54 protein-coding genes, 1 tRNA gene and 1 riboswitch (1 of these 56 running past the window's edge) are annotated in these 56,373 nt (G+C 61.3%); of the genes, 17 read left to right on the top strand and 38 right to left on the bottom strand.

Annotated features, from left to right (window positions below; translation table 11 throughout):
* Positions 1–145: 145 nt before the first annotated feature.
* The 4 genes from pstB to tadA form a co-directional block, all read right to left on the bottom strand.
* Complete coding sequence (pstB, locus tag ACB037_RS06705) at positions 146–964, bottom strand: phosphate ABC transporter ATP-binding protein PstB (RefSeq protein WP_010675264.1); 819 nt, start codon at positions 962–964, stop codon at positions 146–148.
* Between the two features lie 104 nt (positions 965–1,068).
* The gene (gene pstA, locus ACB037_RS06700) at positions 1,069–2,718 is read right to left on the bottom strand and encodes a phosphate ABC transporter permease PstA (protein WP_042017560.1); all 1,650 of its coding nucleotides are present in this window, start codon (positions 2,716–2,718) and stop codon (positions 1,069–1,071) included.
* A 17-nt stretch (positions 2,719–2,735) separates the two neighbouring features.
* A complete protein-coding gene (locus tag ACB037_RS06695) occupies positions 2,736–4,973 on the bottom strand; it encodes an ABC transporter permease subunit (protein WP_201969344.1) in 2,238 nt (745 codons plus the stop codon).
* A 168-nt stretch (positions 4,974–5,141) separates the two neighbouring features.
* Positions 5,142–5,690, bottom strand: a complete 549-nt coding sequence (gene tadA / locus ACB037_RS06690; protein ID WP_080770013.1) for a tRNA adenosine(34) deaminase TadA — start codon at positions 5,688–5,690, stop codon at positions 5,142–5,144.
* Positions 5,691–6,075: 385 nt separating this feature from the next.
* Here tadA and ACB037_RS06685 point away from each other — a divergent pair.
* From ACB037_RS06685 to aceA, 4 genes are all read left to right on the top strand, one after another.
* A tRNA-Pro gene (locus ACB037_RS06685) sits at positions 6,076–6,152 on the top strand.
* 255 nt (positions 6,153–6,407) lie between these two features.
* Entirely contained in the window at positions 6,408–6,548 is a 141-nt protein-coding gene (locus ACB037_RS06680) for a hypothetical protein (protein WP_010675269.1), read from the top strand.
* A gap of 692 nt (positions 6,549–7,240) precedes the next feature.
* Entirely contained in the window at positions 7,241–8,848 is a 1,608-nt protein-coding gene (gene aceB, locus ACB037_RS06675; protein ID WP_371175060.1) for a malate synthase A, read from the top strand.
* Positions 8,849–8,917: 69 nt separating this feature from the next.
* Positions 8,918–10,231: an isocitrate lyase gene (gene aceA, locus ACB037_RS06670; protein WP_041214877.1), complete on the top strand. Its 1,314-nt coding sequence runs from the start codon at positions 8,918–8,920 to the stop codon at positions 10,229–10,231.
* 206 nt (positions 10,232–10,437) lie between these two features.
* Here the strand turns inward: aceA and hda are convergent, their stop codons facing one another.
* The 3 genes from hda to upp form a co-directional block, all read right to left on the bottom strand.
* On the bottom strand, positions 10,438–11,139 hold the full coding sequence (gene hda, locus ACB037_RS06665; RefSeq protein WP_010675272.1) for a DnaA inactivator Hda: 702 nt from the start codon (positions 11,137–11,139) through the stop codon (positions 10,438–10,440).
* A 102-nt stretch (positions 11,140–11,241) separates the two neighbouring features.
* A complete protein-coding gene (locus ACB037_RS06660) occupies positions 11,242–12,270 on the bottom strand; it encodes a DUF2066 domain-containing protein (RefSeq protein ID WP_336566802.1) in 1,029 nt (342 codons plus the stop codon).
* A 140-nt stretch (positions 12,271–12,410) separates the two neighbouring features.
* Positions 12,411–13,037, bottom strand: a complete 627-nt coding sequence (upp, locus tag ACB037_RS06655; protein WP_005302745.1) for a uracil phosphoribosyltransferase — start codon at positions 13,035–13,037, stop codon at positions 12,411–12,413.
* Positions 13,038–13,213: 176 nt separating this feature from the next.
* Here upp and purM point away from each other — a divergent pair, with 176 nt between their 5' ends.
* Both purM and purN read left to right on the top strand, forming a co-directional pair.
* Positions 13,214–14,251, top strand: coding sequence for a phosphoribosylformylglycinamidine cyclo-ligase (gene purM, locus ACB037_RS06650; protein ID WP_010675274.1), 1,038 nt, complete (start codon positions 13,214–13,216; stop codon positions 14,249–14,251).
* A 32-nt stretch (positions 14,252–14,283) separates the two neighbouring features.
* Positions 14,284–14,922: a phosphoribosylglycinamide formyltransferase gene (gene purN / locus ACB037_RS06645; protein ID WP_048208753.1), complete on the top strand. Its 639-nt coding sequence runs from the start codon at positions 14,284–14,286 to the stop codon at positions 14,920–14,922.
* Between the two features lie 114 nt (positions 14,923–15,036).
* Here purN and ACB037_RS06640 read toward each other — a convergent pair whose 3' ends face one another.
* The 5 genes from ACB037_RS06640 to ACB037_RS06620 all read right to left on the bottom strand — a co-directional run bounded on the left by ACB037_RS06640 (position 15,037) and on the right by ACB037_RS06620 (position 20,948).
* The gene (locus ACB037_RS06640; protein WP_139736375.1) at positions 15,037–15,798 is read right to left on the bottom strand and encodes a Nif3-like dinuclear metal center hexameric protein; all 762 of its coding nucleotides are present in this window, start codon (positions 15,796–15,798) and stop codon (positions 15,037–15,039) included.
* Between the two features lie 107 nt (positions 15,799–15,905).
* Positions 15,906–17,240 carry a sigma-54 dependent transcriptional regulator gene (locus ACB037_RS06635; protein ID WP_041213158.1) on the bottom strand — a complete coding sequence of 445 codons (1,335 nt, stop codon included), beginning with the start codon at positions 17,238–17,240 and terminating at the stop codon, positions 15,906–15,908.
* A 70-nt stretch (positions 17,241–17,310) separates the two neighbouring features.
* Positions 17,311–18,345: a PAS domain-containing sensor histidine kinase gene (locus ACB037_RS06630; RefSeq protein WP_010675278.1), complete on the bottom strand. Its 1,035-nt coding sequence runs from the start codon at positions 18,343–18,345 to the stop codon at positions 17,311–17,313.
* A gap of 105 nt (positions 18,346–18,450) precedes the next feature.
* The gene (locus ACB037_RS06625; protein ID WP_041213159.1) at positions 18,451–19,869 is read right to left on the bottom strand and encodes a sigma-54 dependent transcriptional regulator; all 1,419 of its coding nucleotides are present in this window, start codon (positions 19,867–19,869) and stop codon (positions 18,451–18,453) included.
* Positions 19,870–20,108: 239 nt separating this feature from the next.
* The gene (locus ACB037_RS06620) at positions 20,109–20,948 is read right to left on the bottom strand and encodes a DUF2726 domain-containing protein (RefSeq protein ID WP_371175059.1); all 840 of its coding nucleotides are present in this window, start codon (positions 20,946–20,948) and stop codon (positions 20,109–20,111) included.
* A 258-nt stretch (positions 20,949–21,206) separates the two neighbouring features.
* Here ACB037_RS06620 and ACB037_RS06615 point away from each other — a divergent pair, with 258 nt between their 5' ends.
* The 3 genes from ACB037_RS06615 (at position 21,207) to ppx (ending at position 25,345) form a co-directional block, all read left to right on the top strand.
* The gene (locus tag ACB037_RS06615; protein WP_010675281.1) at positions 21,207–21,719 is read left to right on the top strand and encodes a glycine cleavage system protein R; all 513 of its coding nucleotides are present in this window, start codon (positions 21,207–21,209) and stop codon (positions 21,717–21,719) included.
* A gap of 76 nt (positions 21,720–21,795) precedes the next feature.
* Positions 21,796–23,865 (top strand): polyphosphate kinase 1, encoded by a 2,070-nt coding sequence (gene ppk1 / locus ACB037_RS06610; protein ID WP_039040240.1) that lies wholly within the window; start codon positions 21,796–21,798, stop codon positions 23,863–23,865.
* Positions 23,855–25,345, top strand: a complete 1,491-nt coding sequence (gene ppx, locus ACB037_RS06605; protein WP_371175058.1) for an exopolyphosphatase — start codon at positions 23,855–23,857, stop codon at positions 25,343–25,345. Before ppk1 ends, ppx begins: the two co-directional genes overlap by 11 nt.
* 58 nt (positions 25,346–25,403) lie before the next feature.
* Here ppx and mgtE read toward each other — a convergent pair whose 3' ends face one another.
* From mgtE to ACB037_RS06535, 14 genes are all read right to left on the bottom strand, one after another.
* The gene (gene mgtE / locus ACB037_RS06600) at positions 25,404–26,747 is read right to left on the bottom strand and encodes a magnesium transporter (RefSeq protein ID WP_042017552.1); all 1,344 of its coding nucleotides are present in this window, start codon (positions 26,745–26,747) and stop codon (positions 25,404–25,406) included.
* Positions 26,748–26,870: 123 nt separating this feature from the next.
* Positions 26,871–27,040, bottom strand: a riboswitch (M-box (ykoK) riboswitch).
* Between the two features lie 177 nt (positions 27,041–27,217).
* Positions 27,218–28,426 carry a flagellar hook-associated protein FlgL gene (gene flgL / locus ACB037_RS06595; protein ID WP_010675285.1) on the bottom strand — a complete coding sequence of 403 codons (1,209 nt, stop codon included), beginning with the start codon at positions 28,424–28,426 and terminating at the stop codon, positions 27,218–27,220.
* Between the two features lie 3 nt (positions 28,427–28,429).
* Complete coding sequence (flgK, locus tag ACB037_RS06590; RefSeq protein WP_371175057.1) at positions 28,430–30,427, bottom strand: flagellar hook-associated protein FlgK; 1,998 nt, start codon at positions 30,425–30,427, stop codon at positions 28,430–28,432.
* A gap of 3 nt (positions 30,428–30,430) precedes the next feature.
* A complete protein-coding gene (flgJ, locus tag ACB037_RS06585) occupies positions 30,431–31,531 on the bottom strand; it encodes a flagellar assembly peptidoglycan hydrolase FlgJ (RefSeq protein WP_069652528.1) in 1,101 nt (366 codons plus the stop codon).
* A 46-nt stretch (positions 31,532–31,577) separates the two neighbouring features.
* On the bottom strand, positions 31,578–32,675 hold the full coding sequence (locus tag ACB037_RS06580; protein ID WP_010675288.1) for a flagellar basal body P-ring protein FlgI: 1,098 nt from the start codon (positions 32,673–32,675) through the stop codon (positions 31,578–31,580).
* Between the two features lie 60 nt (positions 32,676–32,735).
* Positions 32,736–33,407: a flagellar basal body L-ring protein FlgH gene (gene flgH, locus ACB037_RS06575; protein ID WP_010675289.1), complete on the bottom strand. Its 672-nt coding sequence runs from the start codon at positions 33,405–33,407 to the stop codon at positions 32,736–32,738.
* Positions 33,408–33,423: 16 nt separating this feature from the next.
* Entirely contained in the window at positions 33,424–34,212 is a 789-nt protein-coding gene (gene flgG / locus ACB037_RS06570; RefSeq protein WP_010675290.1) for a flagellar basal-body rod protein FlgG, read from the bottom strand.
* Positions 34,213–34,226: 14 nt separating this feature from the next.
* Positions 34,227–34,973 carry a flagellar basal-body rod protein FlgF gene (gene flgF / locus ACB037_RS06565; protein ID WP_010675291.1) on the bottom strand — a complete coding sequence of 249 codons (747 nt, stop codon included), beginning with the start codon at positions 34,971–34,973 and terminating at the stop codon, positions 34,227–34,229.
* Between the two features lie 146 nt (positions 34,974–35,119).
* A complete protein-coding gene (gene flgE / locus ACB037_RS06560) occupies positions 35,120–36,466 on the bottom strand; it encodes a flagellar hook protein FlgE (protein WP_139736370.1) in 1,347 nt (448 codons plus the stop codon).
* Positions 36,467–36,476: 10 nt separating this feature from the next.
* Positions 36,477–37,214, bottom strand: a complete 738-nt coding sequence (locus ACB037_RS06555; protein ID WP_045524147.1) for a flagellar hook assembly protein FlgD — start codon at positions 37,212–37,214, stop codon at positions 36,477–36,479.
* Positions 37,215–37,304: 90 nt separating this feature from the next.
* A complete protein-coding gene (flgC, locus tag ACB037_RS06550; protein ID WP_005329775.1) occupies positions 37,305–37,724 on the bottom strand; it encodes a flagellar basal body rod protein FlgC in 420 nt (139 codons plus the stop codon).
* Complete coding sequence (gene flgB / locus ACB037_RS06545) at positions 37,721–38,122, bottom strand: flagellar basal body rod protein FlgB (protein WP_010675294.1); 402 nt, start codon at positions 38,120–38,122, stop codon at positions 37,721–37,723. Before flgB ends, flgC begins: the two co-directional genes overlap by 4 nt.
* A 61-nt stretch (positions 38,123–38,183) precedes the next feature.
* Entirely contained in the window at positions 38,184–39,008 is an 825-nt protein-coding gene (locus ACB037_RS06540; RefSeq protein ID WP_010675295.1) for a protein-glutamate O-methyltransferase CheR, read from the bottom strand.
* Between the two features lie 17 nt (positions 39,009–39,025).
* Positions 39,026–39,937 (bottom strand): chemotaxis protein CheV, encoded by a 912-nt coding sequence (locus tag ACB037_RS06535; protein WP_010675296.1) that lies wholly within the window; start codon positions 39,935–39,937, stop codon positions 39,026–39,028.
* A 237-nt stretch (positions 39,938–40,174) separates the two neighbouring features.
* On the opposite strand from ACB037_RS06535, the gene flgA reads away from it, so the two are divergent.
* The 3 genes from flgA (at position 40,175) to ACB037_RS06520 (ending at position 41,608) form a co-directional block, all read left to right on the top strand.
* A complete protein-coding gene (flgA, locus tag ACB037_RS06530) occupies positions 40,175–40,780 on the top strand; it encodes a flagellar basal body P-ring formation chaperone FlgA (protein ID WP_045524230.1) in 606 nt (201 codons plus the stop codon).
* 94 nt (positions 40,781–40,874) lie between these two features.
* Positions 40,875–41,195 carry a flagellar biosynthesis anti-sigma factor FlgM gene (flgM, locus tag ACB037_RS06525; protein WP_042864123.1) on the top strand — a complete coding sequence of 107 codons (321 nt, stop codon included), beginning with the start codon at positions 40,875–40,877 and terminating at the stop codon, positions 41,193–41,195.
* Positions 41,192–41,608 (top strand): flagella synthesis protein FlgN, encoded by a 417-nt coding sequence (locus ACB037_RS06520; RefSeq protein WP_180344754.1) that lies wholly within the window; start codon positions 41,192–41,194, stop codon positions 41,606–41,608. Before flgM ends, ACB037_RS06520 begins: the two co-directional genes overlap by 4 nt.
* Positions 41,609–41,651: 43 nt before the next feature.
* Here the strand turns inward: ACB037_RS06520 and yfcE are convergent, their stop codons facing one another.
* Both yfcE and ACB037_RS06510 read right to left on the bottom strand, forming a co-directional pair.
* Positions 41,652–42,194, bottom strand: coding sequence for a phosphodiesterase (gene yfcE, locus ACB037_RS06515; protein WP_139736369.1), 543 nt, complete (start codon positions 42,192–42,194; stop codon positions 41,652–41,654).
* A 10-nt stretch (positions 42,195–42,204) separates the two neighbouring features.
* Positions 42,205–43,842, bottom strand: a complete 1,638-nt coding sequence (locus ACB037_RS06510) for a peptide ABC transporter substrate-binding protein (protein ID WP_180344753.1) — start codon at positions 43,840–43,842, stop codon at positions 42,205–42,207.
* Positions 43,843–44,132: 290 nt separating this feature from the next.
* Between ACB037_RS06510 and ACB037_RS06505 the strand changes: the two genes are divergently transcribed.
* Positions 44,133–45,035, top strand: a complete 903-nt coding sequence (locus ACB037_RS06505; protein WP_139736367.1) for a DMT family transporter — start codon at positions 44,133–44,135, stop codon at positions 45,033–45,035.
* Between the two features lie 101 nt (positions 45,036–45,136).
* Here the strand turns inward: ACB037_RS06505 and rsuA are convergent, their stop codons facing one another.
* Positions 45,137–45,829: a 16S rRNA pseudouridine(516) synthase RsuA gene (gene rsuA, locus ACB037_RS06500; protein ID WP_039040228.1), complete on the bottom strand. Its 693-nt coding sequence runs from the start codon at positions 45,827–45,829 to the stop codon at positions 45,137–45,139.
* Between the two features lie 172 nt (positions 45,830–46,001).
* Here rsuA and ACB037_RS06495 point away from each other — a divergent pair, with 172 nt between their 5' ends.
* Positions 46,002–47,192, top strand: a complete 1,191-nt coding sequence (locus tag ACB037_RS06495; protein ID WP_041213169.1) for an HD-GYP domain-containing protein — start codon at positions 46,002–46,004, stop codon at positions 47,190–47,192.
* Here ACB037_RS06495 and ACB037_RS06490 read toward each other — a convergent pair.
* A complete protein-coding gene (locus ACB037_RS06490; protein WP_010675305.1) occupies positions 47,189–47,377 on the bottom strand; it encodes a hypothetical protein in 189 nt (62 codons plus the stop codon). The two genes, ACB037_RS06495 and ACB037_RS06490, sit on opposite strands and share 4 nt — an antisense overlap.
* Before the next feature lie 178 nt (positions 47,378–47,555).
* Between ACB037_RS06490 and ACB037_RS06485 the strand changes: the two genes are divergently transcribed.
* Positions 47,556–48,449, top strand: coding sequence for an EamA family transporter (locus ACB037_RS06485; protein ID WP_010675306.1), 894 nt, complete (start codon positions 47,556–47,558; stop codon positions 48,447–48,449).
* A 135-nt stretch (positions 48,450–48,584) separates the two neighbouring features.
* Positions 48,585–50,390: an extracellular solute-binding protein gene (locus ACB037_RS06480; protein WP_180344759.1), complete on the top strand. Its 1,806-nt coding sequence runs from the start codon at positions 48,585–48,587 to the stop codon at positions 50,388–50,390.
* 89 nt (positions 50,391–50,479) lie between these two features.
* Here the strand turns inward: ACB037_RS06480 and ACB037_RS06475 are convergent, their stop codons facing one another.
* Both ACB037_RS06475 and ACB037_RS06470 read right to left on the bottom strand, forming a co-directional pair.
* Positions 50,480–50,872 carry a DUF2750 domain-containing protein gene (locus ACB037_RS06475; protein ID WP_010675308.1) on the bottom strand — a complete coding sequence of 131 codons (393 nt, stop codon included), beginning with the start codon at positions 50,870–50,872 and terminating at the stop codon, positions 50,480–50,482.
* Positions 50,873–50,966: 94 nt separating this feature from the next.
* Complete coding sequence (locus ACB037_RS06470; RefSeq protein WP_010675309.1) at positions 50,967–51,515, bottom strand: hypothetical protein; 549 nt, start codon at positions 51,513–51,515, stop codon at positions 50,967–50,969.
* A 246-nt stretch (positions 51,516–51,761) separates the two neighbouring features.
* Here ACB037_RS06470 and ACB037_RS06465 point away from each other — a divergent pair, with 246 nt between their 5' ends.
* A complete protein-coding gene (locus tag ACB037_RS06465) occupies positions 51,762–52,010 on the top strand; it encodes a TIGR02647 family protein (RefSeq protein ID WP_010675310.1) in 249 nt (82 codons plus the stop codon).
* Here the strand turns inward: ACB037_RS06465 and ACB037_RS06460 are convergent.
* From ACB037_RS06460 to astE, 6 genes are all read right to left on the bottom strand, one after another.
* Positions 51,997–52,308: a hypothetical protein gene (locus ACB037_RS06460; protein WP_104454402.1), complete on the bottom strand. Its 312-nt coding sequence runs from the start codon at positions 52,306–52,308 to the stop codon at positions 51,997–51,999. The two genes, ACB037_RS06465 and ACB037_RS06460, sit on opposite strands and share 14 nt — an antisense overlap.
* 77 nt (positions 52,309–52,385) lie before the next feature.
* A complete protein-coding gene (locus ACB037_RS06455; RefSeq protein WP_005302803.1) occupies positions 52,386–52,595 on the bottom strand; it encodes a cold-shock protein in 210 nt (69 codons plus the stop codon).
* Between the two features lie 206 nt (positions 52,596–52,801).
* The gene (locus ACB037_RS06450; RefSeq protein ID WP_010675312.1) at positions 52,802–53,902 is read right to left on the bottom strand and encodes a dihydrolipoamide acetyltransferase family protein; all 1,101 of its coding nucleotides are present in this window, start codon (positions 53,900–53,902) and stop codon (positions 52,802–52,804) included.
* A 94-nt stretch (positions 53,903–53,996) separates the two neighbouring features.
* Positions 53,997–54,983, bottom strand: coding sequence for an alpha-ketoacid dehydrogenase subunit beta (locus tag ACB037_RS06445; protein ID WP_042864128.1), 987 nt, complete (start codon positions 54,981–54,983; stop codon positions 53,997–53,999).
* Positions 54,980–56,068, bottom strand: coding sequence for a pyruvate dehydrogenase (acetyl-transferring) E1 component subunit alpha (pdhA, locus tag ACB037_RS06440; RefSeq protein WP_041214862.1), 1,089 nt, complete (start codon positions 56,066–56,068; stop codon positions 54,980–54,982). The genes ACB037_RS06445 and pdhA overlap by 4 nt, the downstream gene beginning before the upstream one ends.
* A gap of 271 nt (positions 56,069–56,339) precedes the next feature.
* Positions 56,340–56,373 carry the 3' end of a succinylglutamate desuccinylase gene (gene astE / locus ACB037_RS06435; RefSeq protein ID WP_225159933.1) on the bottom strand. Its footprint extends 986 nt past the window's final position, so the window shows 34 of its 1,020 coding nt (coding positions 987–1,020); the start codon falls outside the window, past its right edge; the stop codon is at positions 56,340–56,342.

The following is a 56,373-nucleotide window of genomic DNA, read 5'->3' as shown; positions in this document are numbered from 1 at the left end:
CCGTTGAACTGACTGCCAATCTGTTTGTTGATGCCCATCTTGTTCATCTCAATCACCCTTGTTGCACCAACATGCCTTAGCCGTTGAACTGACTGCCAATCTGCTTGTTGATGCTCAACTTGCTCATCTCAATCACCGACATCCCTTAGCCGTAACGACCGGTAATGTAGTCTTCGGTCTTCTTCTTGGCCGGGGTGGTGAAGATGGTGTTGGTATTCGAGTACTCGATGAGTTCCCCCATGTACATGAACGCGGTCTGATCCGAGACCCGCGCCGCCTGCTGCATGTTGTGGGTCACGATCACCACGGTGAACTGGCTCTTGAGCTCGTTGATGAGCTCCTCAATGGTGAGGGTGGAGATGGGGTCCAGCGCCGAGGTCGGTTCATCGAGCAGCAGCACTTCCGGCTCGATGGCGATGGCACGGGCAATCACCAGACGCTGCTGCTGACCGCCGGAGAGACCAAAGGCGTTGTCATGCAGACGATCCTTCACCTCCTCCCACAGGGCGGCACCGCGCAGGGAACGCTCGGCGGCCTCGTCCAGGGTACGGCGGTCATTGATGCCCTGCAGGCGCAGGCCGTAGACCACGTTCTCGTAGATGGACTTGGGGAAGGGGTTGGGGCGCTGGAACACCATGCCCACCTGTCGGCGCAGGGCGGAGACATCCACACTCTTGTCATAGATGTTGTGGCCGTGCAGCTGGATCTCCCCCTCGATGCGGCAGATCTCCACCAGATCGTTCATCCGGTTGATGCAGCGCAGCAAAGTGGACTTGCCGCAACCGGACGGGCCGATGAAGGCGGTGACCTGGCCCTTCGGGATCTTCATGTTGACGTTGAACAGCGCCTGCTTGTTGCCGTAGTACAGGTTGAGATCCTTCACCTCCAGCGCAGTCTGCTCCGGGGTCAGGTTGAGCAGGTCGGTGGCGGTGTGCGGGGCCGAACTCGGTGTTACGTTGATCATCTGTTTACCTCAAATTCTCTTGGTGGCAGCGGGCAAACGTCTTGCCCGCTGCCGGAATATCTGGTTGGCAGGGAAGGCCCCTGCCCGTCTCTGTAATGACTGGATTAATGTTCCAGCGACCGGAATTTCTCGCGCAGGTGGTTACGAATACCGATCGCCGTCAGGTTGAGGCCGACGATCACCGTCACCAGCAGGAAGGAGGTGGCGTAGACCAGAGGACGCGCCGCCTCGACGTTCGGGCTCTGGAAGCCCACGTCATAGATGTGGAAGCCCAGGTGCATGAACTTGCGCTCCACATGCAGGTACGGGAAGTTGCCATCCATCGGCAACGTGGGAGCAAGCTTCACCACCCCCACCAGCATCAGCGGCGCCACCTCGCCCGCCGCACGGGCGATGGCCAGGATAAGGCCGGTCATGATGGCCGGGCTTGCCATGGGCAGCACGATGCGCCACAGGGTCTCGGCCTGGGTGGCACCCAGCGCCAGCGAACCCTGGCGAATGGTGCTCGGGATCCGGGCCAGCCCCTCTTCGGTGGAGACGATCACCACCGGCAGGGTCAGGATGGCCAGGGTCAGGGCTGACCAGATGACACCAGGGGAGCCGAAGGTCGGGCTCGGCAGCGCTTCCGGGTAGAAGAGGCGGTCGATGCTGCCCCCCAGGGTGTAGACGAAGAAGCCCAGACCAAACACGCCGTAGACGATGGAGGGCACCCCCGCCAGGTTGATCACCGCGATGCGGATGATCTTGGTCAGGCTGTTCTTGCCCGCGTACTCGTGCAGGTAGACCGCCGCCACCACCCCGAGCGGGGTCACGATGATGGCCATCAGGATCACCATGAAGACGGTGCCGAAGATGGCCGGGAAGACGCCGCCCTCGGTGTTCGCCTCCCGGGGGTCATCGGAGACGAACTTGCCTATCTGGTGGAACCAGTGACCCACCTTGGCCATCAGGCTCATGTCGTTGGGCCAGACCACATCCAGCACCCGGGACATGGGCATGGTCACCAGTTCGCCGCGCATGTCCTTGACGGTGATGCTGTCTCTGTCCGCCTGGGTACGCAGGGAGAAGAGCTCTTTTTCCAGCACCTGATAACGATCGTTCAGGGCCTGACGCTCGCTCGCCAGCTCGGCTTTAAGCTGATCGGTCAGCTTGTCATCCAGCTCGGCCTTGCGCTCTTTCAGGCGCAGGCGCTCCAGCTGGTAGTTGATGCTGCCGATGGCCCCTTTTTGCAGGTCGTTGGCTTGGCTTGAGAGGCCGTTGGCACGGGCCAGCACCCGCTGCAAGGCGGGATGCAGATCCGTGGTCAGCTCCTGGCCATCTTCCTTCACCGAGGTGATGTAACCATAGAAGTTGCCGTTGGTGGCGCGTTCCACCATGGCGAGCTCCGCTGGCTGGGTGCGCGATTTGATATCGGTCTCCAGCACCCAGCGAAAATCGAGGTCGACGAACTCCCGGTTGCCGGTCTTGACCAGATAACGGGTAATCTCTTCGCGATCCTCCCCTTCCAGCGCCTGGCCGGCGGCGCGTAGGCGCTCCACCGGCACCAGCTCCCGGTCGTTGATCTCGCCAATCAGGACGCTCTTGTTGCCGCTTGCATCTTCAAGTTGCCACTCATAGATGGGATGGGGCCAGAAATAGACCAGACCACGCCAGCCAATCAGCAACAACAGACCCAGTACGGCCACCAGACTCAGGCTGACGGCGCCCCCCGTCATCCAGATCCAGGGGGCCCCCGATTTAAACCACTTACCCATTGTCGATTCCTTAGTCCTTACAGAGAGCTGTACTTTTCACGCAACCGCTGGCGGACGAATTCGGCCAGGGTATTGAACAAGAAGGTGAACACAAACAGCACGAAGGCGGCGAGGAAGAGCACCCGGTAGTGGGAGCTGCCCACTTCCGACTCCGGCATCTCCACCGCGATGTTCGCCGCCAGGGTCCGCAGCCCCTGGAACATGGAAAAGTCCATGATGGGGGTGTTGCCGGTGGCCATCAGCACGATCATGGTCTCGCCCACGGCGCGGCCAAGGCCCATCATCACCGCCGAGAAGATGCCCGGGCTCGCGGTGAGGATCACCACCCGGCTCAGGGTCTGCCACGGGGTCGCCCCCAGCGCAAGCGAGCCCTGGGTCAGGTGCTTGGGCACCGAGAAGACCGCGTCTTCGGCGATGGAGAAGATGGTGGGGATGACCGCAAAGCCCATGGCGATACCGACCACCAGGGAGTTGCGCTGGTCAAACTTGATGCCCATGTCGTGGGTCAGCCAGATGCGCGAATCACCGTGCATGAAGGCGTTCTCGATGATGGGGCTCAAGGCGAAGGCGCCCCATCCGATGAACAGCAGCACAGGGATGAGCAGGATGGCGTGCCAGCCTTCCGGCAGCCAGGTGCGGCCGCGCTCCGGCAGATAGTTCCACACCAGGGCGGTGAGCAGCATGCCCATGGGCAACAGGATCAGCAGCAGGATCACCCCGGGCAGGGCCCCTTCGATGATGGGCGCGAGCCACAGACCCGCCAGGAAGCCGAGGATGACGGTCGGCAGCGCCGCCATGATCTCCACCGTCGGCTTGACGTATTTGCGCAGCCCCGCCGACATGAAGTAGGCGGTGTAGATGGCACCGGCGACACCCAGGGGCACCGCGAACACCATGGCATAGAAGGAGGCTTTCAAGGTACCGAACACCAGGGGCACCAGGCTCAGCTTGGCTTCGAAGTCGTTGCTGGCGGAGGTGGACTGCCACACGTACTGGGGCTCGGGATAGCCTTCATACCACACCTGTTGCCAGAGGGCAGACCAGGTTACCTCGGGGTGATCGTTCTCGACGTCAAAGACCTTGAAGTCATCCCCCTGCTGGGTCAACAGCAGGTTGTGGCGAGGAGAGATGGCAACGGCAGCCAGGTTGCCCCCGTCAATCTTCTCGCCAAGCAGCTTGGCTTCGCCGGTGGCATGGAAGAAGTTGATGGTGCCGTCGCTGCCTGCGCTGATGAAGCCCTTGCGAAAGTGCTCGGGGGTCAGCAGGGCGACCGGCGCATCGCCCTTGAAGTCACGGATCTGGGTGAACTGGCGCTTGCCATCCTTTGCCACCTCGAACCACTGGGAGATGACGCCATTGTCGTTGCCCACCAGCAGGGAGGACGCACCGGAGAGCAGGGCCACCTGAGTCACGCTGGCATTGGGGGCGTTGATCTCCATGACATTGCGCAGGGAGATGTCGCTCAGGTTGTGGATGTCATAGACCGACAGGCGGTTGCCCTCGCGCACGAACAACAGGCGCAGGTTCGGGGTCAGCAGCATCTGGTCAACATGGCGTGGCAGGGACGGAATGGTGTAGGTCTGGTTGCTCCACTCGATTTCGCCGGAGAGGAAATTCTCCTCGCCGCTCATCACCATCAGCACACCACGACCATCTTCGGTCACGGCCGCAGTCGCCATCTTGTCCTTGGTCGCCTCGAAGACCATGCGCGTCAGCGCCTTGCCCTGGGGATCGATTACCACGGGGGTCTCGCCGAAGGGATATTGCAGGCTGGGCTCAATGACGCGAACGTCATTGGGATAGGAGATCTTGAAATAGGGTTGCACCACCTGAGCCTTGCCGTCGGCAAACCCATAGGCGATGAGTTTCTGGCCCGGCGCAGGCGGCGCGACCGCCGTGATCTCGCCGTTCACCTGCGCCTCGCCAATCACCTGTCCGGTCTTGATCTTGCCATCCGGTTGCACGGCAAAGAACTTGACCTTCCCCAGGTCGCTGAAGCGGTAACCTATCTCGTTTTGCTCCTCGACCCCGAGCCAGGCGGTCTTGCCCTTGATGGGCAGGGTGAAGGAAGCGGTGCTCTCCATGCTGGCGCCATTGAAGATGGGCTTCACCACATAAAGCAGGTAGAAGAAGATAAGCAACAGCGCCACCAGCACCAGGGCTCCCCCTGTGGTGACGCCATATTTGGCCAATTTATCCTTGATCCGGCGTTTTCGACTGCCCGCCATGACCAGATTTAACGATTCCGATGACATGCAAGACCTCAATGTGAGCTAGGCTTGGCGGCATTATATGGCGGATGCATGACAGTTTTGTTACATCAACAGCGGCAAAGAGCGCAGGCTTCATCGGGGGTGTGGCAGTTGGTATTCGGGGGGAAGCAGGCCGCCGGTCTGGCAGTGAAATAAAAGCAAACGGGGCCATCAGGCCCCGCTGTCATCTTGAGGAAGCGCCTCTTTCGCGGCGAGTCTGGCCGCCTTCTTCTCGGCGCGGCGCCGTTTGAAGAAATCCGACAGCTGGGCCGAGCAGGCGTCGGCGAGCACCTCCCCCGTCAGTGCCACCTGGTGGTTGTGGCGGGGATCCAGCAGGATATCGAACACAGACCCTGCCGCCCCCGTCTTCAAATCCCGGGCACCATAGACCACCCGCTTGACCCGGCTGTGGATGAGGGCGCCGGCACACATGCAGCAGGGCTCCAGCGTCACATAGAGGGTGGTGTCGAGCAGGCGATAGTTTTCAAGCTGCTTGCCCGCTTCCCGAAGCGCCATCACCTCGGCATGGGCACAGGCGTCGTGCTCGCTGATGGAGCGATTCCACCCCTCTGCCACTATCTTGTCCCCCAGCACCAGCACGGCGCCCACCGGGATCTCGCCTATCCCCTCTGCCCTGGCTGCCAGGGCCATGGCATGGCGCATCCAGCGTTCGTCCTGCTCGCGCTGGCTGATCTGTGCTGCAACTTCAGATGGTTTCACGCCCTGATCCTCTCGTCGATATGATGTCGGCTTGCCTGGCCCCTGCACGGCATCGGCCGCGTACTCCCGGATTGCTGCGTCCCGGCCCTGGGCACACCGGGCCCCTTCCCCCTCGCGCTGGCCGGTAGCCGGTAGCCCACGGCAGAAGATGCTGTCAATGAAAGAGAGGCCAAAGGCCCCGGCGACATCGGAACGCCCCGAGTTGGGTGTTCGCCACCCTGTGCCCGCCTAAGGGGGCGGCGATTATGCCAAAACTCCGGCCGGGGCCCAAGTTGCATCTTGGCTGAACAATAAAGAAGCAGTCGGCATCTCCCTGATAAAAAAGGAGTTGCGCCCGCCAAATCATCCGATTAGACTTCCTCCCCGTCAGCCGAGCTGACTCCGTCGGTGTGTAGCGCAGCCAGGTAGCGCATCTGCATGGGGTGTAGAGGGTCGGAGGTTCGAATCCTCTCACACCGACCAAATTCCCCGAAAATAGCCCAGTCAAACGACTGGGCTATTTTTTGCCTGCACGCCCGACGCTTGCCTCTTTTCCTCTCGCCTCCCCCGTTCATTGGGTCGCCGCTTTTTATTGGCATGAATTTTATACAGAACCACTTGAAGCTTTCATAAAGTGCCGCTAGGATACGCAACTTTTCCGCCGGCCATAAAAACAGGGAGGTGGACACTAGGGTGATGGAATCACCGACCGGCTTGCAATCAATGAGGCAAGCATCCATGACCCAAGCTGTTGACTCCCAGCCCGTTCAGCCCCTGATCTCCCCCACGCCCTCCGAGCTCGATTCCGCAGAGCACGGGTTTGGCAGTTCAGTGCACCTTGATGTGATCGATCTCGCCGCCCCGGATGAAGATTACTGAGACGAGCCCGTGCCATAGTGCGGTTCAAGACGCCGGTTTTGCTGTCCGGCACCACCCTTGACCCCGGTCAACAGACCGCCACCGCAAATAACGACAAAATGCTATTTTTTCTTCAAAAATCAGTTTAATTGACCATCTTCTGCGCCCCAACCTCCCTCTCCTTCATGGACACGCCTTGATACAAACCTACGTTATTGCTCGTCATTTCCCTCTCTCCTGTTCGCCTTCGTCATTTTGACCCAATTTGACATTTTAGTTTTAAACACCAGTTCACTACCCGGTCACTTCATAGCCCTCATGCAGGCTGGATTGAACGAAGGCATTTCATACAGCTGTTTTTGCAAAGCTTGGAGTAATGTCGGGATTTGTTTTTGCATTTGTAATTTTATTACGTAATTAGTTACATTTTTAACCCATCCCCTCTACCGAAATCCTCCCCCCTGCCGCCCCGGCGACCCAAGAGCATAACCATCTGCAAAGAGCTTTTACACTAATCACATAAATCAATTTAAAACAGCATCTTAACTATCATCAAAAAACACCCGTTTTAAAAATCAAGTTGACGAATCCGCCATTCTTTTGCACCTTATGAATCGTGTTACCCCGCTGTTACGGGGAGTTTGAAAGAAAGGGATATAGACGTTAGTCGTAGTTAATAAATTCAAAATGTAACTTTTGGAGGAGTACCCACTATGTCGGCACCGGCCCAGACCATCAGCAGCACCCGCCTGCGCATTCAAAGCGAGATGCTTCCCGATTACGCGCAGATCCTGACGCCGGATGCGGTGGCCCTGGTGTCCGAGCTGGTGGAACGTTTCGCTCCCCAACGCAATGAGCTGCTAAAGCAGCGAGTCGCACGCCAGGCCCGTATCGATGGCGGCGAGTTGCCGGACTTCCTGCCAGAGACCGCCCATATTCGCGATGGTGAGTGGACGGTGCGCGGCATCCCCGCCGATCTGCAGGACCGCCGTGTGGAGATCACCGGCCCGGTCGAGCGCAAAATGGTGATCAATGCCCTCAACGCCAACGTCAAGGTCTTCATGGCCGACTTCGAGGACTCACTGGCCCCAGCATGGAACAAGGTGATCGAGGGCCAGATCAACCTGCGCGATGCGGTCAACGGCACCATTGCCTACCAGAGCCCGGAGGGGAAGGCCTATACCCTGAATCCCAACCCGGCCGTGCTCATCTGCCGGGTTCGCGGTCTGCATCTGCCGGAGAAGCACGTCACCTTTGATGGTGCCCCCATTCCCGGCGGCCTGTTCGACTTCGCCCTCTACTTCCTGCACAACCACAAGGCGTTGCTGGCCAAGGGATCCGGTCCCTACTTCTACGTACCCAAGCTGCAGAGCCATCTGGAAGGGCGCTGGTGGAGCGAGGTGTTCGCCTGGACCGAGGACAAATTCGGTCTGCCCCGCGGTACCATCAAGGCTACCGTGCTCATCGAAACCCTGCCGGCGGTATTCGAGATGGACGAGCTGCTCTATCAGATGAAGGATCACATCGTCGCGCTCAACTGCGGTCGCTGGGACTACATCTTCAGCTATATCAAGACCTTGAAGAACCACCCGGATCGCGTCCTGCCGGATCGTCAGGTGGTGACCATGGACAAGCCGTTCCTCTCTGCCTACTCGCGGCTGCTGATCAAGACCTGCCACAAACGCGGCGCGCTGGCGATGGGGGGCATGGCCGCCTTTATTCCGGCCAAGGACGCGGCAGTCAACGAACAGGTGTTTGCCAAGGTGCACGCAGACAAGCAGCGCGAGGCCGACAACGGCCACGATGGCACCTGGGTCGCCCACCCCGGTCTGGCCGATACCGCCATGGCGGTGTTCAACGCCACCATTCCGGCGGGTGCCCAGAACCAGATCGGCGTGCTGCGCGAGCAAGATGCCCCCATCACGGCCGCCGATCTGCTGGCCCCCTGTGAGGGTGATCGCACCGAGGCGGGCATGCGCACCAATATCCGCGTCGCCCTGCAATACCTGGAAGCCTGGATCAACGGCAATGGCTGCGTGCCCATCTACGGACTGATGGAAGATGCCGCCACCGCCGAGATCTCCCGCACCTCCATCTGGCAGTGGATCCGCCACGGCAAGAGCCTGTCGAACGGCCAGGTGGTGACCAAGGCGCTGTTCCGCCAGATGCTGGCCGAGGAGCAGGAGGTGGTCAGAGGCGAAGTGGGCGAGGCCCGCTGGCAATCGGGCCGTTTCGCCGAGGCAAGCGCCCTGATGGACGAGATCACCTGCGCCGACACACTCATCGATTTTCTGACGCTGCCCGGCTACGAGCGGCTGTGAGACCCGGGCCGGTAACGGCCCCCATAACAAGTCAATGGAAACGTGAAATCAATGAAAGAGGGAACTGATATGGCACTGACCCGTGAGCAACAGATCCAGGCTATCGAGAAAGACTGGGCAGAAAACCCCCGCTGGAAAGGGATCAAGCGCGGCTACAGCGCCGAGGACGTGGTGAACCTGCGTGGCAGCCTGCAGCCGGCACACACTCTGGCCCAACGCGGCGCCGACAAACTGTGGGAGCTGATCCACGGCGGCGCCAAGAAAGGCTATGTAAACTGCCTCGGCGCCCTGACCGGCGGCCAAGCGGTGCAACAGGCCAAGGCCGGCATCGAAGCCATCTATCTCTCCGGCTGGCAGGTGGCGGCGGACAACAACCTCTCCTCCACCATGTACCCGGATCAGTCCCTCTACCCGGCCAACTCCGTCCCCTCCGTGGTGGAGCGCATCAACAACTCCTTCGCCCGGGCTGACCAGATCCAGTGGGCCAACAAGGTTGGACCAGAGGACAAGGGCTTCATCGACTACTTCCTGCCCATAGTAGCGGATGCGGAAGCCGGTTTCGGCGGCGTGCTGAACGCCTTCGAGCTGATGAAGGGGATGATTGAAGCGGGCGCCGCCGGCGTGCACTTCGAAGATCAGCTCGCGTCCGTGAAAAAGTGCGGCCACATGGGCGGCAAGGTACTGGTCCCGAGCCAGGAAGCGGTGCAAAAGCTCATCGCAGCCCGTCTGGCAGCCGACGTCTGCGGCACCACCACCCTGGTGATCGCCCGCACCGACGCCAACGCAGCGGATCTGCTGACCACGGATGCCGACCCCTACGATGCCGGCTTCCTGACCGGTGAGCGCACCAGCGAGGGCTTCTACAAGGTGCAGGCCGGCATCGAGCAGGCCATCTCCCGCGGCCTGGCCTACGCCCCTTACGCCGACATGGTGTGGTGCGAGACCGCCAAGCCCGATCTGGACGAGGCGCGCAAATTTGCCGAGGCCATCAAGGCCCAGTACCCGGACAAGATCCTGGCCTACAACTGCTCCCCGAGCTTCAACTGGAAGAAGAACCTGGACGATGCCACCATCGCCCGCTTCCAGCAGGAGCTCTCCGACATGGGCTACAAGTACCAGTTCATCACCCTGGCGGGTATCCACAACATGTGGTTCCACATGTACGAGCTGGCCTACCAGTACGCCCGTGGCGAGGGAATGAAGCACTATGTCGAGATGGTGCAGCAGCCGGAATTCGCCGCCGCCGAGCGGGGCTACACCTTCGTGGCACACCAGCAGGAAGTGGGTACCGGTTACTTCGACAAGGTGACCACCGTCATTCAGGGCGGCCAGTCGTCGGTGACCGCGCTGACCGGCTCGACCGAAGAAGATCAGTTCCACTGATAGCTGTGTAATGCTCGCAAACAAACCCCGGCCAAGTCCCGGGGTTTGTCGTTATGGGGCTTAGAACCTATCCCAGTAGGCGTAATCGTTGAAGGCAGTTTGAACACGGACAGCGCGCAGAAACCGGAGCGTACTGTAGTACGTGAGGATTTCGAGCACTGCCCAGGTTCAAAATGTCGAATAAGATAGCCTAATGGGATAGGTTTTCAGAGCTCGAGTATCTCTTTGACAAAGGGAATGGTCAGCTTGCGCTTGGCACGGAAGGAGGCGTTGTCGAGACGATTGAGGGTGGCAAGCAGGGTGCGCATGTCGCGGGAGAGGCGGTTGAGCAGGAAACGGCCCACGTCGATGGGCAGCTTGAAACCCCGCAGCTCGGCGCGCAGTTGCAGGGCGCTGAGTTTGCCCTCGTCGTCCAGCTCGTCGAGGTGGAAGCTCACACCCCAGTCGAGACGGGACGCGAGATCCGGCAGTTGCAGCCCCAGCTTGCGTGGCGCGCTGCAGCCGGTAACGATGAGCGTCCCCTCCCCCTTCTCCTTCCAGCGATTGTAGAAGTCGAACAGGGCCCGCTCCCACAGGGCGTTGCCGGCGATCGCCTCCAGGCTGTCGAGACAGACCAGGGGCAGGCTCTCCAGGGCATCGAGCATGCTGGGGTCAAGCTGTTCGAACTGATCGAGGGAGAGATAAGCCGCCGCCGCGTCGCGGGCGTTGACCTCGGCACAGGTGGCATGGAGCAGATGGGAGCGGCCCGACCCCTTGGCTCCCCAGAAATAGAGGAAGGGTGAGCCCTGACCGATGGCCGCATTCTTGAGGGCGGTGATCAGATGGGCGTTGTTGCCGGGATAAAAACTGACGAAGGTTTCATCATCCGGTAGTTGTACGGCTAAAGACAGTTGGGCCGGTTGCTTCACTCGTTGGGCTTTGACTGTGATATTTGCGGGCAAGTGTATCACCAGCGGGGCAGATAGAGAACCGCCCGGACCATGCCGGGCGGTCAGGATCCTTCCCCGGGATCAGGGCTGCGACCATTGATAGCGCAGGCCGCTCTCGTTGTCTTCCACCTGATGCAGGCGGCTCTCCAGTTGCAACCCCCTCACCAGCTCGGCCTTGTCCCCCTGCAGCGAGAGGTTGAAGGTCACCTTGTCCCCTTCCAGCTTGCCGATGGCCACCTTGGTGACACTGGCCATCCCCTGCAGCAGCTTCTGGATCTGGATCATGCCATCGATATCGGACAGCCCCTCCACCACCAGGGTCTGGCTGGAGGCGACACCGGAGAGACGGGTACCGTACTGCTGCACCAGCCAACCGGCAAGGGCATCGGCAAAGCCCTTTGCCACCTCGGCCTGGGTACCTGAACCCGAGCCCTTGGTCAGCTCGGTCAGCTCTCCTGCCTGCGCCCCCGGCTTGGCCCCATAAAGACCCCAATCGATTCTCCAGGCCTCCCCCTCCGGGGTGAGTTTGCCGAGCACCACCATTTCAGCGCCGTAACGCTGGCTCGCCTTGAGCACGGGATCGGCAAAACGGCCCCAGACATCGGTGGCATTGACCGCCATGTTGTCATCCAAGTCCATCAGCGGGAGACTGACCGGCAGCCCCATGGCCTGGGTCTGGGCACGCAGCGCCTCGGACCAGCCATCGCCGGACTGATCCGGCAGAATGCGCCGCTCCCCTTCGTCGACCACCAGCCAGATGGCGACCTGCGGCCGCACCGGGCCAAGCAGGGCAAACTTGCTCTGGCCGACCAGGGCGTTCACCTTGGCCACATTGAAATCCGCCTTGAGAAACTTGACCGAGCCGATGTCCTGATAGCTGTATTGCTGCACGTAATCCGCCGGCGCCGCCAGGGCCTTCACCACATCCGGCTGGGTGAGGATATCGCGCTTGCCCGTCACCTTGACGAGCACATCCCCCAGCGCCTGGGACTGGGCGGCCGTCATGTCGCCACTGGTGGGAGCCTTGCCCTGATAGAGGTCGGTTACCTGGGCGGCCGATACCACGAGTGGCAGACAGCAGCAGAGGAGAGTCGCTAAGCGTTTCAGCATAAAGAAGATTCTCGAAATGGGGGATGGTGCTTATGGTAGCGGCAAGGCGCGCATGGCAGCAAGCAAAGGGGGGAGAAACAGCGGAGCCGGCATGGTGCCGGCTCCGTTTGCGCGCCTTGGGCGCGGCGATGGGGTGATGCTTACTTGGTGCCGAAGATCTTGTCGCCGGCATCACCCAAGCCCGGGACGATATAGCCCTTCTCGTTCAGCCCCTGGTCGATGGAGGCACAGAACAGCTCCACGTCCGGGTGAGCGGCTTCCAGCGCCTTGATGCCTTCGGGGGCGGCAACCAGCACCAGCACCTTGATGGACTGGCAACCTTTCTTCTTGAGCAGATCGATGGTGGCGATCATGGAGCCGCCGGTGGCCAGCATGGGGTCGATGACCAGGGCCAGACGCTCTTCGATGTTGCTGACGATCTTCTCGAAGTAGGGGACAGGCTGCAGGGTCTCTTCATCGCGATAGATACCGACCACGCTGACGCGGGCGCTCGGCATGTGCTCCAGCACGCCGTCCATCATGCCAAGACCGGCGCGCAGGATGGGCACGACGGTGACCTTCTTGCCCTTGATCTGGTCGACTTCCACAGGGCCGTTCCAGCCATCGATGGTCACTTTTTCGGTTTCGAAGTCAGAGGTCGCTTCGTAGGTCAACAAACTGCCCACTTCCTTGGCCAGTTCACGGAAACGCTTGGTGCTGATGTCGCCTTCGCGCATCAGGCCGATCTTGTGCTTGACCAGGGGGTGTTTGACTTCAACGACTTTCATTATTATCTCCTCTAACCGGCGCCAAAAAAATCGCGGAATCATACAACAAAAGCCACGGCTTGTAGAGCTTTTCGATTCAAAAACGCGCAAACGATTTTCTTTCTGGTTTTTCATGCCCGCTGGTAGAATACGCCCCGAATTTTACCCTCCACTTCTTTATATGACGGGGAATACGCGTGACTGACAAAACCTCACTGAGCTACAAGGATGCTGGCGTAGATATCGATGCCGGCAATGCACTGGTTGAACGTATCAAGGGCGTGTCAAAACGCACTCGTCGTCCTGAAGTCCTTGGTGGTCTTGGCGGCTTTGGGGCCCTGTGTCAAATCCCTGCTGGCTACAAGGAACCGGTACTGGTCTCCGGTACCGACGGGGTGGGCACCAAGCTGCGTCTGGCCATCGACCTGAAGAAGCACGACACCGTGGGGATCGACTTGGTCGCCATGTGCGTCAATGACCTCATCGTGCAGGGCGCCGAGCCCCTCTTCTTCCTCGACTACTATGCCACCGGCAAACTGGACGTGGACACTGCCGCTGCCGTGGTCACCGGCATCGGCGCCGGCTGCGAACAGTCCGGCTGTGCCCTGGTCGGCGGTGAAACTGCCGAAATGCCTGGCATGTATGAAGGGGAAGATTACGACATCGCCGGTTTCTGCGTCGGCGTGGTGGAAAAGAGCGAGATCATCGACGGCAGCAAGGTTGGCGAAGGGGATGCCCTGATCGCCCTGGCCGCCAGCGGTCCCCACTCCAACGGCTTCTCCCTCATTCGCAAGATCCTGGAAGTCTCCAAGGCCGACGTGCAGCAGCCGCTGGGTGACACCACCCTGGCCAACGCCCTGCTGGAGCCGACCCGCATCTATGTGAAGCCCGTGCTCAAGCTCATCAAGGAGTGCGAGATCCACGCCCTGTCCCACATCACCGGCGGCGGCTTCTGGGAGAACATCCCGCGCGTGCTGCCCGCCAACACCCAGGCTGTCATCGACGAGCAGAGCTGGCAGTGGCCGGCGGTGTTCAGCTGGCTGCAACAGGCAGGCAACGTCACCCGCCACGAGATGTATCGCACCTTCAACTGCGGCGTCGGCATGATCATCGCCCTGCCGGCGGATCAGCTGGACAAGGCACTGGCCCTGCTCAAGGCCGAAGGCGAGAACGCCTGGCACATCGGCCACATCGCCAAGGCGGCCGATGGTGAGGAGCAGGTCATCATTCAATGAATGATCGGATCAACGGCCAGATGACCTCCCCTATGAAACGCATCCTCGTCCTCATCTCAGGCAGCGGCAGCAACCTGCAGGCCATCCTCGACGGCTGTGCCGGCGGCAAGATTGCCGGTCAGGTGGTCGGCGTCATCAGCAACAAGGCTGATGCCTATGGCCTGGTGCGTGCCAGGGAAGCCGGGGTGGCAACCGCCATCCTGGCCCAGCAGCAGTTCGCCAGCCGGGAGGAGTATGATGTCGCCCTGCTGGCTCTGATGGCGGATTATCAGCCGGATCTGGTGGTGCTGGCCGGCTTTATGCGGATCCTGAGCGCCGACCTCGTGCGCCACTTCGCGGGGAGGATGATCAATATCCACCCCTCGTTGCTGCCGAAATACCAGGGTCTGCACACCCACCAGCGCGCCATCGAGGCCGGTGATGACGAGCACGGCGCCAGCGTCCACTTCGTCACCGAAGAGCTTGACGGCGGCCCGGTGATCCTCCAGGCACGGGTCCCCATCTTCGAAGGGGACAGTGCCGACGAGGTCGCCGCCCGGGTCCAGGTGCAGGAGCACAGCATCTACCCCCTGGTTGTGCAGTGGTTCTGTGAAGGGCGCTTGCAGATGCGAGAAGGGTCTGCCTTCCTCGATGGCAAGCAGCTTGGCCTGGCAGGCTATGCCAGCGAGTAACCGCTAGCAGCAGTAAGACACAACAAGGGAGGCTCAGGCCTCCCTTGTCATTTCTATCGGCCAGCGCAATGGTTGTCATCACGTCCGATGACGCTGCTGCGCGGCTAATCGGCCCTACACCGGATTGTCGATATCGATAAAGTTCACCTCCAACCCGTGTACGGTGGCGAGCCACTCTCCCAGCGCCTTTACGCCGTAACGTTCGGTGGCGTGGTGGCCTGCGGCGTAGAAGTGCATGCCCATCTCGCGGGCGGTGTGGATGGTCTGCTCGGAGGCTTCGCCGGAGATGAAGGCATCGATGCCCTGCTCCGCCGCCTGGCTGATGTAGCTCTGACCACCGCCGGTGCACCAGGCCACGGAGCGGATAAGCTCGGGACCACTGTCACCACAATGAAGCGGCTCGCGACCGAGACGCTCGGCAATCAGCTTGGCAAAATCGCTGCCGCTCATGGGCTCCTCCAGCTTGCCCACCATGGCGACGCTCTTGCTGTTCCAGGGTTCGAGCCCGCGACGCACCTTGATACCAAGCAGCCTGGCAAGCTGGGCGTTGTTCCCCACCTCGGGGTGCACGTCCAGCGGCAGGTGGTAGGCAAACAGGTTGATGTCGTGGGTCAAGAGGGTCTTGAGACGACGCTGCTTCATGCCGGTGATCTGGGCCGGCTCGCCGCTCCAGAAGTAGCCGTGATGGACCAGGATGGCGTCAGCATCAGCGGCCACGGCGGCATCGATGAGGGCCTGGCTGGCGGTGACGCCGGTCACCACCTTGCGAATGCGCTCGCGCCCCTCCACCTGCAGGCCGTTGGGGCAGTAATCCTTGATGGCATGGGGTTCGAGCAGGTGGTTGAGCAGGCTTTCCAGTTTACGATGAGAGATCATGGGGGTCTCCTAGCTGGGCTCCCCACGTACTGTGCGGGGAGCCGGATTCCGATCGTCAGGGCCCATGATAATCGAGCCGGACCGGCAAGGCCATGCGCCTGTCAGGCCTAGGCGGGCAACTCGATGCCGGCGTCACGCATCTGGGCCAGCTTGTAGCGCAGGGTGCGCGGGCTGATGCCGAGCTTGTCGGCCACCGCTTTGCGACTGCCGTTGCACTCCTGCAGGGTGTCCAGAATGATCTGGTGCTCCTGCTGCTTGAGTTCGCCACCAAGCCCCTCCCCTGACAGCCGCTCGAGCGGGCGCACCAGGGTCTCGTCCGTCTCCTCCAGGATCAGGTGCTCACAGTCGATGAGGCCGTCTGGACAGAGGATCAGGGCGCGCTGAACCACGTTGTCGAGCTCGCGCACGTTGCCGGGCCAGGGGTGAACCATCAGACGCTCTCGGGCGTCCTCTGCGAGCTGCGGCGTCGGCAGCCCCATCTGGCTGGCATGCAGCGCCAGCAGATGCTCCGCCAGGGGAAGAATGTCCCCCGGGCGCTCCCAGAGCGCCGTCCAGCGCAGGGGGAAGACGTTGAGGCGGTAGTAGAGATCCTCGCGGAACAACCCGTCCTGCACCGCTTTTTTCAGATCCCGGTTGCTGGTGGCAATGACCCGCACATCGAGGGGGATCATCTTGCGGCTGCCGAGCCGCTCCACCTCTTTCTCCTGCAAGACCCGCAGCAGCTTGGCCTGCAGCCCCAGATCCATCTCGGTGATCTCGTCGAGCAGCAGGGTTCCTCCCTGAGCCTGCTCGAACTTGCCAGGGCACCCCTGCACCGCACCGGTGAAGGCGCCCTTCTCGTAGCCAAACAGAGTCGCCTCCAGCATGTTCTCCGGAATGGCGGCGCAGTTGATGGCGACGAAGGCCTGCTCTGCCCGGCTGGAGTGGTCGTGAATGTAGCGAGCCAACACCTCCTTGCCCGTCCCGCTCGGTCCGGTCACCATGACGGTGGCTTCGCTTCTGGCCACCCGGGTCGCCAGCTGGAACAGCTCCGCAGTCCTGGGGTCCCCGTACACCACGGCACGCTTCTCCACCTTCTGGGCCGGCACATAACGGCTGACCTGGTTGAGCAGCACCTCGGGGGAGAAGGGCTTGGCCAGATAGTCGATCGCCCCCTCGCGCATGGCGCGCACCGCCCCGTCGATGTTGGCGTAGGCAGTCATCAGGAGCACAGGCACCTGGGGATATTGCTGGCGGATGTTGGCGAGCAGGGTCAGACCATCCATGCCCCCCATCTGGATGTCGGAGATCACCATGTCAAAGCGCTGACGGGACAGGGCAAGTAGTGCCCGCTCGCCGCTGTCCACCTCGCGGCACTCATAGCCACCGAGCAGCAGGGTATCCACCAGCGCCTCGCGCAGGCCGTTGTCATCTTCCACTACCAGAATGCGAGCCTGGGTCATGCCACACCTCCTACAACCAACATGGCCTTGTCGAGAATCATCTTCACCGGCGCTCCGGCTTTTGCGCGCCTCATGCCACGCCCCCCAACTGAACCTGTTGCTGATGCAGGGGGAAGGACAGGGTAAAACAGGTGCCCTCGCCAGGGACCGAGGCCACGCTTACCTCCCCCTGATGGGCTCGTACCACCGACTGCACCACCGCAAGACCGAGGCCCGTGCCCTGAGATCGGGTGGTAAAGAAGGGTTCGAAGATCTGGTTGAGCAGGGAGGGGGCCATCCCCTTGCCGTTGTCGATGACCCGCATCTCCACCCGGTTGCCGCTGCGCACAGCGCTCACCAGGAGCGAATCGGCGCCGGCCTGCCGGGCATTGGCGATGAGGTTGTTGATGGCCCCCGCCAGGGCACTGCTGTTGGCAAGCAGACAGAGATCGGGCTCAGGGGCCTCCAGATGCAAGGCGCACCCCTGCTGCTGGCAGAAGGCTTCGGCCCCCGCCTGCACTTCCGCCAGCAAGCCCTGCACCGAGAGGGGCGCCACCACCTGGTTGTCGCCATTGCGGGCAAACAGCAGGATGTCGTTGATCTGCTTCTCGAGATCCTGCAGACGCGCCATCAATTTTTGCTGGAACTGGCTGCGGGATTCAGGCTTGAGGGTGCGGTTGGCCAGGTTGGCCGCATAGAGCATGGCGGCGGAGAGCGGGGTGCGGATCTGGTGCGCCAGAGAAGCCGCCATGTTGCCAAGGGCGGAGAGGCGCTTCATGTGGTTGACCCTGTCCTGCAACTGGCGGGTCTCGGTCAAGTCGGTAATGAACACCAGTTGGCCGGGCTGATCCGGCAGCGGCTGGGTCGACAGCTGGACCCGGCGGCCGTCGCGCAAGGAGATCTCGTGACCGTCATCCTCACGGGGTTCGAAGCAGCGGGCGATGATCTGGCGCCAGGAAAGGCCTTCCAGTGGCTCTCCCAGCAGCGCCAGGGCTGCAGGGTTTGCGCGGGTGATCAGCCCCTCGCCATCGAGCAGCAGCACGCCGGTCGGCAGCGCCGTGAAGATGGCGTAAAGCTGACTCACTTCATGTGACTGGAGGGGGGCATCCTGCTGCAAGATTGTCATAAAGCTGACCTCAAACTGGCGATTGAGTCAGCTTATTCAATTTCCATGCCAGCAAAATAGGCGTTATTTATCAATGTATTGGCTCAATGCGTCAAAGCATTGACCTCAATTGTCCTTGCTCATGCCGTACTTCTTCATCTTCTCCACCAGGGTGGTGCGGCGCATGCTGAGCAGGTCGGCGGCGCGGGCCACCACCCCGTCCTGGGACTCCAGGGCCTGGCGGATCAGCTCCACCTCGAGGTCGGCCAGCATCTCCTTGAGGTTGACCCCCTCCTGGGGCAACTGCATGGGCAGGGGCATGGCGATGCCGGGATCCAGCTCTGGTGGGGACTGGAACACGGCAGCCAGGGCGTCCCGCTCGTCCATCTCGGTGAGCCGCTCATCTCGTGGCTCGCAGGGCAGCAGGCGATAGCGGCCGGGCAGATCCGCCACATCGACGATCTGGTTCGGATAGAGGATGAGCAGGCGCTCGATGAGGTTGGACAGCTCGCGCACGTTGCCGGGCCAGGCGTACTGCATCAGGGACTCCATGGCGCGCTGGGTCAGACGGATGATCCCCTTGTGCTGTTCGGCATGGCGATTGAGCAGCTCCTGCAGCAGCAGCGGGATGTCGTCGGCCCGATCCCGCAGGGGGGGTGTCTCGATGGGAAACACATTGAGGCGGTAGTAGAGATCTTCGCGAAATGCCTGGGTGCGGATCATGGCTTCCAGATCCCGGTGGGTCGCCGCGATCACCCTCACATCGGCCTGGACGGCCTTGCCGCCCCCGACCCGGTCGAACTGGCGCTCCTGCAGCACCCGCAGCAACTTGACCTGCATCGGCAGCGGCATGTCGCCGATTTCGTCGAGGAAGAGGGTGCCCCCCTGGGCCAGTTCGAAGCGGCCGCGCCGGGCCGCAATGGCACCGGTGAAGGCCCCCTTCTCGTGACCGAACAGCTCGCTCTCGAGCAGTTCCGCCGGAATGGCGCCGCAGTTGATGGGCACGAAGGGACCCGCGCTTCGGGCGGACAACTCGTGGATGGCGCGAGCCACCACCTCCTTGCCGGTTCCGGACTCACCGAGGATCAGTACGTTGGCGTCGGTCTCGGCCACCTGGCCGATGAGACGGCGCACCTCCTGGATGCCCCTCCCCTTGCCCACCAGCAGGCGCAGCAGGGTCTGACCCTTGTCGTGGGTCTGATGACGGGGATGCAGGGAGATGAAGGCCTGGCAGAAGTGCAGATGACGGGTGAGGGACTCATAGGTAAAGGGGGCCTCGGCCACCCCGATGAAGTTGCTGCAACCATGGCTCGCTGGCATCAGGGAGAGAAAGGGCAGACGAGGATGGGCGGCAAGCAGCTCACTCAGGGCGCGCTCGCGCAGTTCCCCGGCCAGAATTCCCTGCAGGGGCCCGGCAGTCTCGATGGCCACATCGAGATCGCTCTCCACCACCTCCTGCCAGGGGATCCCCATGAAGGAGAGCACAGTCCCCAGTTGCTGGCGCCGCACATCATCGGCATCAACAAGCAGCACACCCATAGCCATCCTATCCATATTTTCACACCTGACGCCAAGTTATTGTTTTTTAAGTGCTTATTAAAACCAATTTCGCACTGTGTCATAAGGGGGACAAAGTGCCAAAATTCTGGCGGATTGTCAAAACTTGTCGCATCCTCCCGGACCCTGGCGGGACGGGGATCACGCTTCCAGCCAGATTGAGTATCGGATGAAAACCAGCGAAGGGGAAAGAATGACGCCGACAGGGTGCGGCGTCAGAGGAGGGATCAGTGTTTCACGCTCTCCTGGGGAGCGGCATAGCGGCACTCGGGAAACCGGCTGCAGGCGAGGAACAGGCGACCGGCGTGGGGACCCTTTCGTGCTTCCCGTGCCACCAGGGGCGCGGCACAGCGGGGGCAATGGGGGATCGTCTCCCGGGGCTCCTCCTCATCCGGATCGAGGAAGGGATTCTCCTCCATCAACACGGGCATTGCCTCTTCGGCCTGGGGGGGCGGCACCTGTGGCTCCTTGGCAGCCCCCGGGTGTGACGTGCCCAGATCGACACCATCGAGCAGCAGCGGGCTGAAGGTCGGTTCGCGGCGCTCGCCGGGCAGCAGGTCATCCACCGGCGCCGTCGTTCTCGCCAGCAGGGGCAGCAGTTGCTCCCGCAACTCGTCGACCTGATAGTGGCTGCTGGCCGGGATCTGCAACAGCGGCAGACCGGCGCCATCGCAGGCCGCCTTCAGGAAGAGATCCCGCGCCTTGCGCTTCTGGTGGCGGTGCCCCTCGTCATCCAGCTCCACGGCACACAGGAAAGAGAGATCCGCCGGGTGGCAGAGCAGAAAATCGAAGTGCTTCTCCCCTATCTTACCGAGCGCCTGCTGGCGCTTGCCCTTGCCAAGGTGCGCCTCGGGCGTCAGCACATAGGAGGCTCGTACCTTGGCAAAGACGCGGGCCTTGTCCCCCACCGCCTGGTCCAGCACCCCGAAGAAGGTGCGCTCGGCTGGGCTCATCAAGGTTTCCTGCAGATCATAGGGCTCGGCCTTGCCCCCTTTCTCCCTGCGCCAGACGATCACCAGCAGGAGCAACCCCAGCAACACGGCTCCCGATACGACAAGGCTATTCATACACGCACATCCCGTTTACAAGACAAATTCAGTTCACACCAGAGGAAGGGGCACACTCTACCACGGGGAAAGCGACTCAGGCAGCGCAGAAATCAAGCCCGTCCCGGCATTCGCGTTTTTTCACTGAATTTGCGCAAGGCGGGCTTCATATGGCCTGTCACAGCAGGCACAATGCTAGAGCCCATGGACGTTCTGGCGCGCACCCCGTCGCCGCCAGGTGTCAACGGACCCCACGCAGCCCCATTCAAGGAGAGCAGGATGCAAAAGCAATTGGTCGTCACCGTGATCGGCGCAGACAAACCCGGGATCGTCGAGAGCCTGGCCGATACCATCACCCGGCAGCAGGGCAACTGGCTGGCCAGCTCCATGAGCGAGCTGGCGGGGCAATTTGCCGGCATTTTGCACGTCGCCGTGCCTGACGAGCATTACCGCAGCCTATGCGAGGCTCTGGTGATGCTGCCTGGCCTCACCGTGAGCTTCGCCGAAGGGCAGCTGAGCCCGCAACCGGCCCATCAGGTGATGCTGAGCGTCACCGGCAACGACAGACCGGGCATCGTCCACGAAGTGGCCAGCATCCTGCGACAGCTCAACATCAACGTCGCCGACCTCACCACAGGTTGCGAACCTGCGCCCCACTCAGGCGCCCCCCTCTTCTATGCCCACGCCCTGGTGGCCCTGCCGCCGCAGCTCGAACTGGACGATCTCGTCACGGCTCTGGAGTCCCTCTCCGACGACCTCGTCGTCGACATCGATCAGGATCTGAGCGAATAGTGTCGCCTGTCATAAATTTGTCATGGTTTGACGCCATAACTTCCGCGCAGACGCAACCAGAGCAAAGAGGCACCAAATGAGCACCGACAAGCAGTATGAAGAGAAAGAGCTTAGCTGGCTCTCATTCAATGAACGGGTGTTGCAAGAGGCGATGGACAAGACGGTACCCCTCATCGAGCGGGTCCGCTTCCTCGGGATTTTCTCCTCCAATCAGGACGAGTTCTTCAAGGTACGGGTGTCGGACGTCAAGCGCCGCATCCTCATCAACGAAGTCCACGGCGGCGACGACGAGGCCAAGGTGCTGCTGCGCGCCATCCAGCAGAAGGTGATGGCGCTCGGCGAGGCATTCGACAACACCTACAAGGAGCTGCTGATCGCGCTGGCCCGCCACAACATCTTCCTGGTGAACGAAAGCCAGCTCTCCGAGTCCATCCAGCAGTGGCTGCGGATCTTCTTCCGGGAAAAGGTGCTGCGCCACATCATTCCCATCCTCCTCAACAAGGAGGTCAACCCGGTCAAGTTCCTGAAAGACGAGCACACCTATCTCGCCATCGAGATGAAGAAGAACGGCCAGGTGATCCAGTACGCCCTGGTGGAAGTACCCACCGACGATCTGCCCCGCTTCTTCCAGCTACCGCCGGAGGGCACCCGTCGCAAGAAGCAGATCATCATCCTGGACAACGTTATCCGCTTCTGTCTGGACGAGATCTTCAAGGGCTTCTTCGACTACGACGAGATTGCCGCCTACGCGGTCAAGCTGACCCGGGATGCCGAATATGACCTCTCCGACCAGCTGGACCTCAGCCTGGTGGACAAGATGAGTGACGGCTTGAAACAGCGCCTCACCGCCATGCCGGTGCGCTTCGTCTACGAGCGGGAGATGCCGGCGGCCATGATAAGCTTCTTGAAGCTCAAGCTGCAGATCAGCTCCTACGACGCCATCATGCCCGGTGGGCGCTATCACAACTTCAAGGATTTCATCGGCTTCCCCAATGTGGGCCGGGATTATCTGGAAAACCCCAAGCTGCCAGCCCTGGACTGCCGCGACTTTGATGGCTTCGTCAACGCCTTCGACGCCATCGCCAAGCAGGACATCCTGCTCTACTACCCGTACCACAAGTTCCACCACTTCACCGAGCTGGTGCGCCAGGCGGCCTTCGACCCGGCGGTCAGCGCCATTCGCATCAACATTTACCGGGTGGCCAAGAAGTCGCGGATCATCCACTCCCTCATCGACGCCGCCAACAACGGCAAGAAGGTGACCGTGGTGGTGGAGCTACGCGCCCGCTTCGACGAGGCGGCCAACATCGACTGGGCCAATATCCTGACCGACGCAGGCGTCAAGGTCGTGTTCGGGGTGCCCAGCCTCAAGATCCACTCCAAGCTCTGCCTCATCACCCGCCACGAGAACGGCGAGGCGGTGCGCTACGCCCACATCGGGACCGGCAACTTCAACGAGAAGACCGCCAAGATCTACACCGACTTCTCCCTGCTGACCCGCCATCCGGACATCACCGCCGAGGTGGAGAGCGTGTTCGAGTACATCGAGTACCCGTACCGGCGCTACAAGTTCAACCACCTGCTGGTCTCCCCCATCAACAGCCGCCGCCAGCTCTATCGCCTCATCGACAACGAGCTGACCAACGCCAAGGCGGGGCAACCCAGCGGTATCACCCTCAAGATCAACAACCTGGTGGACAGAGACCTCATCAACCGGCTCTATGCCGCCGGCCAGGCCGGGGTGCCCATCCAGATGATCATCCGGGGCATGTGCGCCCTGCGCCCGGGGGTGCCGGGTCTGAGCGACAACATCCGGGTCATCAGCATCATCGACCGTTTCCTCGAACATCCCCGGGTGATGGTGTTCCACAACAAGGGCAATCCCCAGCTCTATATCTCCAGTGCCGACTGGATGAGCCGCAACATCGACGGTCGCATCGAGGTGGGCACCCCCATCTATGACGAGCGGCTCAAGCAGCGCATCCTCGACATTCTCGAGCTACAACTGAGTGATACCTGCAAGGCGCGGGTGATCGATGCCGACCAGAAGAACGAGTACGTGAAGCGGGGCAACCGCCGCAAGGTCCGTTCCCAGGTGGCGATTTACGACTACCTCAAACGCATAGAGTCAAACCATGGACAATAGTCTGTACGCCGCTGTCGATCTGGGCTCGAACAGCTTCCACATGGTCATTGCCCGACTCACCGAGGGGCGGATGCAGATCATCGATCGCATCAAGGAGCGAGTGCGCCTCGCCGAAGGGATGGATGAGCAGCGCCGCATGTCCCCGGAGGCCATGGCGCGCGGGCTGGACTGCCTCGCCCTGTTCGCCGAGCGGCTCACCAACATCAAGCCGGATCAGATCCGCATCGCCGGCACCTACACATTGCGCCGCGCCAGCAACGCCCGCGACTTCGTGCACGAGGCGGCCAAGGTGCTCAACCACCCCATCGAGATCATCAGCGGCCAGGAAGAGGCCCGCCTCATCTATCAAGGGGTCGCTCATACCCAGCACATCGAGGGCCAGGTGCTGGTGGTGGACATCGGCGGCGGCAGCACCGAGCTCATCATTGGCGAAGGGTTTGAGCACAAGGCGCTCACCAGCCGCAAGATGGGCTGCGTGAGCTTCACCCAGAGCTTCTTTGGCAACGGCAAGCTCGGCGAGAAGGCCTTCAACGCCGCCGTGTTGGAAGCCCAGCACCAGCTCGCCCCCATCATCAACCAGTACCGCAAGCTGGGCTGGCAGAGCTGCCTCGGCAGCTCGGGCTCCATCCGCACCGTGCGCGACGTGCTGCAGGGGGAAGAGTGGACCGATGGTGCCATCACCCTGGCGGGACTGGAGCGGCTGAAGGAAGAGATGCTCAAGCACAAGCGGGTCGATCAGCTCAAACTGGCGGGCCTCACCGAGGAGCGTCAGGGGGTGTTCGCCGCCGCGGTGGCCATCCTGCTCGGGCTCTTCACCTCCCTGCCCATCGAGCGGATGGAGTACTCCGACGGCGCCCTGCGCGAAGGGTTGCTCTACGAGTTCGAGGAGCGCCTGCAGCATCACGACATTCGCGAACGTACCGCGCTTGCGCTCAGCACCCACTATCGCATCGACAAGCGCCAGGCCACCCGGGTAGAGAGCAGCGTCCTCTCCCTGTTCGACGTCCTGAGCGGCCCCTGGGAGATGCCGGAAGAGCCCTATCGCGCCATCCTCGGCTGGGCGGCGCGGCTGCACGAGATCGGCCTTGCCATCAACTACAGCGGCATCCACAAACACTCCGCCTACATCTTGCAAAACACCGACCTGCCCGGCTTCAACCAGGACGATCAGGCCCTGCTGGCGGCCCTGGTGCGCTTTCACCGCAAGGGGCTCAAGCTCTCCGAGCTGCCCGCCCTGCCCAACCACGACGAGCAGACGGTGCTGCGCTGCATCCGCATCCTGCGCCTCGCGGTGGCGGCCCACCACAGGCGTCAGGACAACCTGCTGCCCGAGTGGAACGTGCAGGCCGCCGGGGATCAGCTGGTGGTCACCCTGCCCCTGGACTGGTGCGACGAGAACAAGTTGCTGATGCAGAACCTGGAAAAGGAGCACCGCTACTGCCACGAGCAGGGCTGGCCCCTGCTGTTCCAGCTCGGGTGATCCGCCCCTCTGTGCAAAAAGGCAGCCGATGGCTGCCTTTTTTGTCTCTTGTCCTTTCCTACTGCAGATCCGGCAGGATCAGCTTGGCTATCTCGAAGTAGATGATGAGGCCGGTACCGTCCACCAGGGTGGCGATGAAGGGGGCGGAGACCACCGCCGGGTCGATGCGAAAGCGACGCAGCACCATGGGGATCACCGAGGCGACGGTGGCGCTCCAGAGCACGATGGCGACGATGGTCAGGGTCACCACCATGCCGATCTCGGGCCCCACCCCCAGGCTCCAGGCCCGCACCCAGGCCGCCAGTGCGATGGCGGCCGAGATGAGCAGACCGGTGGAGATCTCCTTTTTCAGCACGGTGCCGAGGTTTTTCAGGCTCACCTCCCCCACCGCCATGGCACGCACTATGGTGGTGGTGATCTGGGTACCGCTGTTGCCACCGGTACCGATGAGGAGCGGAATGAAGAAGGCCAGGGCGATGGCTGCCTCCAGCTGCTCTTCAAAGGCCCGCAGCACGGTGCCTGTGTAGGCTTCCGCCACGAACAGGATCAGCAGCCAGCCCACCCGCTTGCGCCACAACTGCCAGGGGGTGGCCTGCAGATAGGGGGTATCCAGCGGTGAGGAGCCCCCTTGCAGCTCCGCATCCTCAGTGGACTCCAGCTCCAGAATGTCGGCGGCATCATCCACGTGGAAGACCCCCACCAGACGACCCTGATCTTCCACCGGCAGGAGCGAGAGGTCGCGGTCAATGAGCAGGCGGGCCGCCAGCTCCTGATCCGCCCGGGCGTTGATGCGCACTGCCTCCCCCTCCATCAGCTCCCCTACCGGCAGCAGAGGATCGGCGATCAGCAGCGACTTGAGGGAGACGCTGCCAAGCAGGCGCTGCTCGCCGTCAACCACATAGAGATGACCGAACAGCCTGGCCTGATCCCAGGCCCCGTGGATCAGCTGCTTGGCGCTTTCCACCGTCGCATCGGCCTCCACTGCCAGGTATTCGTGGCGCATGTTGGCCCCCACCGACTCGTTCGGCCAGGCCAGCAGTGACTGGAAGGCTTTACGGGCGGGGTCTGGCAGCCGGGCGAGCAGGGTCTTGCGATCGTGCTCGTCGAGCCTGCGCAGGATGGCCAGCAGGTCACGACGGGCCAGGGTGCCCTGCAGTATTCCCACGATGCTGCCATGCAGCCTGAGCAGCAGATGGCCGGCACACTCCGCCGGGAGGGAGGCGAGCAAGGACGCCCCTTCCGGCATGGAGAGGGTATCGAAGATGCAGTTGAGCTCTTCCGGGCGCAGGGTCAGAAGCTGATCGGCACGGGCCACCGGATCCAGGTTGTGAGCCAGCCAGTTGCGCAGGGCGACCGGGTCGAGCAGTTGATGACGATTGAGCAGGGTGTGTGTTTTCTTCATCACAGATGTCCTCATGTGATTTCAGGCGAACCTGAACGCCTCCGGCACCTGGCCGGATGCAACGGCAAGAAAACAGCAATTTGATTGACGAGTAACAGGCAGGAAATGACGCCGTCCGGCGTGTTTTCATCCCCACGTACCAGCTTTAGCACTGCATAACGTATCCGGCATGCCGGAAGCCACTTGGGTTGACACCTTAATCCGATGAAAACTGTCCTGATCTTGGGCGTCTCTGGACGTCGTGAGATCAGTGGCCTGTGTTTATGCAGGAGCCTCGCCTAACGAGATGCTGCGAACATTGATTGCACGGCGCTACCGTGCGGGCGGCATCATCTGCCCAGGCGCAGGTCGAGTCAAGGCAAACGGGCACCTGGCAACGGGTTGTTACAAATTGGCCGGACGACGGGCTCTTCATGAAACGAGGCTCCCCCGTGCGTGGCACGGGGGAGCCTGCGGTCAACGGATGAACGTCAGCGGATATAGTCGAAGAGGGTCAGCTTGCTTATCTTGCTGAAGGCGAGCTGGGAGGCGCTCATGGCTGCATCCTCCTTGGAGAGGGCCGCGATCACCTCGTACATGTCCGCCTCGGACACCTTGGCCCGCGCCTGCTGGTTCAGGGTGCTGAGTCCGTCGTTGGAGCTCATCACCTGCTCCAGGCTGTTCATCCTTCCCCCCAGCTCCCCCAGTCCCCGGTCTATCTTGGTTCTGGCGTTGCTCATGTGGGTGGTGGCATCGGAGACCGCCAGCTGGAAATCGCTCTCGGACAGGGTCGGATCGCGCATGGCGGAGATGAAATCGGACATGCCATTGAGGATGTTGTCGTTTTTCGGGGTATCCAGCACGAAGTTCTGGGTCGCCGACCCCGCAGGGAGGTCGAGGGTGAGCGCCAGGCCGTTGAAGGGGATCTTGTTGCCCGCCACATAGTCGCCGCTTTGCAGCAGGGTGCCACCGCTGTCACGGATCTCGTAGGTGTCCGGCGGCCCGGCCAGGGTGCTGACCGCATACTGGTTGCTCGGCAGGGAAGCATCATAGTTGTTGCGATAGAAGCTCTCGAAGTTCCCCTGATCCGCCACCGACACCTGGATGTTACCACTGGCGGCGCTGGCGGTGCGCCGGGTCGCCACCATCTCGAACAGATCGAAACCGGAGTCGTTGGCCGGGATCTGCACCGTGGGAGAGACCTGGATGTTGCGCTGCCCCGTGTCCCCCTGGAACACATAGTTGCCGCTGGCATCCTTGACGAAGGGCTGGGTCTTGCTCTGATTGCCGCCGAAGATGTACTCCCCCTGGGAGTTCTTGCTGTTCATCAGGTCGAACATCTGCTTTTGCAGCCCCTCGAGTTCGCTCGCGATGGCGTTGCGCTCCTCGGAGCCCATGGCGGAGTTGTTCGCCTTCTGGATCAGGGTCTGGGCACTCAGCATGGCGTTGTTGAGGGAGGTCAGCACCGTCTCCTCGTGGCCCAGGCTGTTCTCCAGCAGGCTGCCGTTGACGCCGTACTGCTTGAAGAGATCGATCTCCTTGGTCAGCGCCATCTTCTGGCTCATGCCGGCCGGGTCCTCCCCGGAACGGGAGAATTTATCCCCCGTCATCAACTGGTTGTAGGCGGTGTTCTGGCGCTCGCTCACCTTGCTCATGGAGGCAAGGTTGCGGTCATAGATCATGTTGGTGGTGATGCGCATGACTTACCTCACGGAGGAGAGCAGGGTGTCGAAGATGGTCTTGGCGGTGTTCACTATCTGGGCCGAGGCCGCATAGGACTGCTGGAAGCGGATAAGGTTGGCCGCCTCCTCCTCCAGATTGACGCCGGAGACACTCTCGAAGATGGCGGTACTCTGGGTCAGCTTCGCCTCGTTGGCCTGCAGCAGGGTCTTGGCCTGGCTGGTCTTGTTGCCAATGCCGCTCACCAGACCCGAGTAGGCATCGTTGAAGGTCATCTTGTCGTTGCTGGTGGCGGCGTTGTTGTTCTTGCGCACCAGATCCTTGTTCTGCAGCTCCGCCAGCGCCAGGCCGTTGGCGTTGTCCGCAAAGCCGTCCTTGTTGTAGCTGAGCGTGAAGCTGTCGCTGGCCTCCACCTTGCCGGTGATGCTGAACTCATAGCCCGGGCTCTGGGTCGGATCGGCGTAGACCTTGGGCCCCCCCAGGGGGCTCTCGAGGGCGGCCATCAGGTTCTTTCCCTTGCTGGAGGCGGGGGCGACACCCAGCAGGTTATTGTTCTTGTCATAGACCTCGTAGTTGCCGCTGCCGTCGATCTTGATGACTTGGGGTGCACTCGGGTCCAGAGTGTTGGTGCCAAAACCCGAGCCCGTGCCGGTGTTGTAGACACCGCCCAGCGTTATCTCGCCCGAGCCCAGGTTCTGGGATCCCTTGTCCGCCTTCAGGGGGGATGCCAGCGCGATATCCTCGGGACGGGTGATCGCCTGCTCCAGGTTGGCAGCCGCATTCCGGGTGGGTTGCAACAAGATCTTGTCACCCGCGACCGGAGTGCCGGAGAGATCGATTTCGATGCCGTGCCCCGCCACCTCGAAGGTGGCTGGCGGCGTGGTCCCCGTGGCGAGCGAGGTACGCTGCCCGCTGCCGTCGATGGCGAACACCTCGTAACCGGTGGCGCTGTTGAACCGCACCTCGTAGTCGAAGGTGGTGACCTCGCTCCCCTTGCCGGGGACGAAGTTGACGCTGGCCGCCCCGTTACCCTGGTTGCTGGCGTAGGGCAGCCCCTGGCTTCCCTTGAGGGTGAAGAGATCCCCCCCAAGCTCGTTGTCGAGATCCATCCCCAGCCGGTTCTGCTGGTTCATGGCATCCCCCAGGGCGACGGCCAGCTGCCCCAGCTCCCGCTTGGCGGGCTCCAGATCCCGGCGCGCGGTGAAGAGGCCACCGATGGCACCGCCAATATCCTTGTCGTTGATGCTGGCCTGGTTCTTGCCCAGGGTCAGCTGCAAGGAAGGCTCACGGGAATCCGGGTCCCCCGGCACCACCTTGAACTGGGCCACGCCGCCATCGAGCACCAGGGAGTGCCCTGTGCTCATGTTGACCAGCATGCTGCCATTGGGCTGGGTCACGGTGCGGATCTCCATCTTCTCGGAGAGCTGGCGAATGGCCTCATCCCGCTGATCGAACAGCATCAGGTTCTCTTCAGGGGAGCCCTGGGTGCGGACAATGGCCTGGTTCAGATCGTTGATGCTGTTCAGCAGGCTGTTCACCCTGTCCGTCTCGTCCCCTATGGTGGCGTTGATGGTATCGGACTGCTTGTCGAGCTGGGCGGAGAGGGTATGGAATCTGTCCACCATGCCGCTCAGTTCACTCAGGGTCGTCTTGCGCCCCCCGATCTCGGACGGTGACTCGTTGGCGGTGTGGAAAGCCTTGAAGTAGGAGGTGATGGTGGTCCCCACGCTGTTGCTGGCATCACCGAGCAGGCTGTCGAGCCGGAACAGTTGATCGTAGCGGGTGTTGGCCGCCTGATAGGCGGACGTATCCCGGCGCACCTCGGCCTGGGCATAGGCGTTGATGATGCGCTCGCTCACCATGTCGCCCGTCCCCAATCCGACGGAATTGGTGTAGATCAGGGTGCGTTCACGTACATAGCCCTGGCTATTGACGTTCACTATGTTGTTGCTGGTGGTCTGCAGCAGTCGCTGCTGGGCCAACACACCCGAGGTCCCAATTCCAAGCAGATCGCTTGCCATAGCTTACAGCTCCATCTCTGTGTTCCTGTCTGCAATGTTGCCGGGCGTCGAGTAACCGGCGATGGCATCACTGCGCAACACTTGTTTAAGTTTCCTGGCGTACTGGGGATCGGTGGCATAACCGGCCTGCTGCAACGCCTCGAAGTAACGGTCCGGGCTGTCCACCTTGGCCAGCGCCCCCTTGTAGCGACTCCCAGAGGTCAGGAAATCCACGTAGTCGTTGAAGCTCTCTTCGAACGACTCGTAGGAGCGAAACGCCGCCTTCTGGCGCGAGGCCACCCCTTGCTCGTATTCCAGGGTGCTCACCACCGCCTTGGGGCCTTCCCAACGCGGATCGGCCTTGATGCCGAACAGGTTGTGCGTCACGTTTCCGTCTGCATCCTTGATCACCCGCTTGCCCCAGCCACTCTCAAGGGCGGCCTGGGCCACCAGCACCGCCGGGCTCAACCCCAGCTTGTCCGCCGCCTTCTTGGCCAGCGGCATCAGCCTGTCGACGAACTCTTCCGGGCTGTCAAACACCTTGGCGCTGCCATCCAGGGCCGAAGGCCTCTGGCTGCTGCCCATGGGCGGCACGGTGCGGTGGGGGCGTCTTGGCATGGCCAGCGTACGCTCGGCCCCATTCAGCTCACCCTTCATTTCGTTATCAGCAAAATCTTTGCCAACTTTGGAGGCAGCAATCAGATCGTTGGAGGCACTGGGGGGTTGATAGGGCTTGTAGACCCGCTCGGTACGCTGGGGCAGCTTGAGTACCCGGCCATCCTGATGGGTGAAGGTCTGCTCGGGTGAGAGCTGCCTGGCCACCATCTCGGCAATGCCCAGCCCCCCCTTGCTCGACATGTCGGCAACCCGCTGCTCGTCCAGCATCCCTTCATAGAACTGGGTGTAGCTGCTGTTCATCGGGTTGCCCTCGGTGAGCACCGAGTTGGCCTGGCGCATCCCCTTGAACAGGGTCTGGGTGAAGATGGATTCGAACTGGCGGGCGGCCGCCATCAGGGCCCCTTGCTTCCCCTCCTTGCTCAGGCTCATCTGGCGCAGTTTGTCCAGGTTCTGGACGTCCTGCACCATGCCAATATTGATACCGCTCTGGGTGTCGAACTCTGCCATAACCTACCTCTTTGCCGCCCGTGGCAACCGCTTGCCGCTCACGAAATTACAGAATGACCAGTTGGCCCTGGATCGCGCCCGCCTGCTGCAGCGCCTCCAGGATCGCCATCAGATCCCCGGGGGCGACCCCCACCTGGTTCACCGCCCGCACCAGGTCGTCCAGGGTCGCGCCGGTATCAAGCTTGAACATCCGACCGGGATCCTGCTGCACGTTGATGGTGGAGTTGTTGGTGACCGCCGTCTGCCCGCCAGCGAGCGGATTGGGTTGGGAGACCTGCTGGTTCTCGGCGATGGTGACCGTCAGCCCACCGTGGCTGATGGCCGCCGGGCGCAGCTTGACCTCGCTGCCGATGACGATGGTCCCGGTGCGCGAATTCACGATGATCTTGGCGGACTCGCTCGCCGGGTCCACTTCCAGGTTCTCGATGGTGGAGAGGTAGGAGACCCGCTGGGCCGGATCCCGCGGCGCGAATACCTTGATGGAGGTGGCGTCCATCGCCTGGGCGGTGTTCGGACCCACCAGATCGTTGACCACGTCCGCCAGACGGCGGGCGGTGGTGAAGTCCGGCCGGTTCAGGTTGAAGGTGATGGTGTCGCCCTGGCTGAAGGAGTTGGGAACCTCCCGCTCCACGGTCGCCCCGTTGGCGATGCGCCCCACTGTGGGCGTGTTCACCACCACCTTGGAGCCGTCCGCCCCTTCGGCCCCGAGGCCACCGACCACCAGGCTGCCCTGGGCCACCGCATAGACGCGGCCATCCAGCCCTTTCAGGAAGGTCTGGAGCAGGGTGCCGCCACGCAGGCTCTTCGCCTCGCCGATGGCGGAGACGGTGACGTCTATGGTCTGGCCCGGCTTGGAGAAGGGGGGCAGATCCGCGTGAATGGCCACCGGCGCCACGTCCTTGATCTTGGGCTTGATGTTGTCAGGCACCTTGATGCCGAAGTTGTTGAGCATGGTCCTGAAGGTCTGCTCGGTGAAGGCGTTGTTCTTCTCCCCCGTGCCGGGCAGGCCCACCACCAGACCGTAACCGATCAGCTGGTTGCTGCGCACTCCTTCCACCGAGGCGAGGTCCTTGATGCGGGATGCGTGCGCCAGCCCGAAGGGCAGCAGGCAGCACAGCAGAGCAAGCAGACGGAATCGGTTCATGACATCTCCTAACAAAACCTTCCTGATCCGGGGCCCGTGAACGCCCCGGACTCTTGAGTCTTAAATGGGCCACCAGGGGCCGTTGAAGAAGCTGGTGAGCCAGCCCTGTTCCTGGGTGTTCGCCAGATCCCCGGTACCGCCGTAATAGATACGCGCATTGGCCACCCGCTGGGAGGAGACGCTGTTTTCCGAGCTCACGTCCTCCGGGCGCACCAGACCGGTGATACGGATGTATTCGTTGCCATTGTTGAGCATGATCCACTTCTCGCCGCGCACCAGCAGGTTGCCGTTTGGCAGTACCTTGACCACGCTGACCGAGATGTTGCCCTGCAGGCTGTTGCTCTGATCCGCTTTGGCCTGCCCCTTGAAGGCACTGTTCTGGCCGATGGAGGCCGACAGATCGTAGGGCCCCGCCGTGACCGGCACGCCACCCAGGGTGACGGGGTCGAGCGCCAGCTTGTTGTCCTTGCCGCTCTGGGTGTTGGCCTTTTTCGACGCCGAGGTCGACTCCGCCAACTGGATGGTGATGATGTCACCCACCCGGTGCGCCTTGATGTCCGAGTAGATGCCGTTGACCTGCTCGGGCTGGAAGATGGCGCCGGTCGGGCGCACCGACACCGGCTCCGACTCCCCGTAGACGGGGGCGAAATCCGGGTCATCCGGTTTGGCGGTATTGGGGGTACTGGTGCAACCCGCCAGCGTCAGCAGTCCCAGCATCCATATGGCTTTCATCATGACACTCCTTTCATCAGGTCCGCTGGGTCAGGAAGGACATCATGGAGTCGACGGCGGAGATGACCTTGGAGTTCATCTCGTAGACCCGCTGAGCCTGGATGAGATTGACCAGCTCCTCGGTCACGTTGACGTTGGAGGTCTCCAGCATCCCCTGCTTGATCACCCCCAGCCCGTCCGCACCGGCAGTCCCCTGAATGGGGGCGCCGCTGGACTGGGTCTCGAGGAAGAGGTTCTCTCCCATGGGCTGCAGGCCGGTGGGGTTGACGAAGTCCGTGGTGTTGATCTGGCCCACCACCTGGGATTGGCCATCCCCCTTGAGCTGGACGGAGACCTGGCCATCCTCCCCCACGGTGACGCTCTGAGCGTTCTCGGGGATCTGGATCTCCGGTTGCAACGGGTAACCGTTGCCCGGGGTGACGATAGTCCCCTCGTCGTTCAGGGTGAACTGGCCGTTGCGGGTATAGGCGGCGCTGCCATCGGGCAGCTGGATTTCGAAGTAGCCGCGGCCACTGATCATCAGGTCAAGGGAGTTGTCCGTGGTCTGGACGTTGCCCTGACTGTGGTTTTTCTGGGTGGCGACCACCTTGGCCCCCGCCCCCAGCATCAGGCCGGAAGGGAGCTCGGTGTCCGCCGAGGAGCGACCGCCAGGCTGGTTGATGTTCTGATAAAGCAGATCCTCGAAGATGGCCCGCGCCTTCTTGTAGCCCACGGTGCTGGCGTTCGCCAGGTTGTTCGAGGTGACCGAGATGTTGGTCTGCTGGGCATCGAGGCCGGTCTTGCTGATCCAGAGTGCAGGATTCATGGGGTGCTCCTTGATTAGCTGATACGCAGCAGCTGGGTTTGTGCCTCGTCGTTCTCCTCGGCGGTCTTCATGATCTTGACCTGAGTTTCAAACTGACGTTGCAAGCGAATAAGGTTGGTCATCTCGTCGACCACGTTGACGTTGCTCCCCTCAAGGGAGCCGGCGATCAGGCCCACATCCGCAGACGCGGCCTCATTCTGGCCATCCTTGCGGCGAAACAGGCCGTCCTGGCCTTTCTCCACCGCATCTGCCGCCGGGTTGACCAGCTTGATACGCTGGAAATCTTCCGGCAGGTTGGCGGCTGCCCCCTCGGGACGGCCGCTGATGGTACCGTCACGATTGATCTCAATTTTCTCCATGGGCAGGGGCAGCACGATGGGCTGACCGGCATCATCCACCACATTCAGACCGGTAGAAGTTTGCAGATTGCCGGTGGCATTGAGCTGCAGGTTGCCCATGCGGGTATAGGCTTCCGCGCCGTTGGGATCCTGCACCGCAATCCAGCCCGGCCCATCGACGGCAACGTCAAGATCCCGACCCGTGGTCATCAGCATGCCGTGCTGCAGGTTCTGGCCCGGCCGCTCGGTCATGGCGAACACCCGCGTGGGCAGCCCTTCGCCAAACGCCTGCATGCTGCGCGCCTGCTCGAAGTCAGACTTGAAGCCAATGGTGTTGGCGTTGGCAAGGTTGTTGCCACGAACAGCCAGGCTGTTCATGTTCTCCTTGGCCCCGGACATGGCGATGTAAAGCAGGTGATCCATGGGATCCTCCGTCAAACAGATGACTCTCACAGCTCAACTGCAAGTTGAATGCCAAGAGAGATGACGAAGACGGAATGAAAGGAGGAAATGAGGCGGGACGGAAATGACAAGGGGCGCCGAAGCGCCCCTGCCAACTACCCGCCGTCTTAGCGGATCTGCAGTATGTTCTGCTGCAGGGAGCTGTTCACTTCCAGGGAACGGGAGTTGGCCTGGAAGTTGCGCTGGGCGGTGATGAGGTCGACCAGCTCGGTGGTGAGATCCACGTTGGACTGCTCCAGTGCCGACGACTTGATGGAGCCGAACGTGCCGGAGTTCGGGGTGCCGGGCAAGGCATCGCCAGAGAGCAGGGACTGGCGCCAGGAGGTGTCGCCGACCTGGGTGAGACCCTGGGCATTGGCAAACTTCGCCATGGCCACCATGGCCACCTTGACGGTGGTGGCGTTGCTGTAAGTGGCGGAGACTATGCCATCCGCCCCGATCTCCACCTTGGTCAGGCGGCCGACTGTGGAGCCGTCCTGGGTCAGCTTGCTCACTTCAAAGGGGGAGGCGTACTGGGTCACGGTACCAAGCTTGAACTCAATCTCCTGGGTGCCATCGGCGCCATTGGTGATGATACCAGCCCCTGTCGCCCCCAGGGGTTCCGTCTTGATGACCGCCGGGGTGGTGGGTGTGACCATCTTGCCGGAGGCATCGAAGGTCACCCGGGCGCTCAGGGGAGCCTGGCTCAGACCGGTCGCCATGGTGGTGGCCGTACCGCCTACGATGTCGATGGGCTTGTCCCCTTCATAGAGGTACATGCGCCAGGCAGTCGGCACCGCCGCTTGGGTAGGATCGGCCGGATCCGCTTCCTTGGTGAAGTACTGGGTGATGGTGTGTGGCTCGCCCAGGGAGTCATAGACCACCACGGAGGTGGAGGAGGAGTAGGTGGTCGAGTCAGTGGGATCGAATTTGGAGGCATTGACATCCATCAGCGTTTTCGTGCTGGAAGGCAGGTTGAAGCCAGCCTCGACCGTCGTGGTCTGCACCGGCTCACCGGCCTTGTCCGGGATCTGGATGGGCTTGGTGGCGTTGATGCTCACCGCCTTGGGGGTGCCGTCAGAGTTGATCTCGTACCCCTGCAGATAACCGCCGGAGTTGCTGACCATGTAGCTGCTTTCATTGAGCTTGAAGGCGCCTGAACGGGTGTAGGTGCGATCCAGGTTGGTCAGACCGTCCGAGGTCACGAAGAAGCCGTTGCCCTGGATGGCAAGATCCAGCGCGTTGTTGGTGAATTGCAGCGCGCCCTGGTGGAACTGCTGGGCCACCGCGCCAGTCGCCACCCCGTTGCCGACCTGGGTCTTGGCGTTGACGAAGATGGAGTTGGCGTAGACGTCGGCAAACTCGGCACGGGACTCCTTGAAGCCGGTGGTATTGACGTTGGCAATGTTGTTCGCGGTGACGTTCAGGTCTTTTTGAGCCGCATTGATGCCGCTGAGGGCATTGTTGAATGACATGTCTTTCTCCTTAGATCACTGCGTTAGAGGACGAAGCCGACTGGGTGGTGGTCTTGCCGGTCGTCGCGCCAATTTCCAATACATCGGTCAGGTAGATGCCGCCCAGTCCCTTGAGTTTGAGGGTGCTGGGGTTGGTGCTCGTTCCCAGGGTGACGCTCTCCACCTTGGCGTAAGTCAGGGCGGGGACGCTCTCCGACTTGCCGTCGACGGTGGCATGCGCCTCTATCGAATACTTGCCGCTCTTGGCCTCGTTGCCGGACTTGTCCTTGCCATCCCATTCGAAGGCCACGTTCCCCTTGTGGCTCCCTTCAATGGCGAACTCCCTGATGACCTGGCCGCTCTCGTCCTTCACCGTCACCTTGATGTTGCTGCCACCATCGCCGGTGGCGATGACCCCCGTGAGGGTGCCTCCCTTCTCCACGTAACCCGTGTTGGACGGGATAAGCACGTTTTGCCCCACCAGCGCGGAGGCCTGCAGCGCCTGGCTGGAGGTCATCAGGCTGTTGAGGCTCTCCATCTGGGTGGAGAGACTGCTGATCCCCTGAGACGTCGACATCGAGGTCATCTGGGAAAGCATCTGGGCGTTGTCCACCGGTTTGAACGGATCCTGATAGGAGAGCTGCATAGTCAGCAGCTTCAGGAAGGACTCCTGATCCAGCTCCTTTTTCTGGGTACTGGTGTTGACCGTACTGGTCTGGGCCGACGTCGTCCGGTTGACGCCCAGCAGGCTGTCATAGGTATCTGCCACTTATGCTCCCCCCTCTAGGGCGTGCCCACTGGGCCGATTGTTGCCGCCTGGCAGGCGATCACGGGTCACTCTCATCCGGGTTCACCTCTGTCAGGACTTGCCCAGACCCAGGGTCTGCTGCAACATTTTCTTGGCCGCATCGGCCACCTGGACGTTGGTCTGGTAGCTGCGCGACGCCGCTATCATGTCCGCCATCTCTTCCACCATGTTGACGTTGGGCTTGAAGATAAAGCCATCCTTGTCCGCCATGGGGTGATTCGGGTTGTACTCCTTGAGCAGGGGCGCATCACTCTCGACGATGCCCTTCACATCCACCCCGACCGAGGCCTGCTTGTCGGACATGGCCTGATCCAGCTGGGCGGCAAAGACTGGCCGCCTGGCGTGGTAAGTTTTTTCCACGCTGGAGCTGACGCTGTCAGCGTTGGCCATGTTGCTCGCCACCGTGTTGAGGCGAACGGACTGCGCGCTCATGGCAGAGCCTGCAATGTCAAAGACCTTGAACAAACTCATCCTTGCTCTCCTTTCAGTGCCTTGAGCAGGCCGCTTATCTTGCTGTTCATGAATTCAAGGGAGGCCTGGTATTCGAGGCTGTTGCGCAGGAACTCGCTGCGCTCCTGCTGCACGTCCACCGTGTTGCCGTCACCGGTATCCGGTTGCAGGGGATTGCGGTACTGGGTCGTGCCCGGGGTATCCATCTGCAAGGCGAAGTGCTTCTCGCTGGTGGTGCTGAGCCCGAACCCTTGCTGGCCCTGGGCATCCTGCAACGCCTGTGAGAAGTCGATGTCACGGGCCTTGAAGCCCGGCGTGTCCGCATTGGCGATGTTGCTGGACAACACCTCGGCACGCTTGGCGCGCACGCTCAGCGTGTACTGATGAACACCGAATGCCTTGTCGAATGAAATTGCCATAGCACACCTCCTGCTTCATGAATATTTAGCAAGAGGTGTGCCAAGAGGGTATTGAGCAGGGTTATTTGACCTTGTAGACGATGCCGGGGTTGCAGCGGATCATCTCGAACTTGTCGGTGAGGCCGGCCAGAGACTCGGAGGCCCCCAGCATCAGGTAGCCGCCAGGATTGAGGCTGCTGGCGAACTGGTTGAGGATCTTGGATTTCACTTCGGGCGCAAAGTAGATGAGCACGTTGCGGCAGAAGATGATGTCAAACTTGCCGAGCAGGCTGTAGCTCTCCAGCAGGTTGAGGGGACGGAAGCTGGTCAATTTTCTGACACGCTCCACCACCCGCATCTTGTTGTCGCCACAGGGTTCGAAAAAGAGTCGCTTGCGCTCGGGGGAGAGCCCGCGAGCCAGCGCCAGGCTGTCGTAGACCCCCTCCTTGCACTGGTTGAGCATGGTGCTGGAGATATCGGTCCCCACTATCTGCACCCCGCCCGGCAAGGTACCCGGTCGCTTGACTTGCTGCTCCAGCGCCGTCATGGCGATGGAGTAGGGTTCCTGCCCGGATGAAGAGGCGGCAGACCATATCTTGATGGGACGACCACTCTTGCCAAGCTCCGGGAAAATCTTGTCGCTCAGCAGCTGGAACGGATAGGTATCGCGAAACCACAGGGTCTCGTTGGTGGTCATGGCATCGACCACCGCCATCTTGAGCTCCCGCTCGCGCACGCTCATCGCCCGGGTGACCAGATCAGACAGACTCTCGATACCAAACTGAGTCATCAAGGGCGACAGGCGGCTCTTGACCAGATACTGTTTGTTGTCACCCAGCACTATGCCGCTCTGTTGCGCCAGAAAATTGCTGAATTGCCTGTATAAGTCGTCCGAAAGTGTCTTCATGCAGTTGTTCTTCTTGATTAGAGAGCGCCTTGTACGGCCTTGGCCAATTCATCCGGCTGGAATTTGGCAATGAAATTGTTCGCTCCGACTTTCTGCACCATGGCCTGATTGAACACCCCACTGAGGGAAGTGTGCAGGATAACATGCAAATCCTTGAGGTTGGGATTGTTGCGGATCTCGGCGGTGAAGGTATAACCGTCCATCTCCGGCATCTCGATGTCCGAAATGACCAGGGCTATCTGATCCTTGATGGGACCGTTCTTGGACATCTCCAGCAACATGTTGAGCGCTTCCCGTCCATCCTTGGCCAGCACGCACTGTACCCCGATAGCCTCCAGTGCCCGTTGAACCTGCTTGCGCGCCACCGAAGAGTCGTCCGCAACCAGCACGGGACGCCCGTGAGGATTGCGCTCCACGCTTGCTTCCACCAGTTCGGTGGACACCTCGGTGGAGACCGGCGAGATCTCGTTGAGAATGCGCTCCACGTCCAGGATCTCCACCAGCTCACCATCTACCTCGGTCACCGCCGTCATGTAGTTGATACGACCGGCCCCTTTGGGTGGCGGCAGGATGGACTCCCAGTTCATGTTGATGATGCGTTCGACCGAGTGGACCAGGAACCCCTGAATGGAGCGGTTGTACTCGGAGATGATGATGAAGCACTTGGAGAGGTCCTGGATGGGGCGCTTGCCCATCGCCATGCTGAGATCGATCACCGAGATGGTCTGGCCACGGATATGTGCCACGCCGCGAATGCAGGAGTTGAGCTTGGGCATGACGGTCAGAGGGGGACACTGCAGCACCTCGCGTACCTTGAATACGTTGATGCCAAATCTTTGACGTCCATTGAGACGAAACAACAGCAGCTCCAGCCTGTTTTGTCCCACTAGCTGGGTTCGCTGGTTGACCGAGTCCAGAATACTCGCCATAAACACTCCCTAAAAATGCTTGGCACTGATCGTGCATGTCATTATGCATGCACATTGGCTTGCATCAGATCATCGTTGTTTCAACAATCGAATAATTCTGGAGCAAGCATAGTTAACTACGGTGGTATACGTGAATAACTTATCGACCGGTAAGCAAAAATGATTAGTAGACTTTTCCTTATCTTACTGCCGTTTTGCAGTCTGTCTCACGCCATGGCGTCCGAGGTCACCGACTATCTGCAAGAACAGGCACAGGCGTTCGTGCTCGACCAGCTCGATATTCCCCTCGATGCACAGGCCGACGTCAAGGCCGGTACCATTGACGAGCGCCTCCCCCTCACGCGCTGCGAAGATGCCCTCACCATTTCCCTCCCCGCCAGGATGGAGATCCGTCGCAACACCACCGTCTACCTCAAGTGCGAGGGAGAGAAATCCTGGGATCTCTATCTACCGGTCCGGGTCAGTATCCAGAAACCCTATGTCACCGTCACCGTCCCGGTTGCCAAGGGAGATATTCTGAGTGAACCCATGCTGACCCTGGCATACCAGGATCAGACCCTGATCCGTGGCGACTACCTTACCGACCCGACCGCCCTCATCGGGGTACGCAGCAAGCGTGAGCTCAAACCGGGTCAGCCAATCAGGCTCACCCAGGTATGCGTGGTCTGCAAGGGGGACCAGGTCACCCTGAGCGCCGAAAACAGCAGCATGCAGATCAAAACCATGGCCCGCGCCTTGCAAGATGGCAGCTTCGGAGACATGATCCGGCTTGTCAACACGCGCTCGGGCAGAACGGTGCAAGGCCAGGTCAGTGCAGTGGGCTCCGTGGTCGTGACATTCTGACACAGGAATGCACTGCGCAATTTTTTTCTAAAGTTCTGACCGCCGTCACCGATACACAGGTAAGCGAACAGCAAAGCAGACGAAGGTAAACCTTATGGCTATCAACAATATCAACAACTTGGCTAACAACCGCCTGCAAAACAGCGGCAACAGCCAAGGTGTAGCCACCAAGTCGGCGACCTCCAGCGAGAGCAGCCGTGCGACGACCGTCAAGAGCGACTCTGTCTCCTTGACCAGTGAGGCGCAGCAATTGCAACAGATGCAGAAGACCCTCAACACCGCCTCCACCGGTAACGAGAGCCGCGTCGAGAGCCTGAAGAAGGCCGTGGCCAGTGGGGAGTACAAGGTCAACAGCGAAGCCGTGGCCAGAAAGATGTTCAGCTTCGAAGCCGATCTGGATAAACGGTTGGGATGATGGACCTCCCTTCGCTGCTGCGCGCTCAGGACGACAACCTCTCCCAGATGCAAGGCTTGCTGGCAGAGGAGTTCGACCTCCTCAAGGCTCACCGGGCCCTTGCCTTGCCGGCACTCGCCGATCGCAAGCAACAACTGCTGGTGGCCATCGAGATGCTGGACAAGACTCTGGCAGAGCTACCCGACTTGCAGCAACAGCTGGGCGCCTTCCCGATCCAATTGCAGGCCCTTCAAGCCAAGCTGGAAGCCTGTCAGGAGCAGAACAACCTCAATGGACGTCTGCTCGAACTCAGCATTGTCTCCAATCGCCGTCTCGCCAGCTTCCTCAGCAAGCTCAGAGACAGCAGCTCCCTGACCTATGACGCCAAAGGCAATACCCGCTCAGGCACCCGCTCTTTCGGGATCAAGGCCTGATCTCCTCTCCCCCTTCTGATTTTCTCTCCTTGTCAGCCCCTAGTCAGAGCACCAGCTGCATCAGGGTTTCTCCATCCTTGCAGGCATGGATGCTCATGCAGCCCTCGTCATAGCGCCCATAACTGGCCACCCACTCGCCCCTTGGAAAACAGATAGACCCCGGGTTCATCAGGATCATTTCTCCCTCCTGGCGCAGCACAGGCACATGGGTATGACCGCTGATGAACAGGCTCCCTGCTGGCAGGGGCACGTTGCCGGGCTCATAGAGATGACCGTGGCTGACAAACCAGCGCCGCCCATCCACCAGCAGTTGGTTGTAGGGCGCCGTGATGGGGAAATGGAGCAGCATCTGGTCCACCTCCGAATCGCAATTGCCACGCACCGCCATGATGCGGGGGGCCAGCTCGTTGAGCCTTGCCGCCACAGTTGCAGGATCATACCCCTCCGGCACCGGATTGCGCGGCCCGTGATTGAGCAGATCCCCGAGCAGCAGATAGTGATCAGGCTGCCAGGGAGCGAGTTGCGCCAGCACCTGCTCGAGGGCAGTCAGACTGCCGTGCAGATCCGAGATAATGGCAATCTTCATTCCACACTCCTCATGGCTGGCTGAAATAGAGATCCTTGGTGGCGATGGCGCCCTTGAGGTTGCGACTCGGCAAGCCGCGCAGTGCCGGGTCCACCAGTCGCATCTGGTTGTAGTGATAGACGGGGATGACGGGCACCTCCTCCATCAGCAGTTGCTCGGCCTGATGATAGATCCCGGACCGGGCGTTGGCATCCAGGGTCTCGGAGGCCTGCTGCAGCAGACCATCGAAGGCGGGGTTGCAGTAGCCGCTCTCGTTCTGGGGATCCTGGCAGCGGAAACTGCCAAGCATGGACGACGGCTCGACATAATCACCAAACAAAAATGAACGAGCCAGCATGAAATCACCACTGTCCTTGGCTACCTGATAGGCATTCCACTCCATGTTGTTGAGGGAGACCTCGACCCCCAGCGGTTTCCACATGGCCGCCACCGCCAGGGCCAGCTTCTTGTGGTTCTCCGACGTGTTGTAGGTCAGCGTCAGCCTGAGGGGATGTGCGCTGTTGTAGCCCGCCTGGGTCAACAGCGCGGCGGCCCGGGCCAATCGGGTCGGCTGGTCTTCCCGGGAGAGGGGGATATCCAGCTCGTCATAACCCGGCATGGCGGGCAGCAGTGACCAGGCTGAGCGCTCCCCCTGGCCGCTCACCTTCTCGGTCAGCAGGTGGCGATCGATGGCCATGGAGAGCGCCTGGCGCACCCGCACATCCTGCAACTCGGGGCGATTGAGATTGAAAGTGTAAAGATAGGTGCCAAGCAGCGGCAGACCCCAGATCCGCTCCGGTGCCTCCTGCATGGTCTTCTGGTAGTACTCCAGCGCCACCTTGTTGGTGAGCTGGATCTCCCCCGCTTCGTAACGCAGCCGCTCCCCATGCTGGGAAGCGATCGGCAGGTAGGTCACCCGCTGGATCCGGGTATGGGCGTCATCCCAGTACTGGGGGTTGCGTTCGGCTTCGATGCGCTCGTTCACCACCCAGCTCGCCAGCTTGTAGGGGCCATTGCTCACCATCTTGCCTGGCTGGGTCCACTGCTTGCCAAACTGGGCGATGACCCGCTCGTTGACCGGCACGAAGGGGCGCTGGCTGACCAGTTGCAGGAAATAGGGAACGGGGCGCTCCAGGGTCACTTTCAGGATCTGGTCGCTTTCTGCCTCCACCCCCAGGGCATCGAGGTCGAGCGCCCCGGCATAGATGGACTGGGCATTGTTGATGCCGGTCGCCAGCAGCAGGCCAGCGGAGGGGGAAGCCTGCGCCGGGTTCAGCAGCCGCCGCCAGGCGTAGACGAAATCCCGGGCGGTGAGGGGCTCGCCGTTGGACCATTTGAGCTGGGGACGCAGGAAGAAGCGCCACACCAGCCCATCCTCGCTGGTCTCCCAGCGCTGGGCCTGGGCGGGCACTATCTTGCCCTGACCATCCTCGCTCACCAGCCCCTCGAACAGGTCCACCAGCACCACCTCCCCCGGGAAACCGGAGCGGATCAGGGCCGGATCGAGGGACTCGGGTTCGGCGCCATTGCCCTTGACCAGGGTCTGCCTGTCCGACAGCACGGGCTGCTGCACCACGGTAGTGGCCTGAAGCGGCGGCACCGCCATCAACCCGAACAGCAAGGGAGAGAGCCAGCGGCGGGCTGGCCTGGCGGCGAAACGGTAAAACATGACATCAACCTCGTTCAATTCTTTTGACTGCAATGAGGGGAAGGCCGGCGGCGCGCCTGGAACCGAATGCATCATGCCGCGCTTGTTATCCCCGAAGACGACCCGTATTGTATCGGGCCTGCCCGATAGAGGGAGTCTTTCGGGCTATTTTTTTCAAGGTTTTATGACGACACGGCCGCCACGGGTGGGCGCAATCGCCAGAAGGCGCACTCCCCTGCCCCGTTGGCAATCGGCCCGGGGCGATGTGTCGCCTGCAAGTCCGGTTGTCGTCTACCGTTTCAGGGGTCTTTATGGGTTACGAATGGCTGGCGCTGGCTGCCGCCAGTTTATGGGCGATCGCCGCCCTCATCTCCGTCAAACCGGCTCGCCATCTGGGGGCCTTTGCCTACAGCCGCTGGCGGATGTTCCTGGTCAGCCTGATGCTGGCCAGCGCAAGTCTGGTGACGGGAGGCTGGCAGACCCTCACCGAGAGCGCCCTTCCCCTGCTGGCCCTCTCCGGCCTCATCGGCATCTTCGTCGGCGACACCGCCCTCTTTGCCTGCATGAACCGACTCGGCCCCAGGCGCAGCGGTCTGCTCTTCTCCTGCCACGCCCTCTTCTCCGCCCTGCTCGGGCTCTGGCTCTTTGGCGAGCGGCTCGATGGTTGGCGCCTGCCAGGCGCCTTGCTGGTCCTGGCCGGGGTCATGCTCGCCATCCTGTTTGGTCGTCGTGGCGACAACCCGCAGAACGAATGGGAGCTGGTGCGCGGCCGCCTCGTGGTCGGCATAGCCCTTGGCCTCACCGCAGCCCTGTGCCAGAGCCTCGGAGCCATCATCGCCAAGCCGGTGATGATGAGCGGCACCGTGGACGCGGTGAGCGCTTCCGGCGTGCGCATGGGCAGCGCCCTCTTGGCACACTGCGTCTTGCGGGCACTTCGCCTGCCGCTCGCCATGCCGCACAACCCCATCAACCGGCAGGTGCTCGGCATGATAGGCATCAACGGATTTCTGGCGATGACGCTGGGAATGACCCTGATCCTGGTGGCCCTGCGTCAGGGAGATGTGGGCATGGTGGCCATCTTGTCTTCCACCACACCGGTCATTCTGCTGCCCTTGCTGTGGTGGCACTCGGGGATGCGTCCCTCGCTCCCCGCCTGGGCCGGAGCCCTGCTGGCCACCCTGGGCACGGCCCTGGTGCTGGGAATGGGGAACTGAGCCCCGTCTCTCCTGCAAGAAGGAAGTACCAACACGCCCATCGGCGGCACTGAGCCGCCGATGCTCCCCCGTGCCGGACAGGGAGAGAGGCGATCGCGCCCCTAGAACAGAGCCACTTCCTCTTCGGTCAGCTCCCGGTATTCCCCCGGTGCCAGCTCATCGTCCAGAGCCAGATCGCCGATGCGTTCCCGATGCAGCCCGACCACCTTGTTGCCGATGGCGGCGAACATCCGCTTCACCTGGTGATACTTGCCCTCGTGGATGGTCAGGCGTGCTTCCCGCTCGTCCAGGATTTCCAGCTCCGCAGGGCGGGTCTTGTCGTTCTCGTTGCGCAGGTAGATACCGTCGGCAAAGAGCGAGATAGCCTCTTCACTCACGGGATCAGCCAGCCAGACATGGTAGGTCTTCGCACACTCGTGCCGGGGCGACGTGATGCGATGGGACCACTGGCCGTCATCGGTGATCAGCACCAGCCCGGTGGTATCGAGATCGAGGCGCCCCACCACATGCAGTTTGCCCATGGCCGGCTCGTCGAGCAGGTGGAACACGGTGGCGTGATCCGGGTCCTCGTTGGAGCAGACATATCCTTCCGGCTTGTGCAGCATGAAGTAGCGATTCTGCAGGTTCAGGGTCAAGGTCACACCGTCAAACTCGATCTGGTGTTGCTCATTGATGTGAAAGGCGGGCTGCTTGACCAGCACGCCGTCTACCAGCACTTCCCCCTGACGGATCAGCTTGCCCGCCTGGGAACGGGTCAAATCGGAGCAATCGCAAAGAAATTTGTCGAGCCGCATGCAAAAACCTCGGAATCCATCATGATTGGGGGCGACATTATATCGGTCAGACCCGACAACACCAGTACTAAGCGACAGGGACTCAAGATGGCGCCTGACGCCATGATGTGCCAGTGATAGACTGCCGTCAGCAGACCGACATCACACATAATAATAAGCCCAGGATGTACCCATGAAGCCGACGAAGTCTCACCCCGTCATCCCCGTCAGCCAGTTGAAACCTGGCATGTACGTCATTGCCATTGCCAGCCAGACCGGCGCCATGGAAATTGCCCAGACGGGCATGGTGACCAACCCTCAGCAGGTGGAGGCGCTGATCCGGCGTGGCGTGCTGACGGTGCGGGTGGATCTTGCCCGCAGCAAGCTGCCGGGAGGGGGCACGGCAAGCCCGGCGGATGTGGTGACAAACGGGGCGGGCTCCTCTCGTCAGATCGGCAGTGGTGAAGGGCGCGAGCTCAAGATCCGTCGGCTCTATCAGGAAGCGCGCGAACTCCAGGGCAAGTTCATTCGCCATCTCAAGGCCGGTGAGCCCATCGACATCACGCCCCTTGCCGCCGTGGCCGAAGAGATGGTCGATACCATGTTCACCCACGGCGATGCCATGCTCTGTCTGGCGCGGATCCGTGCCAAGGATGCCTACCTGATGGAGCACTCCATGAATGTCGCCATCCTCCTGGCGAACTTCGGCCGCTACCTGGGGCTGGATCGCAGCGTGCTCAAGGAGCTGACCCTGGGTGGCCTGCTCCACGACGTGGGCAAGATCATGACCCCGGACGAGGTGCTCAACAAACCGGGCAAGCTCACCGATGAGGAGCTGGAGGTGATGCGCGAGCACGTGGTCCACAGCCACGACATCCTGGCCGCCACCGCCGGCATCACCCCCATCATGCTGGAGGTGGCCGCCAACCATCACGAGCGGATCGATGGCACCGGCTACCCGCGGCGCCTCAAGGGGGATCAGCTCTCCCTCTACACCCGCATGAGCGGCATCGTCGATGTTTACGATGCGGTGACGGCAGACAGGGTCTACAAACAGGGCATGCAGCCAACCCAGGCGTTTCGCATTCTGCTCAAGGGGGTTGATCTGCATTTTGATGCCGACCTGGTAACCAGGTTCATCAAGTGCATGGGGGTCTATCCGGTGGGTACCCTGGTGCAGCTCTCCAACCAGCGCCTGGCCATCGTGATGCAGCGCAACGAACAGCAACCGCTCAAGCCCGTGGTCAAGGTGATCTATCACGCAGGCCATCGCCATTATCTCGAGGTGCAGTGGCTGGATCTCGCCAAAAACGGGGTTCAGGAGACCATAGAGAGCACGGTGGACCCCAAGGAGTTTGGCATCAACCTGGCCAACTTCGTCTAACCTGTCCGGCTTGTTGGCGGCTGCTCGCGGCAATGGCGAATCAGGAACTCCTCATCCAGCGGGGAGAGATCGAAGCGCAGGCAGGCCTCTTCGATGGCCCGGATGTCGTGTTGATGGTGTTCGCTGAGCCAGCGCACCGCGCGGCGCAAGTCTTCACCATGGGGCAGCAGGGTATGGTCGCTCATGGAATACCTCCGGTCAGCCATCGACGCCAGCCCGTCAATCCGGGCTCTCACTTTTAGCTTAGCCCGCCCGCACTCGCCCGGCAGACACCTGCGCCCTTGACGGTGCCCACCCTGTAGCAGGTATGCTCGACCCCTTCGGCGCCCTGCCGTGCCGGCGCCGCTCAAACAAGGATGCTGCATGCAAACCAAGGACAAGTGTCTGGCCGCCCTGGTCATTCTCTGCTGGGGACTCAACTTCGTTGCCATCAAGTGGGGGCTGGAAGGCATCCCCCCACTGCTGCTGGGAGCACTGCGTTTCGTCGGAGTCGTCTTCCCCGCCATTCTGCTGGTTCCCAGGCCTGCCATGCCCTGGCGCTGGCTGCTGGCCTATGGCGGTGCCATCAGCCTGGGCCAGTTTGCCTTCCTGTTCTGTGCCATGAAATTCGGCATGCCCGCCGGCATGGCCTCCCTGGTGCTGCAATCCCAGGTGGTCTTCACCCTGCTGTTCGCCATGATCTGGCTGGGAGAGCGCTGGCAGCCCCACCACTGGGTAGCACTGCCGCTGGCGGGAGCAGGTCTTTATCTCATTGCCACCCATGGCGAGGGCAACCTCACCCTCATCGGATTTGTGCTGACGCTGTGCGCAGCCGCCTGCTGGGGCCTCGGCAACGTCATCAATCGCCAGATAGGTCTGCGCTATCGCACCTCTCTGCCGAGCCTGGTCGCCTGGGGCGGGCTGGTGCCCATCCTGCCCTTCTTCGCGCTCTCCTGGCTGTTCGAGGGGCCCGAACTCATCGCAAGCAGCCTGCTCAACATCCGTTGGCAGGGCGTCTTGTGCGTGCTCTATCTCTCGTTTATCGCCACCTGGCTCGGTTATGGCCTGTGGGGGAGGCTGCTGATGCGCTATCCGGTGGCCCAGGTTGCCCCCCTCTCCCTGCTGGTGCCCTGTGTCGGCATGGTGGCCGCCGCCCTGCTGCTCGATGAACACCCCACTCCCCTGCAATGGCTGGGCTCGGGTCTGGTACTGCTCGGCTTCGTGGTGCATCTGCTGGGGGGCAAGATGCGCTTCTTGAAGACCCAAACCGAGGATTGACCTCGCCCGGGAAACTTCCCATCATGGGTCAGGCCCTCTTGGGCCCACCCCGTTATTTCGGCAGGACGCCATCATCAGGAGAGCAAGGACATGCGTCATCCGTCACTTTCGATCATCCCCTCTTTACCAGGCATCATGCGGGTCACGGCCATGCTGCTCCCCTTCTGCTGGAGCCCGTTCGGCTGGAGTGCCACCCTGCCGGCAGATCTCAAATGGGAGAGCAACGACACCGACCCCGTCTATGCAGACCCCGAGGCCAAGCGAGGCGGCACCTTCCGGGATTTCATGTCGAGCTTTCCGCTCACCTTGCGCAAATACGGGCCGGATTCCAACGGCGGTTTTGCAGCCTACGTGCGCGAGACCAACCTGCCGCTCCTGAGCACCCATCCCGTGACGCGTAATCCCATCCCCATGCTGGCCAACCAGTGGGCTTTCGGCACGGATAACAAGACGCTCTATTTTCGCATCAACCCCAAGGCCCGCTGGTCGGACGGCCAGCCCGTCACTGCGGATGACTGGGTCTTCACCCTCAAGATGATGCGCAGCAAGGAGATCAACGACCCCTGGTACAACAACTACTACAGCACCCAGATAAGCGAAGTGACCAAGTTTGACGATCACACCCTCGCCATCACCAGCGGCACCGAGAAGAGCCGGGAAGATCTGCTCGAAGCTCTCCCCTTCACCCCGGAGCCCAGCCACGCCATCAAGCTGACCGCCAACTGGGTCAAGGAGTACAACTGGAAGGTGCTGCCGGTCACCGGCCCCTACCAGATTGGCGAGCTCAGGAAGGGCAAGTCGGTTACCTTCGACCGGGTCAAGGATTGGTGGGGGAACGACGAGCGCTACTTCCAGCACCGCTTCAATCCGGATCGCATCGAGATCAAGGTGCTCAGGGATCAGAACATCGCCTGGCAGCACTTCCTGCGCGGTGAGCTCGACACCTTCCCACTCGTGATGCCCAACTGGTGGCATGACAAGAGCAAAACCGCCGAATTCGAGAAGGGCTATATCGAGCGGCTCTGGTTCTACAACCAGACGCCTCAGCCCCCCATGGGGCTCTATCTCAACACCGCCGATCCCTTGCTGAGCAATCTCGACGTCAGACTCGGCATCCAGCACGCCCTCGCCCTGGACAAGATGATCGCGACCCTGCTGCGGGGGGACTACCAGCGTCTCAACACCTATGGCTCGGGCCAGGGAGATTTCACCAATACCGACCTCAAGGCGCGCCCCTTCGATCCCGCCCTTGCTCGCGAATTCTTTGCCAAGGCGGGCTTTACCAAGACCGGACCGGATGGCATCTTGCGAAACGACAAGGGCCAGCCCCTCTCCCTCAGCATCACCTACACCACGGCGGAACATGCCCAGCGTCTCACCCTGCTGCGGGAAGAGGCGAAAAAGGCGGGGCTCAACCTCGAGCTCAATCTGATGGATGCGTCTGCCGGCTTCAAATCCATGCTGGAGAAAAAACACCAGAGTGCCTGGATGGCCTGGAGCGGTGGTCGTTATCCCGCCTATTGGGAACACTTCCACAGGGTCAATGCCAACAAGCCCCAGACCAACAACATCATGAACATCGATGACGACAGGATCTCGGCCCTGGTGGAGCAATACGACAAGGCGTTCGATTTCGGCAAGAAGGCCGACCTCTCCCGCCAGATCCAGCAGCGACTCTATGAGCTCGCCAGCTTCGTCCCCGCCTATCAGGTGCCCTATACCCGGGCCGGCGCCTGGCGCTGGATACGCCTGCCCAAGGTGCCGGCAACCCCTCAGAGCGACTTGCTCTACTGGCCCCTCGACGGCTCCAACTCGGGTTACAGCTTCGGCGGCCTGCTCTGGATTGACGAAGCGGCAAAGGCGCAGACCCGGGCCGCCATCAAAGGGGGGCAGACCTTCCCGCCAGTGACCATCACGGATACCACCTACCAACAGAAATAGGGCAGCTGGCACCGTCAGCCCCAAAACAAAAGACCCCGCACATTGGCGGGGTCTTTGTTACAACCGGGATGGCACCAGGCAGAGGGCATTCAGCCGCGTTTGGCCTGCTTTTGCGCAATGGCGTCGGCGACGTCGGCCGGGTCCAGCACAATGCCTTCCTGATCCGGCGTCGGGAACACGGCCACGCAGAGATCATCCTGCTCCATGCCGTCCACCCAGCGATCCAGCCACACCTTGAGGGTGATGGATTGCGGCTTGCACTCGGCCCACTCCCCTTCGGCCCAGGCCTTGGCGTAGTCGGGATGCGGCCATACCGGGATGCAGTCTTCCTCTTCGGTCGTCAGCATCATGACGCCGTGTTCGTCGGTCAGGACAAACAGCTCTTCGTGCTCGACCAGCTTGCTGATGAAGTGATCAAAGCGGTAATCGGCGTTCAGTTGCAGCGCGGCATTGCGCTCGGTGTCGCTAAGTTCATAGCTCATCGGTCAAGTCTCTCGTTCATTAAAGGGCGACATGTTCACATCTTGCCGACCCCTTGTCCAGCAGGAGTAATGGGTCATCCGTCTTTCCATCGCCTCACCCCAGCTCGGGGGTCAACAGCCGGAGTCCCGCGGTCTCACCCAGTCGCTCCCTCAGCCAATAGGCGGACTCCACTTCCACAAAGCAGAGCTGATCCCGCCCCGCAGCGACCCCCACCATGATCTGCTCAAGCCGTGCTTGCTGGGCGGTACTCCAGGCAGCAACCAGCTTGCCGCCATGGGCCTCGTCCACCACCTCGCGGCGCAGCTCGAACAGGTTATCGGTGATCGGGCTGTTTATCTTGCTCGGGTGGCGCCAGTACATCTGCAGGTTGTCCAGCATCTCCTCATCGTAGCTTGCCAGCGCATCGAGCTCCGGCGTCTCTTTGCTCTGGGCCGCGAATTCACACCAGCCTGCCGACAAGGTAGCCAGACTCTGGGCATCCTTGCCATGCTGGCGCAGGGTTGTCACGTCTTCCCCACGAATGGCCGGCAGCCAGAGATCTCCTTGATGTTGCGCCAGGAGAGGGAGCAGCAAGGAGGGAGCATAAACAGGAAAACGGGGACCCAGAGAGTGCAGCAGAGAGACCAGAGTAACAGTGATCATGAGACGCGCCTTGAACAAGATGACCTGGCATCACGCCTGGTCATGAGGGTGAACGAGGGTGCCATTCTAGCATGTTTGCCTTGCTGGGGGCGTTTGCGTCCAGCCGGGCCGGTGATAGATAGCGTCCAAAAAAGCAGCGTTTGAACCAGAGCGGCCCCGATAAAGGCCAATTGTTTGAGCCAGCGCCCACTAAAGAGGCACCGGGGATGCTAGGTTGCATACATCTTTAGCGTAAGGAGTGCATCCATGAGTGGGATCAACCAGGTTTCTGACGATTTTGTGAATGAGCTGAAAATACTGGCGTGTTTTGATCCGGCCAACATGAGCCTGGGGATCAAGCTGCGCAGCGACATGTCGGAAGCGCTTTGCCAGGCGGCAGCGCGCCTGCACAGCCAGGGCCTGATCACCGCAGCAGATGGCGGCTATCTGACCCCTTTCGGCATGACCATGCTGGAGCATCTCCAACACCTGCTGGTTGCACTCAAGCCGAATTGAGCGGTTGTGGTGCCCAGAGCGAGAAGTTGAGCAACTCCCAGCGCTCTCCTTGTCGCAGCAGACAAGCAAACAGCAAAGGACCTTCGGGTCCTTTTATCTTGCCATCGACCAGCCACTCTCCCGCCCGTTTTGGCACCGGCTGTACCCTGATCTCATCGGGTTTCACCGCGTTTCCCAGGCGAACATGTACAAACTGTTGGCACACGGACACGGCATCATTCACCGCAGGATCCGGCGCTGGCGGGCTGGCCTGACCGGTCAACGCCACGGTCAGCAAAAGGGAGGAGAGCAGGGCCATGACGCGTATTGATGAAGCCATGAAAACAAAAAGCCGTGGCACCAGAGGTACCACGGCTTTCTTAAATTCTGCAAGAATTACAGAGCAGTTACGTTCTCAGCCTGCGGGCCTTTTTGACCTTGGGTCACAGAGAACTGTACGCGCTGACCTTCAGCCAGGGTACGGAAGCCGTTACCTTGGATAGCGCTGAAGTGAACGAAAACGTCCGGGCCGTTTTCTTGCTGGATGAAGCCAAAACCTTTGGTTTCGTTGAAAAACTTAACGGTACCGGTGATCATGTTAGACATATCTTTAAACCTGTATTCAAAATAATTACTTATGCTTTTCAGCGGATAAAGCTCAAAAAACGGGATTACTTATGAACAACAGGAAAAGATGTAAAACATCATATTCATTGACATAACTATCGCCCTTTCAAGCTGGTTGAGATTATACGTGCCTTTGTCGATTACGCAAACAAATTTGTACCCCGCCAGCGGCGGGGTACAGCGGTTTAGACCTGTGCCGACTCCAGTGCCTGAACCAGGGCTTTGAGGAAGCGAGCCGCCTCTCCACCGGTGCAGGCTCTGTGGTCAAACGTCATCGACAGGGGAAGTGCACGCACCGGGCGCGCCTCGCCGTGGATGAACACCACCTTCTCGAACAACTTGCCCGCTCCTATGATGGCCACCTGGGGTGGTGTGACGATGGGGCTGGCGTAACGGCCAGCGATGGCGCCAAAGTTGGTGAGGGTGATGGTTGCCCCCTGCAGCATTTCCCGCGGCACGGCACGGGCCTTCACATCGGCGATCATCCGATCCAGCCCCTGCCGTATGTCAGCCGGGTCCCGCTCTGCCACGTTCTCCATCACGGGCACATAGAGCCCATGCTTGGAGTCGACCGCGATGGCCACATTGACCTCCCTGAACAGGCGCCGCGACAGGGTCTCTCCGTCAAACCACGCATTCATGGAGGGTTCGGCCCGACACGCCACGCCGATCGCCTTGATGAGGCGCACCGTCACATCTTCATCCGGGCGCCAGTGGCGCAAGTCCACTTCGTCGGTGATGCTCACCGGCACCACAGTCCGGTGCGAGAGCTCCATCGCCTTGGCCATGGCCCGGCGCGAGCCTTTCAGGAATTCGTTGCCGCTCTCCTGCTGGGCCTCGAACGCCTGTTGCACATCCTGCTCGGTCACCATGCCAGCGCTGCCGGTTCCCTTGACCTTGTCGATGTCCAGTCCCAGTTTTTGCGCCAGCAGACGTACCGCTGGCATGGCTTGCACCAGCGTGCCGCCGGGCGCCATGGCCCCCACCACGAAATGATCCTCGATATGCTGCTGATGGGCGCTGACCTTGCCAACGACGGTGCCGTCATCCTCGCCCCCTTCAAACTCCACCAGCGGTGCCCCGATGTGGAGGATGTCCCCCTCCTGCCCGCACAATCTGGCGATGACCCCGGCCACCGGTGAGGGCACATCCACCAGCGCCTTGGCTGTCTCCACCGACAGCAGTACCTGATCTACCTGCACCGTATCACCGGCGCTCACCTTCCACTCGACGATCTCGGCCTCGGCCAGTCCTTCGCCCAGATCCGGCAATTTGAAAAATTTCATGACCTGCTCTCCCTCTGCTGGGACATCACCAAACATTGACAGACACCATGGAGCCCTGTGGCCCAGGCACTTGCGCATCCGTACCTGTCGTGCGTCATAGCCACTGGTTCTCCATCAGTTGCCGAGCCGCCTGCGCGATCTCCTGCTCGGTGATGAGGTAATACTCCTCGTTGCGATAGTAGGGGACGGCGGCATCCACGCCGGTGAGGCGTCTTGGCGGCGCCTTGAGGGCAGTCATCGCCTCTTCGGTCACCTGGGACACGATTTCGGCACCCACCCCGAAACTGCCACAGGCTTCGTGTACCACCAGCAGCCTCCCGGTCTTGCGTACCGAGGTCAGGATGCTCTCCATGTCCAGGGGTTTGATGGTGGCAAGATCCAGCACCTCGCACTGGATGTCCTGCTCCGCCAGCAGGTTCGCCGCACGCATGACTTCCTGGATGCAGGCTCCCCAGGCCACCACAGTGATGTCCCGGCCGGGACGCAGGGTGAAGCAGACATCCAGTGGCAGGCCGACGCCGTCATCCACCACATCCGACTTCATGGAGCGATAGATGCGATCCGGCTCGAAGAACATCACGGGATCCGGGTCCCGAATGGCCGACAGCAGCAGGCCGTAAGCCCGCTTCGGGCTCGAAGGGATCACGACCCGCAGCCCGGGGATATGGGCAAACAGGGCCTCGACGCTCTCGCTGTGGTGCTCGGGTGAATGGATGCCGGCACCATAGGGGGAGCGGTAGACGATAGGACAGGTGACGCGGCCACGGGTCCGGTTTCGCATCCGCGCCGCCTGGCAGATGATCTGCTCCATGCCCGGGAAGATGAAGCCCTGGAACTGGAATTCGGCCACGGGTTTGAGCCCCTGGGTCGCCATGCCCACCGCCACCCCGGCGATGAGCCCTTCGGCCAGCGGCGTATCGATGACCCGCTTGAACCCGAATTTATCGCGAAGCCCCACGGTGGCGCGAAACACTCCGCCGTTGACCCCCACATCCTCCCCCAGTACCACCACATCAGGATCGCGTGCCATCTCGTGGTGCAACGCCAGATTGATCGCTTCGAGCAGCGTGATATCGCTCATAGTCCCTCCCCGCTCTGCTGCATACCCTTGGCGATGATGCGCTGGCGCTGGGCAAGATAGGCCTTCGGCAGCTCGGCAAACTGGTAATCGAGCAGGGTCTCCGGCGCCTGGGGCGTGATGGCCTCGTAGGCGGCAACGGCGCGTTCCACTTCCCGGCCCGCCTCTGCCAGCAGCGCCTGTTCTTGCTGCTCGTCCCACCAGCCCCGTTCAAACATGAACTGGCGCAGCCGCTTGACCGGTTCCCTGGCCCAGGCCGCTTCCACCTCGGCGCCGTCACGATAGCGAGTCGCATCATCGGCGGTGGTGTGATCCCCGAGCCGGTAGCTGACGGCTTCGATGAGCGTCGGCCCCTTGCCGCTGCGAGCCCGCTCGACGGCGGCGCGGGTCGCCTCATAGACCGCCACCACGTCATTGCCGTCCACCTGAAGGCTGCGCACCCCGGCTCCTATGCCCTTCTGGGCCAGGGTGGGCGCGCTCGACTGCAACTTGCGCGGCACCGAGATGGCCCACTGGTTGTTGTTGATGATCATCACCATGGGGAGATGCCAGACACCGGCACAGTTGAGCCCCTCAAGGAAGTCTCCCTTGGAGGTGCCGCCATCGCCGATGGTCACCACGGCGACCCTGGGCTGGTTGCGCAGCTTGAAGGCGGCCGCGATGCCGGCAGCATGGGTGATCTGGGTGGCGATGGGAACGCAGATGGGCAAGTCTTCCGACAACTCGCCATCGGCCTTGTAGAAGACGCTGCCCCGTTCATCGCCGCCCCAATACTGCAGGTTCTGCTCCATGGGCACGCCCCTCACGTAGAGAGTGGGCATGTCCCGGTAGTAGGGCACATAGACATCCTCTGGCTGCATGGCGAGCCCGACCCCGATCCCCACCGCTTCCGCCCCGAGATGGGAGGGAAAAGTGCCGAGTTTGCCGGTTCGCTGCAGTGCTATCGCTTTCTTGTCGTAACTGCGCACCATCACCATGTTGCGGTAGAAGGTGTGCAGCATCGCCTTGTCCAGCCAGGTCGGCAGTGTCGCGACCGGGCGCCCCTCCTCATCGAGGTAACGAAGGAAGGGGATGTCGACATGGGTCATAACTGGCTCCTTGCCGTTGTCAGCGTCACCACCATGAGGTGACATTTAAAATGTAAACAACATGTTAATCAAAGGGCAACGAGATTCATCCAGGTAAGACCAGTAGAAACTTCTTTTATTTTCGAAGGTAATCGGAATTTTCGGCGAGCAGAAACAAAGAAGGGAGCCTGTTCAGGCTCCCTGTCATATCGAGTTCGGGATCATACCCATCACCGCCATGCTGCTTGCCACCGCCCGTGGCGCAGGATCAGCATGACAAAAAGGCGTCAATTCACTCCCACAAACGGGTGGGTACCACCAGCAGC

Source organism: Aeromonas sp. S19(2024), from assembly GCF_041402625.1.
Classification (GTDB): Bacteria; Pseudomonadota; Gammaproteobacteria; order Enterobacterales; family Aeromonadaceae; genus Aeromonas; species Aeromonas caviae.
Note: the sequence above shows the minus strand (reverse complement) of the source record. Positions and strands in the feature narration are given on the sequence as shown.

Excerpts from the sequence above, each read along its gene's own strand:
- pstB (WP_010675264.1), bottom strand. The coding sequence starts at position 964 with ATGATCAACGTAACACCGAGTTCGGCCCCGCACACCGCCACCGACCTG.
- pstA (WP_042017560.1), bottom strand. The coding sequence starts at position 2,718 with ATGGGTAAGTGGTTTAAATCGGGGGCCCCCTGGATCTGGATGACGGGG.
- ACB037_RS06695 (WP_201969344.1), bottom strand. The coding sequence starts at position 4,973 with ATGTCATCGGAATCGTTAAATCTGGTCATGGCGGGCAGTCGAAAACGC.
- ACB037_RS06680 (WP_010675269.1), top strand. The coding sequence starts at position 6,408 with ATGACCCAAGCTGTTGACTCCCAGCCCGTTCAGCCCCTGATCTCCCCC.
- aceB (WP_371175060.1), top strand. The coding sequence starts at position 7,241 with ATGTCGGCACCGGCCCAGACCATCAGCAGCACCCGCCTGCGCATTCAA.
- aceA (WP_041214877.1), top strand. The coding sequence starts at position 8,918 with ATGGCACTGACCCGTGAGCAACAGATCCAGGCTATCGAGAAAGACTGG.
- ACB037_RS06660 (WP_336566802.1), bottom strand. The coding sequence starts at position 12,270 with ATGCTGAAACGCTTAGCGACTCTCCTCTGCTGCTGTCTGCCACTCGTG.
- upp (WP_005302745.1), bottom strand. The coding sequence starts at position 13,037 with ATGAAAGTCGTTGAAGTCAAACACCCCCTGGTCAAGCACAAGATCGGC.
- purN (WP_048208753.1), top strand. The coding sequence starts at position 14,284 with ATGAAACGCATCCTCGTCCTCATCTCAGGCAGCGGCAGCAACCTGCAG.
- ACB037_RS06640 (WP_139736375.1), bottom strand. The coding sequence starts at position 15,798 with ATGATCTCTCATCGTAAACTGGAAAGCCTGCTCAACCACCTGCTCGAA.
- ACB037_RS06635 (WP_041213158.1), bottom strand. The coding sequence starts at position 17,240 with ATGACCCAGGCTCGCATTCTGGTAGTGGAAGATGACAACGGCCTGCGC.
- ACB037_RS06630 (WP_010675278.1), bottom strand. The coding sequence starts at position 18,345 with ATGACAATCTTGCAGCAGGATGCCCCCCTCCAGTCACATGAAGTGAGT.
- ACB037_RS06625 (WP_041213159.1), bottom strand. The coding sequence starts at position 19,869 with ATGGCTATGGGTGTGCTGCTTGTTGATGCCGATGATGTGCGGCGCCAG.
- ACB037_RS06620 (WP_371175059.1), bottom strand. The coding sequence starts at position 20,948 with ATGAATAGCCTTGTCGTATCGGGAGCCGTGTTGCTGGGGTTGCTCCTG.
- ACB037_RS06615 (WP_010675281.1), top strand. The coding sequence starts at position 21,207 with ATGCAAAAGCAATTGGTCGTCACCGTGATCGGCGCAGACAAACCCGGG.
- ppk1 (WP_039040240.1), top strand. The coding sequence starts at position 21,796 with ATGAGCACCGACAAGCAGTATGAAGAGAAAGAGCTTAGCTGGCTCTCA.
- ppx (WP_371175058.1), top strand. The coding sequence starts at position 23,855 with ATGGACAATAGTCTGTACGCCGCTGTCGATCTGGGCTCGAACAGCTTC.
- mgtE (WP_042017552.1), bottom strand. The coding sequence starts at position 26,747 with ATGAAGAAAACACACACCCTGCTCAATCGTCATCAACTGCTCGACCCG.
- flgL (WP_010675285.1), bottom strand. The coding sequence starts at position 28,426 with ATGCGCATCACCACCAACATGATCTATGACCGCAACCTTGCCTCCATG.
- flgK (WP_371175057.1), bottom strand. The coding sequence starts at position 30,427 with ATGGCAAGCGATCTGCTTGGAATTGGGACCTCGGGTGTGTTGGCCCAG.
- flgJ (WP_069652528.1), bottom strand. The coding sequence starts at position 31,531 with ATGGCAGAGTTCGACACCCAGAGCGGTATCAATATTGGCATGGTGCAG.
- ACB037_RS06580 (WP_010675288.1), bottom strand. The coding sequence starts at position 32,675 with ATGAACCGATTCCGTCTGCTTGCTCTGCTGTGCTGCCTGCTGCCCTTC.
- flgH (WP_010675289.1), bottom strand. The coding sequence starts at position 33,407 with ATGAAAGCCATATGGATGCTGGGACTGCTGACGCTGGCGGGTTGCACC.
- flgG (WP_010675290.1), bottom strand. The coding sequence starts at position 34,212 with ATGAATCCTGCACTCTGGATCAGCAAGACCGGCCTCGATGCCCAGCAG.
- flgF (WP_010675291.1), bottom strand. The coding sequence starts at position 34,973 with ATGGATCACCTGCTTTACATCGCCATGTCCGGGGCCAAGGAGAACATG.
- flgE (WP_139736370.1), bottom strand. The coding sequence starts at position 36,466 with ATGTCATTCAACAATGCCCTCAGCGGCATCAATGCGGCTCAAAAAGAC.
- flgC (WP_005329775.1), bottom strand. The coding sequence starts at position 37,724 with ATGAGTTTGTTCAAGGTCTTTGACATTGCAGGCTCTGCCATGAGCGCG.
- flgB (WP_010675294.1), bottom strand. The coding sequence starts at position 38,122 with ATGGCAATTTCATTCGACAAGGCATTCGGTGTTCATCAGTACACGCTG.
- ACB037_RS06540 (WP_010675295.1), bottom strand. The coding sequence starts at position 39,008 with ATGAAGACACTTTCGGACGACTTATACAGGCAATTCAGCAATTTTCTG.
- ACB037_RS06535 (WP_010675296.1), bottom strand. The coding sequence starts at position 39,937 with ATGGCGAGTATTCTGGACTCGGTCAACCAGCGAACCCAGCTAGTGGGA.
- flgM (WP_042864123.1), top strand. The coding sequence starts at position 40,875 with ATGGCTATCAACAATATCAACAACTTGGCTAACAACCGCCTGCAAAAC.
- ACB037_RS06520 (WP_180344754.1), top strand. The coding sequence starts at position 41,192 with ATGATGGACCTCCCTTCGCTGCTGCGCGCTCAGGACGACAACCTCTCC.
- yfcE (WP_139736369.1), bottom strand. The coding sequence starts at position 42,194 with ATGAAGATTGCCATTATCTCGGATCTGCACGGCAGTCTGACTGCCCTC.
- ACB037_RS06510 (WP_180344753.1), bottom strand. The coding sequence starts at position 43,842 with ATGTTTTACCGTTTCGCCGCCAGGCCAGCCCGCCGCTGGCTCTCTCCC.
- ACB037_RS06505 (WP_139736367.1), top strand. The coding sequence starts at position 44,133 with ATGGGTTACGAATGGCTGGCGCTGGCTGCCGCCAGTTTATGGGCGATC.
- rsuA (WP_039040228.1), bottom strand. The coding sequence starts at position 45,829 with ATGCGGCTCGACAAATTTCTTTGCGATTGCTCCGATTTGACCCGTTCC.
- ACB037_RS06495 (WP_041213169.1), top strand. The coding sequence starts at position 46,002 with ATGAAGCCGACGAAGTCTCACCCCGTCATCCCCGTCAGCCAGTTGAAA.
- ACB037_RS06490 (WP_010675305.1), bottom strand. The coding sequence starts at position 47,377 with ATGAGCGACCATACCCTGCTGCCCCATGGTGAAGACTTGCGCCGCGCG.
- ACB037_RS06485 (WP_010675306.1), top strand. The coding sequence starts at position 47,556 with ATGCAAACCAAGGACAAGTGTCTGGCCGCCCTGGTCATTCTCTGCTGG.
- ACB037_RS06480 (WP_180344759.1), top strand. The coding sequence starts at position 48,585 with ATGCGGGTCACGGCCATGCTGCTCCCCTTCTGCTGGAGCCCGTTCGGC.
- ACB037_RS06475 (WP_010675308.1), bottom strand. The coding sequence starts at position 50,872 with ATGAGCTATGAACTTAGCGACACCGAGCGCAATGCCGCGCTGCAACTG.
- ACB037_RS06470 (WP_010675309.1), bottom strand. The coding sequence starts at position 51,515 with ATGATCACTGTTACTCTGGTCTCTCTGCTGCACTCTCTGGGTCCCCGT.
- ACB037_RS06465 (WP_010675310.1), top strand. The coding sequence starts at position 51,762 with ATGAGTGGGATCAACCAGGTTTCTGACGATTTTGTGAATGAGCTGAAA.
- ACB037_RS06460 (WP_104454402.1), bottom strand. The coding sequence starts at position 52,308 with ATGGCCCTGCTCTCCTCCCTTTTGCTGACCGTGGCGTTGACCGGTCAG.
- ACB037_RS06455 (WP_005302803.1), bottom strand. The coding sequence starts at position 52,595 with ATGTCTAACATGATCACCGGTACCGTTAAGTTTTTCAACGAAACCAAA.
- ACB037_RS06450 (WP_010675312.1), bottom strand. The coding sequence starts at position 53,902 with ATGAAATTTTTCAAATTGCCGGATCTGGGCGAAGGACTGGCCGAGGCC.
- ACB037_RS06445 (WP_042864128.1), bottom strand. The coding sequence starts at position 54,983 with ATGAGCGATATCACGCTGCTCGAAGCGATCAATCTGGCGTTGCACCAC.
- pdhA (WP_041214862.1), bottom strand. The coding sequence starts at position 56,068 with ATGACCCATGTCGACATCCCCTTCCTTCGTTACCTCGATGAGGAGGGG.